Source organism: uncultured Schumannella sp. (assembly GCF_905479755.1).
Classification (GTDB): Bacteria; Actinomycetota; Actinomycetes; order Actinomycetales; family Microbacteriaceae; genus DCRR01.
In genome coordinates, this window is sequence record NZ_CAJQNT010000011.1 from 1 (window position 1) to 48,614 (window position 48,614).

At 70.5% G+C, this 48,614-nt stretch carries 51 protein-coding genes; 11 read left to right on the forward strand and 40 right to left on the reverse strand.

Annotated features, from left to right (window positions below; genetic code table 11):
• Positions 1-211: 211 nt before the first annotated feature.
• The 4 genes from QZ258_RS03780 to QZ258_RS03795 are packed head-to-tail and all read right to left on the reverse strand — an operon-like array spanning position 212 to position 4,396.
• Positions 212-1,180, reverse strand: a complete 969-nt coding sequence (locus QZ258_RS03780) for a phosphodiesterase (protein ID WP_294179167.1) — start codon at positions 1,178-1,180, stop codon at positions 212-214.
• 56 nt (positions 1,181-1,236) lie between these two features.
• Complete coding sequence (gene dprA / locus QZ258_RS03785) at positions 1,237-2,499, reverse strand: DNA-processing protein DprA (RefSeq protein ID WP_294179169.1); 1,263 nt, start codon at positions 2,497-2,499, stop codon at positions 1,237-1,239.
• On the reverse strand, positions 2,496-4,031 hold the full coding sequence (locus QZ258_RS03790) for a YifB family Mg chelatase-like AAA ATPase (RefSeq protein WP_294179171.1): 1,536 nt from the start codon (positions 4,029-4,031) through the stop codon (positions 2,496-2,498). Before QZ258_RS03790 ends, dprA begins: the two co-directional genes overlap by 4 nt.
• Positions 4,031-4,396, reverse strand: coding sequence for a YraN family protein (locus tag QZ258_RS03795; RefSeq protein ID WP_294179172.1), 366 nt, complete (start codon positions 4,394-4,396; stop codon positions 4,031-4,033). Before QZ258_RS03795 ends, QZ258_RS03790 begins: the two co-directional genes overlap by 1 nt.
• Before the next feature lie 107 nt (positions 4,397-4,503).
• Between QZ258_RS03795 and QZ258_RS03800 the strand changes: the two genes are divergently transcribed.
• Positions 4,504-4,899 (forward strand): DUF1801 domain-containing protein, encoded by a 396-nt coding sequence (locus QZ258_RS03800; RefSeq protein WP_294179173.1) that lies wholly within the window; start codon positions 4,504-4,506, stop codon positions 4,897-4,899.
• Here the strand turns inward: QZ258_RS03800 and QZ258_RS03805 are convergent.
• The 5 genes from QZ258_RS03805 to rplS form a co-directional block, all read right to left on the reverse strand.
• Positions 4,883-5,026, reverse strand: a complete 144-nt coding sequence (locus QZ258_RS03805; protein WP_294179175.1) for a hypothetical protein — start codon at positions 5,024-5,026, stop codon at positions 4,883-4,885. The two genes, QZ258_RS03800 and QZ258_RS03805, sit on opposite strands and share 17 nt — an antisense overlap.
• A gap of 7 nt (positions 5,027-5,033) precedes the next feature.
• Positions 5,034-5,357, reverse strand: coding sequence for a DUF2469 family protein (locus tag QZ258_RS03810; RefSeq protein ID WP_294179177.1), 324 nt, complete (start codon positions 5,355-5,357; stop codon positions 5,034-5,036).
• An 18-nt stretch (positions 5,358-5,375) separates the two neighbouring features.
• Positions 5,376-6,068, reverse strand: coding sequence for a ribonuclease HII (locus QZ258_RS03815; protein WP_294179179.1), 693 nt, complete (start codon positions 6,066-6,068; stop codon positions 5,376-5,378).
• A gap of 9 nt (positions 6,069-6,077) precedes the next feature.
• Positions 6,078-6,824, reverse strand: a complete 747-nt coding sequence (gene lepB, locus QZ258_RS03820; RefSeq protein ID WP_294179181.1) for a signal peptidase I — start codon at positions 6,822-6,824, stop codon at positions 6,078-6,080.
• 253 nt (positions 6,825-7,077) lie between these two features.
• Positions 7,078-7,425: a 50S ribosomal protein L19 gene (rplS, locus tag QZ258_RS03825; protein ID WP_294179182.1), complete on the reverse strand. Its 348-nt coding sequence runs from the start codon at positions 7,423-7,425 to the stop codon at positions 7,078-7,080.
• Between the two features lie 207 nt (positions 7,426-7,632).
• Here rplS and map point away from each other — a divergent pair, with 207 nt between their 5' ends.
• Entirely contained in the window at positions 7,633-8,403 is a 771-nt protein-coding gene (gene map / locus QZ258_RS03830; RefSeq protein WP_294179183.1) for a type I methionyl aminopeptidase, read from the forward strand.
• Here map and trmD read toward each other — a convergent pair.
• Positions 8,400-9,107, reverse strand: a complete 708-nt coding sequence (trmD, locus tag QZ258_RS03835) for a tRNA (guanosine(37)-N1)-methyltransferase TrmD (RefSeq protein ID WP_294179185.1) — start codon at positions 9,105-9,107, stop codon at positions 8,400-8,402. The two genes, map and trmD, sit on opposite strands and share 4 nt — an antisense overlap.
• Before the next feature lie 330 nt (positions 9,108-9,437).
• Here trmD and QZ258_RS03840 point away from each other — a divergent pair, with 330 nt between their 5' ends.
• A complete protein-coding gene (locus tag QZ258_RS03840) occupies positions 9,438-10,322 on the forward strand; it encodes a type IV toxin-antitoxin system AbiEi family antitoxin domain-containing protein (RefSeq protein WP_294179186.1) in 885 nt (294 codons plus the stop codon).
• Positions 10,323-10,546: 224 nt separating this feature from the next.
• Here QZ258_RS03840 and rimM read toward each other — a convergent pair whose 3' ends face one another.
• From rimM to hemE, 13 genes are all read right to left on the reverse strand, one after another.
• Complete coding sequence (gene rimM / locus QZ258_RS03845; protein ID WP_294179188.1) at positions 10,547-11,086, reverse strand: ribosome maturation factor RimM; 540 nt, start codon at positions 11,084-11,086, stop codon at positions 10,547-10,549.
• A gap of 62 nt (positions 11,087-11,148) precedes the next feature.
• Entirely contained in the window at positions 11,149-11,388 is a 240-nt protein-coding gene (locus QZ258_RS03850) for an RNA-binding protein (RefSeq protein WP_294179190.1), read from the reverse strand.
• 5 nt (positions 11,389-11,393) lie between these two features.
• Positions 11,394-11,849, reverse strand: coding sequence for a 30S ribosomal protein S16 (gene rpsP / locus QZ258_RS03855; protein WP_294179192.1), 456 nt, complete (start codon positions 11,847-11,849; stop codon positions 11,394-11,396).
• Positions 11,850-12,063: 214 nt separating this feature from the next.
• Positions 12,064-13,017 (reverse strand): DMT family transporter, encoded by a 954-nt coding sequence (locus tag QZ258_RS03860; protein ID WP_294179193.1) that lies wholly within the window; start codon positions 13,015-13,017, stop codon positions 12,064-12,066.
• Between the two features lie 46 nt (positions 13,018-13,063).
• Positions 13,064-13,879: an LLM class F420-dependent oxidoreductase gene (locus QZ258_RS03865; RefSeq protein ID WP_294179256.1), complete on the reverse strand. Its 816-nt coding sequence runs from the start codon at positions 13,877-13,879 to the stop codon at positions 13,064-13,066.
• Between the two features lie 81 nt (positions 13,880-13,960).
• Positions 13,961-15,304, reverse strand: a complete 1,344-nt coding sequence (locus tag QZ258_RS03870) for a glutamate-1-semialdehyde 2,1-aminomutase (protein ID WP_294179195.1) — start codon at positions 15,302-15,304, stop codon at positions 13,961-13,963.
• Positions 15,301-16,275: a porphobilinogen synthase gene (gene hemB, locus QZ258_RS03875; RefSeq protein ID WP_294179197.1), complete on the reverse strand. Its 975-nt coding sequence runs from the start codon at positions 16,273-16,275 to the stop codon at positions 15,301-15,303. Before hemB ends, QZ258_RS03870 begins: the two co-directional genes overlap by 4 nt.
• Positions 16,272-17,081, reverse strand: a complete 810-nt coding sequence (locus tag QZ258_RS03880; RefSeq protein WP_294179199.1) for a uroporphyrinogen-III synthase — start codon at positions 17,079-17,081, stop codon at positions 16,272-16,274. The genes hemB and QZ258_RS03880 overlap by 4 nt, the downstream gene beginning before the upstream one ends.
• Complete coding sequence (gene hemC, locus QZ258_RS03885; protein ID WP_294179201.1) at positions 17,078-18,025, reverse strand: hydroxymethylbilane synthase; 948 nt, start codon at positions 18,023-18,025, stop codon at positions 17,078-17,080. Before hemC ends, QZ258_RS03880 begins: the two co-directional genes overlap by 4 nt.
• Entirely contained in the window at positions 18,022-19,188 is a 1,167-nt protein-coding gene (locus tag QZ258_RS03890; RefSeq protein ID WP_294179257.1) for a ferrochelatase, read from the reverse strand. Before QZ258_RS03890 ends, hemC begins: the two co-directional genes overlap by 4 nt.
• A gap of 38 nt (positions 19,189-19,226) precedes the next feature.
• On the reverse strand, positions 19,227-19,913 hold the full coding sequence (gene hemQ / locus QZ258_RS03895; RefSeq protein WP_294179203.1) for a hydrogen peroxide-dependent heme synthase: 687 nt from the start codon (positions 19,911-19,913) through the stop codon (positions 19,227-19,229).
• 59 nt (positions 19,914-19,972) lie between these two features.
• A complete protein-coding gene (locus tag QZ258_RS03900) occupies positions 19,973-21,196 on the reverse strand; it encodes an NAD(P)/FAD-dependent oxidoreductase (RefSeq protein ID WP_294179205.1) in 1,224 nt (407 codons plus the stop codon).
• 1 nt (position 21,197) lies between these two features.
• Positions 21,198-22,280, reverse strand: coding sequence for a uroporphyrinogen decarboxylase (hemE, locus tag QZ258_RS03905; protein ID WP_294179209.1), 1,083 nt, complete (start codon positions 22,278-22,280; stop codon positions 21,198-21,200).
• Positions 22,281-22,317: 37 nt separating this feature from the next.
• Here hemE and QZ258_RS03910 point away from each other — a divergent pair, with 37 nt between their 5' ends.
• Positions 22,318-23,607, forward strand: coding sequence for a glutamyl-tRNA reductase (locus QZ258_RS03910; protein ID WP_294179213.1), 1,290 nt, complete (start codon positions 22,318-22,320; stop codon positions 23,605-23,607).
• Positions 23,608-23,613: 6 nt separating this feature from the next.
• On the opposite strand, the gene QZ258_RS03915 is transcribed toward QZ258_RS03910, so the two are convergent.
• The 3 genes from QZ258_RS03915 to QZ258_RS03925 are packed head-to-tail and all read right to left on the reverse strand — an operon-like array spanning position 23,614 to position 26,352.
• Positions 23,614-24,408, reverse strand: a complete 795-nt coding sequence (locus tag QZ258_RS03915) for an LLM class F420-dependent oxidoreductase (protein ID WP_294179215.1) — start codon at positions 24,406-24,408, stop codon at positions 23,614-23,616.
• Positions 24,409-24,452: 44 nt separating this feature from the next.
• The gene (gene ffh / locus QZ258_RS03920; protein WP_294179217.1) at positions 24,453-26,012 is read right to left on the reverse strand and encodes a signal recognition particle protein; all 1,560 of its coding nucleotides are present in this window, start codon (positions 26,010-26,012) and stop codon (positions 24,453-24,455) included.
• 19 nt (positions 26,013-26,031) lie between these two features.
• A complete protein-coding gene (locus QZ258_RS03925; RefSeq protein ID WP_294179219.1) occupies positions 26,032-26,352 on the reverse strand; it encodes a hypothetical protein in 321 nt (106 codons plus the stop codon).
• Between the two features lie 94 nt (positions 26,353-26,446).
• Between QZ258_RS03925 and QZ258_RS03930 the strand changes: the two genes are divergently transcribed.
• Positions 26,447-26,983 (forward strand): gamma carbonic anhydrase family protein, encoded by a 537-nt coding sequence (locus tag QZ258_RS03930; RefSeq protein WP_294179221.1) that lies wholly within the window; start codon positions 26,447-26,449, stop codon positions 26,981-26,983.
• Positions 26,984-26,989: 6 nt separating this feature from the next.
• Positions 26,990-27,625, forward strand: coding sequence for a hypothetical protein (locus QZ258_RS03935; protein ID WP_294179222.1), 636 nt, complete (start codon positions 26,990-26,992; stop codon positions 27,623-27,625).
• A 12-nt stretch (positions 27,626-27,637) separates the two neighbouring features.
• Here the strand turns inward: QZ258_RS03935 and ftsY are convergent, their stop codons facing one another.
• Entirely contained in the window at positions 27,638-28,507 is an 870-nt protein-coding gene (gene ftsY, locus QZ258_RS03940) for a signal recognition particle-docking protein FtsY (protein ID WP_294179223.1), read from the reverse strand.
• Between the two features lie 36 nt (positions 28,508-28,543).
• Between ftsY and QZ258_RS03945 the strand changes: the two genes are divergently transcribed.
• Complete coding sequence (locus tag QZ258_RS03945) at positions 28,544-29,113, forward strand: histidine phosphatase family protein (RefSeq protein ID WP_294179225.1); 570 nt, start codon at positions 28,544-28,546, stop codon at positions 29,111-29,113.
• Here QZ258_RS03945 and smc read toward each other — a convergent pair.
• Positions 29,110-32,772: a chromosome segregation protein SMC gene (smc, locus tag QZ258_RS03950; protein ID WP_294179227.1), complete on the reverse strand. Its 3,663-nt coding sequence runs from the start codon at positions 32,770-32,772 to the stop codon at positions 29,110-29,112. The two genes, QZ258_RS03945 and smc, sit on opposite strands and share 4 nt — an antisense overlap.
• A 116-nt stretch (positions 32,773-32,888) precedes the next feature.
• Between smc and QZ258_RS03955 the strand changes: the two genes are divergently transcribed.
• Together QZ258_RS03955 and QZ258_RS03960 are read left to right on the forward strand one after the other, a co-directional pair.
• On the forward strand, positions 32,889-33,965 hold the full coding sequence (locus QZ258_RS03955; RefSeq protein ID WP_294179228.1) for a GNAT family N-acetyltransferase: 1,077 nt from the start codon (positions 32,889-32,891) through the stop codon (positions 33,963-33,965).
• Positions 33,962-34,795 carry a bifunctional 2-polyprenyl-6-hydroxyphenol methylase/3-demethylubiquinol 3-O-methyltransferase UbiG gene (locus tag QZ258_RS03960; protein WP_294179230.1) on the forward strand — a complete coding sequence of 278 codons (834 nt, stop codon included), beginning with the start codon at positions 33,962-33,964 and terminating at the stop codon, positions 34,793-34,795. The genes QZ258_RS03955 and QZ258_RS03960 overlap by 4 nt, the downstream gene beginning before the upstream one ends.
• On the opposite strand, the gene mutM is transcribed toward QZ258_RS03960, so the two are convergent.
• The 12 genes from mutM to QZ258_RS04020 all read right to left on the reverse strand — a co-directional run bounded on the left by mutM (position 34,792) and on the right by QZ258_RS04020 (position 45,885).
• Positions 34,792-35,691: a bifunctional DNA-formamidopyrimidine glycosylase/DNA-(apurinic or apyrimidinic site) lyase gene (gene mutM / locus QZ258_RS03965; RefSeq protein WP_294179232.1), complete on the reverse strand. Its 900-nt coding sequence runs from the start codon at positions 35,689-35,691 to the stop codon at positions 34,792-34,794. The two genes, QZ258_RS03960 and mutM, sit on opposite strands and share 4 nt — an antisense overlap.
• A gap of 6 nt (positions 35,692-35,697) precedes the next feature.
• Positions 35,698-36,453: a ribonuclease III gene (gene rnc / locus QZ258_RS03970; protein WP_294179233.1), complete on the reverse strand. Its 756-nt coding sequence runs from the start codon at positions 36,451-36,453 to the stop codon at positions 35,698-35,700.
• Positions 36,454-36,495: 42 nt separating this feature from the next.
• Positions 36,496-36,699, reverse strand: coding sequence for a 50S ribosomal protein L32 (gene rpmF, locus QZ258_RS03975; protein WP_294179235.1), 204 nt, complete (start codon positions 36,697-36,699; stop codon positions 36,496-36,498).
• Positions 36,700-36,763: 64 nt separating this feature from the next.
• Positions 36,764-37,282, reverse strand: coding sequence for a DUF177 domain-containing protein (locus QZ258_RS03980; RefSeq protein ID WP_294179236.1), 519 nt, complete (start codon positions 37,280-37,282; stop codon positions 36,764-36,766).
• A gap of 59 nt (positions 37,283-37,341) precedes the next feature.
• Positions 37,342-38,676 carry an aspartate aminotransferase family protein gene (locus QZ258_RS03985; protein ID WP_294179238.1) on the reverse strand — a complete coding sequence of 445 codons (1,335 nt, stop codon included), beginning with the start codon at positions 38,674-38,676 and terminating at the stop codon, positions 37,342-37,344.
• 167 nt (positions 38,677-38,843) lie between these two features.
• Complete coding sequence (locus QZ258_RS03990) at positions 38,844-40,007, reverse strand: ABC transporter substrate-binding protein (protein WP_294179240.1); 1,164 nt, start codon at positions 40,005-40,007, stop codon at positions 38,844-38,846.
• Positions 40,008-40,058: 51 nt separating this feature from the next.
• Positions 40,059-40,829 (reverse strand): ABC transporter permease, encoded by a 771-nt coding sequence (locus tag QZ258_RS03995; RefSeq protein ID WP_294179242.1) that lies wholly within the window; start codon positions 40,827-40,829, stop codon positions 40,059-40,061.
• The gene (locus QZ258_RS04000; RefSeq protein ID WP_294179246.1) at positions 40,826-41,644 is read right to left on the reverse strand and encodes an ABC transporter ATP-binding protein; all 819 of its coding nucleotides are present in this window, start codon (positions 41,642-41,644) and stop codon (positions 40,826-40,828) included. Before QZ258_RS04000 ends, QZ258_RS03995 begins: the two co-directional genes overlap by 4 nt.
• Positions 41,641-42,552, reverse strand: coding sequence for an ABC transporter permease (locus QZ258_RS04005; RefSeq protein ID WP_294179248.1), 912 nt, complete (start codon positions 42,550-42,552; stop codon positions 41,641-41,643). Before QZ258_RS04005 ends, QZ258_RS04000 begins: the two co-directional genes overlap by 4 nt.
• Positions 42,549-43,577 carry a TIGR03842 family LLM class F420-dependent oxidoreductase gene (locus QZ258_RS04010; protein ID WP_294179250.1) on the reverse strand — a complete coding sequence of 343 codons (1,029 nt, stop codon included), beginning with the start codon at positions 43,575-43,577 and terminating at the stop codon, positions 42,549-42,551. The genes QZ258_RS04005 and QZ258_RS04010 overlap by 4 nt, the downstream gene beginning before the upstream one ends.
• A gap of 3 nt (positions 43,578-43,580) precedes the next feature.
• On the reverse strand, positions 43,581-45,017 hold the full coding sequence (gene hydA, locus QZ258_RS04015; protein ID WP_294179258.1) for a dihydropyrimidinase: 1,437 nt from the start codon (positions 45,015-45,017) through the stop codon (positions 43,581-43,583).
• A gap of 19 nt (positions 45,018-45,036) precedes the next feature.
• Complete coding sequence (locus QZ258_RS04020; protein WP_294179252.1) at positions 45,037-45,885, reverse strand: nitrilase-related carbon-nitrogen hydrolase; 849 nt, start codon at positions 45,883-45,885, stop codon at positions 45,037-45,039.
• 133 nt (positions 45,886-46,018) lie between these two features.
• On the opposite strand from QZ258_RS04020, the gene QZ258_RS04025 reads away from it, so the two are divergent.
• Together QZ258_RS04025 and QZ258_RS04030 are read left to right on the forward strand one after the other, a co-directional pair.
• A complete protein-coding gene (locus QZ258_RS04025) occupies positions 46,019-47,341 on the forward strand; it encodes a PLP-dependent aminotransferase family protein (protein ID WP_294179254.1) in 1,323 nt (440 codons plus the stop codon).
• 139 nt (positions 47,342-47,480) lie between these two features.
• Positions 47,481-48,515: a putative F420-0 ABC transporter substrate-binding protein gene (locus QZ258_RS04030; RefSeq protein WP_294179255.1), complete on the forward strand. Its 1,035-nt coding sequence runs from the start codon at positions 47,481-47,483 to the stop codon at positions 48,513-48,515.
• Positions 48,516-48,614 lie beyond the last annotated feature (99 nt).

Sequence of the window (48,614 nt, forward strand, 5' to 3'; positions counted from 1 at the left end):
GCGTCGGTAGCGGGCACGCGTCGGTAGCGGGCACGCGTCGGTAGCGGGCACGCGTCGGTAGCGGGCACGCGTCGGTAGCGGGCACGCGTCGGTAGCGGGCACGCGTCGGTGGCGGGCACGCGTCGGTGGCGGGCACGCGTCGGTGGCGTCGGATTCGGGCGGGCCCGCCGAGCGGGCGGGCACGGCGGCCGGCGCGCACCGCGACTGCGGCCTAGGACGCGCCCGGGCCGCCCGAGGCCTCCGCGTCGGCGACGTTGAACGACGACGACTTGTCGGAGAATGCGGCCCGCCGCTCGTCCGGGCTCATCGCCGCGAGGCGATCGAGCACCGCGTCGGAGAAGCCGGCGACCTGGGCCGCATCGTTGATGGGCACGATCGAGTGCACGACGCCGGAGTCGTAGACGTTGACGACGTTGACCGACTGCGCGGCGTCGATCCCGCGGAGGGTTCCCCGCGGCGCGCTCACGTCGATCGTGTAGCAGGTGGCGGCGGCGACCGAGACGGGGATGCCCGCGAACGTCCCGTGCGTCGAGTAGTGCAGGTGACCGGCGAGGATCGCACGCACATCGCTGCCGCGCAGCACATCCGCAAGGCGCGGCTGGTTGTCGAGTTCGAGGATCGCCATCAGCTCGACCGGGCTCGGAAGCGGCGGGTGATGCAGTGCAAGGACCGTGCCGTCGGGCGCCGGGGTCGCGAGCACGCCGCGCAGCCAGTCGAGTTGCTCCTCGGTGACATCGCCGTGATGGAACCCCGGCACGGTGGAGTCGAGCGCGACGACACGGAGCCCGTCGAGCTCGTAGACGCGGTCGAGCGGCTCGCCGGCGTTGGCTTCGTCGAGCAGCTCCGCCGCGAAGGGGGCGCGTTCGTCGTGGTTGCCCATCACCCAGATGATTTCGGCGCCGAGGCGTTTCGCCGCGGGTTCGACCAGGTCGCGCAGACGCCGGTAGGCATCCGGTTCGCCGAGGTCGGCGAGGTCACCGGTGATCACGATGCCCGAGGGGCGGACCCCGGAGCGTTCCAACTGCTCGAAGGCGTGCCCGAGCGCGAGATCGGTGTCGACGGCGCCGTAGAGCGGCGCGTGCCCGGCGAGGAAATGCGTGTCGCTCACGTGGACGAGCGTGTGTCGCGGCGGCGGGTGGTGGCCGATCTGAACGAAGCCCGGGACCTGCGATGCGGCCATGCTGCCTCCCACCGTTGCGTGCACTCGGGGGAACTCTAGTCGGCGCGGGCGACCTCCTAGCGCGGCGCCGCGACCTTGACCCACCCGCTGGGACGCTGGCGCACCCGGCCATCGACGTCGAGCAGCCCGAGGGTCGCGCGCACCTGATCCGCGCTGAGCCCCGCAGCCGAGGCCACGTTGTCGACGGAACGAGGGCTTCGTTCACTCAGCGCGTCGAGCACGCGCGACTCGACCCCGTTCGCGTCGGACCGCCCCGCGGCGTCGGCGTACGCCGCGGTGTCGGTGCCCGAGTCCTCGCCCCCGCTCACGACCAGTCCGGCCGCCTCCGCGGGGCTCGTGACGCAGACGACGGGCGCCTCGCGCAGCAAGCGGTGGCAGCCCGCCGACGCCGAACTCGTGACCGGCCCCGGCACGACCCCGACCGGGCGTCCGAGCGCGAGCGCGTGGTGCGCGGTGTTGAGCGAGCCGGAGCGCCAGCCCGCCTCGACGACGACGGTGGCGCAGCTCGCGGCGGCGATGAGCCTGTTCCGTTGCAGAAACCTCCACCGCGTGGGCGCCGTGCCGCACGGAACTTCGGCGATCGCGGCACCGCGTTCGGTGACCCGGGTCAAGAGCGCCTCGTGTCCGCTCGGGTAGAACCGATCGAGTCCGCCCGCCAACACGGCGATCGTGTCGCCCGAACTCGCGAGCGCCGAGCGGTGCGCGATGCCGTCGATGCCGTAGGCCGCGCCCGAGACGATCGCGAAGCCGCGGTCGACGAGACCGCTCGCCAATTCGACCGCGACATGCTCGCCGTACCCGGTCGCCGCCCTCGCCCCGACGATCGCCATCGAGTGCTCGAGGGTGAGCAGCGCCTCGCGCCGCCCGCGCACCCACAACGCGTGGGGGGCGTGGCTTCCGAGATCGCCGAGCAGTGTCGGCCACTCGGGATCGCTCGGCACGACGAGCTGCACACCGAAGCGCCGCGCCTGGCTGAGCGCTCGCATCACCTGGGTGGCGGCTCGACGCGGCTTCCAGCGCAGCACCGCGTCGCGCAGGAGTTCGAGGCTCGGCGAATCCCCCAGCACCTCCGTCATCTCGGCGAAGAGCTCGCGCGCCGCGCGCACCTCGTCGTCACCGAGCTTCACCACGCGGTCGAGGGCGCCCGGTGCTCCGAAGGTCTGCACCAGGAGGCCGCCGACCGCATCCCCGGGTTCGGTGAGATGGCTCCACGCGGCGCGCGCGAACCGCTCGGCGATCGCTTCGTCGTCGAGGCCTGTGGGGCTCACCGCCCGCACGAGCGGTCCCGCCACGTCGTCGTCTACACCTGAAATGCTCATGCCGCCGCCTTTCGAAGCAGAAGTGCCCGACCCACCTGGTCGGAGCCGGGTCTCTCGACGCCGTCGAGGTCGGCGAGCGTCCACGCGACGCGCACGATGCGGTCAAAACCCCGCATCGTGATCGCTCCGCGCTCGAGCGCGCGATCGAGTACGCCCGTGGCGCCCGTCGACGGCCTGCCCGCCTCGGTGCGGAGCCAGGAGCCGGGCACGTGCGCGTTCAGGCGCCACGGCGTGTCACGCAGTCGCCGTCGAGCCCGCTCGCGCGCCTCGGCGACGCGCTCGCGCGCCCGCGCCGAGTCGGTCGCCTCCGAGCCGTGCAGTCGCAGTTGCGCCGCGGTCATCCGCGGAACGCGCAACTGAATGTCGACACGATCCAACAGCGGGCCGCTGAGTCGCCCGAGGTAGCGGCGTCGCGCCATCGCCGTGCAGGTGCACACCAGGTCACGGGCGCCCGCGTTGCCGCAGGGACACGGATTCGCCGCGAGCAGGAGCTGAAACCGCGCCGGGAACTGGGCCGTCGCGTTCGCGCGGGCGATGCGGATGACCCCCGACTCAAGCGGTTGCCGCAGCGCATCGAGCGCGCCGGGCGCGAACTCGGGGGCCTCGTCGAGGAAGAGCACGCCGTGAGCTGCCCGCGCCGCGGCGCCCGGCCGGATGAGGGTGCTGCCGCCCCCGACGATCGCGGCCGCGCTCGCGGTGTGGTGCGGCGCCTCGAGCGGCGGGCGCCGCGGCAGTTCTCCCGCGACCGGGAGCCCCGCGAGCGAGCGGATGCACGAGACCTCGAGCGCGGCGGTCGGCTCCAGGTCGGGCAGAATCCCGGGTAGCCGCGCCGCGAGCATCGTCTTGCCCGCGCCCGGCGGCCCGAGCAGGAACATGTGGTGCCCACCCGCGGCCGCGACCTGCAGCGCCTCGACGGCGTCACGATTGCCCAGGATCTCGGAGAGGTCGCCCGCGTGCTCCGCGGTGCCGTCGCGCGCGACCGGGGCCAGCGCGAGCGGTTCGACCTCGACGGGCTCGAGCTCGGCACCGTGCCAGATCGCCGCGTCGCGCAGGCTCGTGATCGACACGACACGGATCTCGGGCACGAGCGCCGCTTCGGCCGCGTTGCCCGCGGGAACCAGCACCGTCCCGAAGCCGGCCCGCCGCGCCGCCAGCACCGCCGGCAGCACGCCCGGTAGCGGCCGGAGCCGCCCGTCGAGCCCCAGCTCGCCCAGGTGCACGACCCGCGCCACCGACTCGGCCGAGACCGCTCCCTCGGCGGCAAACGCCGCCATCGCGATCGCCAGATCGAACCCGGAACCGTGCTTGGGCAGCGCCGCGGGCGACAGATTGATGGTGAGTTTGCGCGAGGGAAGCGGGACCCCGGAGTTCTGCGCGGCCGCCCGCACCCGATCGCGTGCCTCGCCGAGCGCGGCATCGGGAAGTCCGATCAACACGAACGCCGGCAGCTGCTGAGAGATGTCGGCCTCGATCTCGACCACGGCGCCGTCGATGCCGAGCAACGCGATCGCGTGGGCGCGCCCGACGGGCATCAGAACACGCCCTCGAGGTGGTCGATGCGGGCGGGCGCGTCGACCGGCGCGATCACCCCGACGGCGTCGATCCGGATCCTGCCGACCGGAAGTCCAGCCGCCCGGCGATGCTCGCACCACTCCCCCGCGAGTCGACGAAGACGCGCCAGCTTGACCATCGTGATCGCCTCGAGCGGATGCCCGTAGCCGAGCCCCGTCCGGGTCTTCACCTCGACGAACACGGTCTCATCACCGTCACGCAGCACGAGATCGATCTCGCCGCTCTGGCATCGCCAGTTGCGGTCGAGCACGACGAGCCCGCGTTCGATGAGGTGCTGTTCGGCGATGCGCTCACCGCGCCGGCCGAGTTCGTCTTTTGCCGCCATGACTCGAGGATGCGCGGCCGGGGCGGGCAGCACCCCAGGCACCGCGAGATCGGTGCACTCCGGGCCCGGCTCGACCCTGCGGAGGAGTCGAGTCGTACCCTCGACGTATGGGCACCGCCGAGACCGAGACCTATTTGGCGACCGTTCCCGAGCCGACTCGCGCGACCCTCGCCGCCCTGTGTGCGGTGATTCGCGCCGCTGATCCGCGCTTGCGCGACGAGATCAAGTGGAACGCCCCCAGCTTCGCGCTCACCGATCACCTCGCGACGACGGGCGTCAATCGCGACGGCAGCGTGCGCCTCGTGTTGCACACCGGAGCGGAGAAGCGCGCGAACCCGCACCCGATCGTGGTCGACGACGGGCGCGGCATCTTCGAGCGAAAGGGACCGGATCGGCTTGTGGCCACGCTCGCGAGCGAAGCCGAGATCGCCGAACTCGCCGACGAACTTGAGCGCGTCCTGCGCGCCTGGATCGCGCAAGCCGAGATCATTCAGGAGGGTTGAGGTCTCCGGAGTCTTCGAGCTCGCGCCGGCGGCGCTGCGCCGCCCGGGTCAGCGCCCAGGTGATGCCGATCATCAGACCGACGAGCACGACAACCACCGTCAGCACAACGGCGAGGTAGGTTTCCATGTGACCGCTACTCGTCGAGCGCGAGCTCCTTGGGGAGCTCCAGATCCTTGTCGCCGCGCACCTCGACGTTGACGTCTTTGAAGGTGAGCACCCGCACGCTCTTCACAAAGCGGTCGGCGCGGTAGACATCCCACACCCAGACGTCGTTCATCGTCAGTTCGAAGTAGAAGTCGTGCTCGGTGTCCTTGCGGTCGAGCGACACCTCGTTCGCCAGATAGAAGCGGCGCTCCGTCTCGACCACGTACTTGAACTGCCCCACCACGTCGCGGTACTCGCGATAGAGGGCCAATTCGACCTCACGGTCATAGTCCTCAAACTCGTCGTCATCCACGGCTGAGAGTCTAGTTCGTCACGCGCCGGGCGACTCGACGGCGACATCCAGGGTGGGCTCTCGCAACCACGACCGACGGTGCAGGGGATGCGGACCCCGCACCTCCACCGCCGCGTAGTGCGCCGCGCTGGCGTACCCCTTATTGCTCGCCCAGCCGAATTCGGGAGCCTCCTCGTGCGCCGCGATCATCAGGCGGTCGCGGTGTACCTTCGCCAAGACCGACGCGGCCGCCACCACGGCGCAGTCACGGTCGGCCTTGACCTGGGTGATCACGCGCGGCAGCACGCTGCGCCGCGGCAGGGCGGCCGTGAGCCAGTCGTGCGAACCATCCAGCAGCACGACGGCGCCCCGGAAGTCGACCCCGGATGCGTGCAGCTCGCCGAGCGCGCGGCTGGCTGCGAGCCCGAGGGCCGCAATGATCCCGCGCGCCTCCACCTCGGCGGGGGTGGCAAGGCCCACCGCCGATCGCGGCAGCCAGGCGCGGGCAAGCGGCTCGAGCGCATCCCGACGCTTCTCGCTCAGAAGCTTCGAGTCGCGAAGACCGACCGGGACGCGCTCGGCCTCAATCTCGTCGAGCGAAGCCGCCGACACCCCCACGGCGACGGGGCCGGCGATCGCACCCCGGCCGACCTCATCGCATCCGATGACGAGGGCGGCCCCGTCGGCGAAGAGCGCACGCTCCCGCTCCAGGGTCGGTTCAGCGACGGCCATCGCGCCCGATCACTCGCCGCCGGTCGTCGCCTGCGGGCTCGGCGTTCCGCTCTCGTCGGTCTCGTCGTCGCCCGCGGGCGTGGCGACCGAGTCGTCGACGCCGGAGAACACGAACTCGTGGTTGTCGAGCCAGGTCCAGCGATCCACCGGCCACGAGATCAGGATGGCGCGCCCCACGACGTTGTCGAAGGGCACGAATCCGTTGCCGGGCTTGTCGCGGTTGTACCGCGAGTCGGCGGACTCGTAGCGGTTGTCGCCCATCACCCAGAGCGAGCCCTCCGGCACGGTGACGCTGAAGTCGTCACGCGAAACCTTGGTCACGCCCTCCGGGAGCTTGACGTACGGCTCGTCGATCGGAATCCCATTGATCGACAGCCGGCCGTACTCGTCGCAGCAGGTGACCACGTCACCCGGCAGACCGATGACCCGCTTGATCAGGTGGTCGTTGCTGTCCGGTGCGGTGAGGCCCACGAAGGACAGCACCCATTCGACGGCCGCCACGATCGGCTCCTGCTCGACCGTCGGCTGCGGCACGAGCCACCCGCCGGGGTCTTGGAACACGACGATGTCGCCACGCGAGATCGGCATCACCGCGGGGACGAGCTCGTTGACGATGATGCGATCGTTGACCAACAGCGTCGACTCCATCGACTCCGAGGGGATGTAGAACGACCGGATCAGGAAGGTCTTGATGAGGAAGGAGATGACCACGGCGGCGGCGAGGATGATGAGCACGTCGCGCAGGAAACGCAGCACGGAGGACCCGCGGCGCGGGCGCTCAGGCTCGGACGCCCGGGAGTGAGGCGCCAGCGGAAGGGATCGCTCGGATCTCGTGGGTTCGGAATACATTGCACCTCGGTTGGCTCGAAGCAAGCATAGGTCGCATCCGCTCGGACACGGCGGTAGAGCCCCTCACGTGTGTCGAGCCGTTGATGCCGAGGCGCCCGGAAACGACGAATCCCGGCGCCGGAAAAACCGGGCCGGGATTCGAACGGGACGTCGCGGAGACTCAGCTCTCGCGCTTCTCCTTGATCTTCGCCTTCTTGCCGCGCAGGTTGCGGAGGTAGTAGAGCTTGGCGCGGCGCACGTCACCGCGGGTGACGATCTCGATGTGATCGATCACCGGGGAGTGCACCGGGAAGGTGCGCTCGACGCCCACCTGGAAGCTGATCTTGCGGACCGTGAAGGTCTCGCGGATGCCCTCGTTCGAGCGGCCGATGACGACGCCCTGGAAGACCTGGATACGCGAGCGCGAACCTTCGATGATGTTGACGTGCACCTTCACGGTGTCGCCCGGACGGAAGTCGGGGATGTCGCTGCGCAGGTTGGCTGCGTCGACGGTGTCGAGAATGTGCATGTCAGTTCGCTCTCTGCGTTCGCCACAGGTCGGGACGCGGGGTATCGGTGATGAAGAAGAAAAGTTGTGCTGTTCGGCAGAACCGCGGCTCCCCTATGGCAGAGACGCGCCGGGCACAAACGCTTATTCTGCCACATTCGGGCCGGTGCGAGAAACCCGCCGCCGCCTGAACGGGTGTGCGGCACCCGGAGTAGCTAGGCTCGTGCGGTGATTGAATTGCGCACCCCGGCCGAAATCGAAGAAATGCGCGCGGCGGGCGCGTTCGTGGCGAGCGTTCTCGAGGCCACCCGCGACGCCGCCGCCGTCGGCGTCAACCTGCTCGAACTCGACGCTCTCGCCCACGACATGATCCGCACGGCGGGCGCCGAGTCCTGCTACATCGACTATCACCCCTCCTTCGGCGGATCACCGTTCGGCAAGGTGATCTGCACCTCCGTGAACGACGGCGTGCTGCACGGCCTGCCGCACGACTACGCGCTCCAGGACGGCGACCTGCTCACGCTCGACTTCGCCGCGATCGTGAACGGGTGGGCCTCCGACTCCGCGCTGACGGTCGCCGTCGGCACGCCGCGCGAGGAGGACCTGCGCCTCATCGAGATCACCGAGAAGGCGCTCGAAGCCGGGATCGCCGCTGCCGTCGTCGGCAACAAGGTCGGCGACATCTCGGGAGCCATCGGCGAGGTCGCCAAGGCCAACCGCCTGAAGGTCAATCTCGACTTCGGCGGCCACGGCGTCGGCCGCATCATGCACGGCGATCCGCACATTCCAAACGATGGGCGCCGCGGGCGCGGCCTGCCACTGCGCGCCGGACTCGTGTTCGCGATCGAGCCGTGGTTCCTGCACACCACCAACAAGATCTACACGGATGCCGACGGCTGGACCCTGCGATCGCGCGACGGCTCCCGCGGGGCGCACGCCGAGCACACGGTCGCCATCACCGACGACGGGCCGATCATCCTGACGCAGCGCTCGAGCTAGACCTCGTCGCTCGGCGGGAGCAGCTCCGGGCGGACGCGGCGTGTGCGCTCCACCTGCTGCTCGCGACGCCAGGCGGCGATCGCGGCGTGGTTGCCGCTGAGCAGCACCGCGGGGGTTTCGAGACCGCGCCACACGGCGGGCTTCGTGTAGCTCGGGTATTCGAGCAGGCCGTCCTCGTGGCTCTCCTCGACGAGGCTCTCCGGATTGCCGACGACGCCCGGCACGAGACGGCCGATCGCTTCGACCATCGCCATCACGGCGACCTCGCCGCCGTTCAGCACGTAGTCGCCGAGGCTGACCTCACGCACCTCGGCAACCTCGGGACGCGTCCGCGCGTGCTCGATCACGCGCTGGTCGATGCCCTCGTAGCGCCCGCAACAGAACACCAGGTGGCCGAGGTGGCTCAGCTCGCGTGCAGCGGGCTGGGTGAAGAGCGAGCCGGCGGGGCTCGGGAAGATGAGGACGGCATCCGTCGCGCCGTCGAGGACGGCGTCGAGTGCTTCGCCCCACGGCTCCGGCTTCATGACCATGCCGGCGCCACCGCCCGCGGGGGTGTCATCGACCGTGCGGTGCCGGTCGTGGGTGAACTCGCGCAGGTCGTGCACGCGGACGTCGATCAGACCCGTCGCCCGCGCCTTGCCGAGCAAGGAGACGTCGAGCACGGAGAAGAACTCAGGGAAGATCGTGACGATGTCGATGCGCACCCGTTGAGCCTAGTCACCGCGGCGCGGACGTACTCCGCGTCGGCCCTCGCCGCTCGTCTCTGCTCCTCGTCGGCCCGCGCCGCTCCGAGTCTGCCCGCGCCGCTCTTCTCTGCTCATCCCCGATCCGCGTCGGCCCTCGCCGCTCGTCTCTGCGCATCCCCGACCCCCGCTGGGCCGAAACTCGGAAACGGGGCCGGCGTGTCCACGGCTCGTGGACGAGAGCGCCGCGCATCCGAGTTTCGCGCCCTTCACCCCGGGGTCGACGCGGGTTTCTCCCCCGGCGACGCCGACACGGGGCTCTCTCCGCGGCCCGCACGCCACACTCAGCCGATGCGAATCCTGCAGGTGATGGAACAGAGCTCCGGCGTCGCGTCGACCCGCACGCTGCGTGAGGCCAGGATCTCCCGGGCCGAGATCAACCGGGCGCTCTCGGACGGGAGCATCCGCCGCATCGCCCGCGGCTGGTACGCAACCCGTGTCGCGCCGGCCGACGTGGTGAGAGCGGCGCAGTGCGGCGGGCGACTCACCTGCGCGAGCGCGCTGGCGCTCCGCGGGGCGTGGGTGCTTCGCCCGGCGAGCGCGCACGTCGCGGTGTGGCCGGGAGCGCGCGGGCGCCGTGTGGCGGGCACCTGCCTTCACTGGCACGGGACTCCGCTCCAGGGAGGAGTCCCGCTCGCCTCCCCGCTCGAGGCGCTCGCGCAGCTGAGCCGGTGCGGCACCCTCGCGGAGATCGTCGTCGCCGCCGACTCCGTGGTGAATCTCGGCCTTGCCACCCAGAGCGAGGTGCTCCGCACGCTGTCCACGACGGAGATCGGACGCCAAGCCGCGCGGCACGCCGACGGATCGAGCCAGTCCGGACTCGAATCGCTGGCGCGCCTGGCGCTTCGGCGTCGGCGAGTCGGCGTGCGCACGCAGGTCCGGATCGATGGAGTCGGCATCGTCGACCTGCTCATCGGCGACCGACTCGTGCTCGAACTCGACGGTGAGCAGTGGCACAGCGGAGAGCGTTTCGAACAGGACCGCGCGCGCGATCTCGCCCTCACCGCACGCGGCTACGTCGTGATCCGGCTCAGCTACCGCCAGGTGATCGAACGATGGGCCGAATGCGAAGCGCTCATCCTCAGCATGGTGCGACGGCGCGAGCACCTGTGGCGCGCGGGCGACACGGATCGCGGCCACACACCGCGGACCTATCGGCGAGCGCAAGCTCGGTGATCTCCCGCCGACGTCCACGACTCGTGGACGACATGCTCGGATCTCCGACTTTGGGGAGGAACGGCGGCACACGTTCGGGCGCACAACCGCGCACAACATCGGCAACCAGCCGGGGTCGTCCACGTCTCGTGGACGAGGTGGCCGAATCTCCGACTTTGCGGCGGGGTGGCGGAAAGGCGGGGTGGCGGAGAGTAACGGGGTGGCGGAGAGTAACGGCGGAGCGGCTACTCGTCGGCAGCGGGCTCGGGCTCGTCGGGCAGGTCTTCGAAGAGACCGGCGGGCGGTGTCAGCGTCACGCGCCCGGCGGCGACATCGACCTCGGGGACGATCGCCGCGACGAACGGGACGAGCACCTCGCGCTCCTCGGTGCGGACGACGAGCAGGTCCTGCGCCGGGAAGTGGTCGACGCGCACGATGCGGCCGATTTCGACACCATCGCGGAAGGCCTTGAGCCCGATCAGCTGGTGGTCGTACCAGGCGTCTTTCTCTTCCGGAATCTCCGCGGTCTCCTGGTCGACCCAGAGGATCGCCTTGACGAGCGTCTCAGCCGCGGTGCGGTCGTTCACCCCGACGAAGAAGCCCACGGGTTGCGCGTTGTACCAGCGCAACTCGATGAGCTCGAGCGTCTTGCCGTGCCACGGCGACGAAGTCGGAACCTGGAGCGAGAAGCTCGACCCGGGCGCGAAACGCCGATCCGGATCGTCGGTGTACAGCTCGATCTTGAGGGCGCCCTTGAGGCCGTGGGCCTTGGTCAGCCGCCCCACGCGGAGCTGGGTGACACCGGTACGCGGACCGGACCCTCCGCCGGGTCGGGGAGTTGTGGGGCTCACGCCTCGTCGGTGTCGACGACGTCGACGCGAACGCGTCGACCGTCGGCGAGGGCGTTCACGAGCGTGCGCAGTGCTTTGGCGGTGCGACCGGCTCGGCCGATCACGCGGCCGAGGTCCTCGGGGTGCACCCGCACCTCGAGGACCTCCCCACGAGCAGAGCTCGAGGAATCCACCTGAACATCATCGGGGTGCTCGACGATCCCCGTGACGAGATGCTTCAAAGCGGATGCCAGCATGGTGACTACGCCTGGTCGGCGTCGGCCGGAGCCTCGGCGGGCGTCTCGTCGGCCGGAGCCTCGGCGGGAGCCTCGTCGGCGGCAGCCTCAGCCTTGGCCTCGGCCTTCTTCTCAGCCTTGGGCTTGAGAACCGGCTTCTTCTTCTCGTCGATCGTGAACGCGACGGGCGCTTCCTTGGTCTTGATGGTGCTCTTGGCACCCTTCTCGCCCTTGAAGATGCCCCAGTCGCCCGAGAGCTTGAGGAGCGCCGCGACCTGCTCGGTCGGCTGCGCGCCGACCTTCAGCCAGTACTGGGCACGCTCGGAGTCGATCTCGATGAACGAGGGCTCCTCGGTCGGGTGGTACTTCCCGATCTCTTCGATGACGCGACCGTCGCGCTTGGTGCGCGAGTCGGCAACGACGATTCGGTAGTACGGCGCACGGATCTTTCCGAGGCGCTTGAGGCGGATCTTGACAGCCACGATTCTCCTGAAACGTTGAATGAAGGTCGAACTGCTCCCGTGCGCGTGGGGCACACTCGGCAGGAAAGTTCTAAAGGGGGATCGTCCGCGACCGGATAGAGGGTCGGGTAGCGGGGACCCAAAGAACTATTCTGGCAGATTTCGCCGCCGACTGTGAACAGCCCAGCGCATGCGCAGATTTGCGCGGGATGCGGGCGGCACCGCGCGCCGCGACTCAGGTGGAGGCGGGCGGCGCCGACGCGGGCGCGGCGGGAGTCGCGGCGGGACCGCCCGATCTCCGCCGGCTGAGGGCGACTCCGGTCAGGCAGATCGCTCCCCCGAGCACCGCGAGCACGGCGGGCACCTCGCCGAGGACGATCCAGGCCAGCACGATCACGAGCGGAGGAACGATGTAGGTCGAGACGCCAAGCCGCCCGGCGGGCATGCGGGCCAGGGCGAAGCCCCAGGTCGTGAAGGCGAGCGCCGTGGGCACGACCCCGAGGTAGATGACTCCGAGAAGCGCGGACGCACTCGCCGCCTGCGCCTGGATCACCAGCTGCCCGAGGAATGGGAGGGTCGCGACGGCGCCGACGACGCATCCGACGAAGGTCGTCTGGATGGCCGGGATCCGGCGCGAGACGGGCTTTTGCGCGAGCACCCCCGCGGCGTAGGTGACGGCGGCGACCAGCGCCCAGAGCATCCCGGCGATGTCGACCTCGCGGCCGGGCACGGCGAGGCTGGAGGCGAACCCGATGACGACCACACCGGAGAACGCGACGAGCGCTCCGATCACGAGCCAGCGCGGGATTCCTTCCCCCAGAAACGCGCCCGCCCCGAGCGCGATCAGGATCGGCCCGATGTTGACGATCATCGCGGTCGTGCCGGCGTCGAGCGTGTCCTCGGCGATGTTGAGGGCGACGTTGTAAGCGCCGAACCACGCGAGCCCATAGAGCACCAGCAGCAGCCACTCGCGCCGCGTCGGCCGCACCCAGGTGCGGCGCACCGCCACGAGCACCCCGAGGGCGAGCGCTCCGACGAGGAGTCGGCCGAGCGCGAGCGCACCGCCCCCGATTTCGGGAGCGACATCGCGGATGACGACGAACGCGCTCGCCCAGGCCAGCAGCGTGACCACGATCGCGCCGAGCACGGCGAGGTTGCGGATCGGCGGCGCCGCGGCGGTCTCAGTCACGAGTTCAGGCTAGGCCGTCGCGGTCTCAGCGACCGCGCGGGATCGGTCAGCTCTCGAGCGTTTCGCGCCAGGCGAGCAGCCGGCGCACGGGGGTCTCATCGAAGTCGGGCCCGTCGAGCGCCGGGACGAACAGCCGCACCCCGAGCGCGTGGTAGGCCCGCAGTGACGCCGCATCGAGCGTTCCGGCGCCGGCGAGGCTCGTTCCGGTGGCGAGGCAGATCTCGTTCGGGTCCCGACCGAACTCCGCGCACCAGTGGCGGACGACGCCCAGTCGACGCACGAAGGTGTCGGGGTCGCTGAAGGAGTGCCAGATGTCGGCGTGCTCGGCGACGGTGCGCAAGGTCGTGTTCTCGCCGTGTCCGCCGATGAGCAGCGGGATGCGGCGGGTCGGCGGCGGGGTCAGCTTCGCCCAGCGTTGGCGCACCCGTTCGACATCGCGCGCGAGTCGTTCGGCGCGGGCGGCGGGGCCGTCGTAGGGGTAGCCGTAGGCGCGGAAGTCGCGCTCCTGGCCGCCCGAGCCGGTTCCGAAGATAAAACGCCCGACGCCGGTCGCGTGCGCGCTGATGTGGTCGATCGTTCGCGCCATATCGGCCTGCAGGTCGGGGTTGCGGTAGGCCGTGGCGGAGACGAGCGGCCCAAATTCGACCCGGTGGGTGCGTTCCGCGATCGAGGCGAGCGTCATCCAGGCCTCGAACTGGGCACCCTCGGAGGACGGCCCGACGGGGAAGAAATGGTCGGAGACGAAGACCGAGTCGACGCCGAGTTCTTCAAAGCGCAGCACGGCGTCGCGCACCTGCGCGAAGCTGGCGTGCTGCAACCCCATCTGCACCCCGACGCAGACGCGATCGGGCTTCTCCGTCATCACGCCGCTAGCGTACGCGGTTTGTGAGCCTTGCTCGGTAATGCGTCACCTCGGCGCGGTTGAGACCGCGTCGAGACACGATCAGACGGATGCCGCCGCGCGCGCTGCGACCGGGGCCGAATCGAGAATAGAGCCAATCGCCGCATCGTCGTGCGCGGCCGAGACAAACCAGGCCTCGAACACGCTCGGCGGGGGCATGACGCCCTGATCCAGAAACGCGTGAAACAGGGCGGGGTAGCGCTCGGCGCGCTGCGCTTTCACCGAGAGGTAGTCGCGCGGAAGCTCGCCCGCGAACGCGAACGAGAACAGCGTCCCCGCGCGCGCCACGACGTGTTCGACGCCCTCCGCGGCAAGCGCCGCCGACACTCCGGTGGCGACGGCATCCGCGGCGCGCGCGAGCCGTGCGTAGGCCGCGTCGTCGGCGAGCCGGAGTGTCGTCAGGCCCGCGGCCACCGCGACCGGGTTGCCGCTCAGCGTGCCGGCTTGATAGACGGGGCCGAGCGGAGCGAGCAGGTCCAGCAGCTCGGCGCGGCCGCCGAGCGCCGCGACCGGCAGCCCGCCGCCGATGACCTTGCCGAAGCACACCAGATCAGGGAGGTAGCCCTCGCCCGCGTCGACCTCGATGCCCCAGTAGCCGGCCGGACCCGAACGAAACCCGGTCAGCACCTCGTCGACGATCAGCAGGCTGCCGTGTTCGTGACACAGCTCCCGCAGCGCACGCGTGAATCCCGGCACCGGCGCGACGACACCCATGTTGGCGCCCGCCGACTCCACGATGACACCCGCGATCGCGCCCGGATGCTGCGCGAAGGCGGCGCGCACGGCCTCGAGATCGTTGTACGGCAGCACGATCGTCTGGCTCGCCGTGGCGGCGGTGACACCCGCCGAGCCGGGCAGCGCCTGCGTCGCGAGCCCCGAGCCCGCTTCGGCGAGCAGCCCGTCGGAGTGCCCGTGGTAGTGACCGGCGAACTTGATGATGAGGTCGCGACCGGTCGCACCGCGCACGAGCCGGATCGCCGTCATCGTGGCCTCGGTTCCCGTCGACACGAGTCGCAGCCGTTCGATCGGGGCCCGTCGTACCCCGTCCGGGCCGGTGCGCACAAACCTTGCCGCGATCAGCTCGGCGAGCTCGACCTCGCCCTCGGTGGGCGCGCCGAAGGAGAGCGCGCGCGACGCGGCCCGCTGTACGGCGTCGACGACCTCCGGATGCGCGTGCCCGAGCAGCGCCGGCCCCCAGGACCCGACGAGGTCCACGAGTTCGGTGCCGTCGGCATCCACGACGTAGGCGCCACGCGCCGAGGCGAGAAAGCGCGGGGTGCCGCCGACCGAGCCGAAGGCGCGCACGGGCGAGTCGACCCCGCCGGGCAGGATGCGGCGCGCGCGGTCGAACAGCGCATCGGAGCGCGGCGTGGCGGCGGCCGTCATCGCGACCACTCCGCCAACTCGAGCGCCCAGTAGGTCAGGATCGCATCCGCCCCCGCCCGGCGGATCGAGATCACCGACTCGTCGATCGCGCGCCGGCGATCGATCCATCCGTTTGCGGCGGCGGCCTCGATCATCGCGTACTCCCCCGAGACCTGGTAGGCCCACACCGGAACCGGGCTCTCGGCCGCGACCTCGGCGAGCACATCGAGGTAGAAGCTCGCCGGTTTCACCATGACGATGTCGGCGCCCTCGGCGACGTCGAGCGCCGCCTCGCGGAGCCCCTCGCGCCCGTTCGCAGGGTCGAGCTGGTAGCTGCGGCGATCGCCGCGCAACGGCGAGTCGACGGCCTCGCGGAACGGGCCGTAGAGCGCGGAGGCGTACTTCGCCGAATAGGCCAGCAACCCCACCTCGGTGTGACCGGCCGCATCGAGCGCGTGACGGGCGACGGCGGTCTGGCCATCCATCATTCCGGAGAGCCCCAGAAGGTGAGCGCCCGCCTCGGCCTGCGCGACGGCCGCCCGCGCGTAGAGCTCGAGGGTGGCGTCGTTGTCGACCTCGCCGCGCACGTCGAGCACGCCGCAGTGACCGTGGTTGGTGAACTCGTCGAGGCAGAGATCGGCCTGAATCACGGTCGCGTCGCCGACCTCCGCGACGGCGGCCCGGATCGCCCGGTTGAGGATGCCCTCGGGATCGAGGATCCCGGACCCGGTCGCGTCGCGCGTCTCTGGAACACCGAAGAACATGACACCGCCGAGCCCCGCCTCCGCCACGCGAGCGGTCAGTCGACCGACCTCGGCAAGCGGATGCTGAACCACGCCCGGCATCGACAGGATCGGCTGGGCCTCGGTGATGCCCTCGCGCACAAACACGGGCAGCACGAGCTGCGAGGGCGCGAGATGGGTCTCGCGTGCGAGCGCGCGCACGGCACCGCTGCGGCGCAGTCGGCGCGGACGGATCGTGGGGCCGCTCATGCGGAGTCGTCCTCTCGGTCGTGGGCTGGTCGCCGCTCACTGGCCGCCGGCGGGGCCCACCGGCCCTCGAGCACCTGTTCGACCGCGTCGGCGAGTGCCGCGGGCGTGCGATCGAGTGCGAAGCCGTCGACACGCAGACCCACGTCGCGCGTGGCTTCGGCGGTCGCCGGGCCCATCGCCACGATCCTGGTCGTGTCGGGCAGCGGCGTGCACTGTCGCTGCACCTCGTGCCCGACACTGCCGGAACTGATCACGAGGGCGTCGAATTCGCCCGCGGCGACGCGTTCCACGAGCCGCGGTGGGGCCGGCACCGGCTCGATCCGGTACGCGACGAGCGCGGTCACGTCGTGGCCGTAGTCGGTCAGCCCGTCGGCGAGCAGCGGGGCGGCGAGTTCGGACTGCGGCACCAGGATGCGCTGCCCGGTGGTGGTCGCGAAGCTCGGGTCGGCCAACAGCCCGCGCGCCGAATGCTCGGCCGGCACGAGCGACACCGTCACCCCGTTCGTGGTCAGCGCCCGCGCCGTGGCGGGGCCGACGGCGGCGACGCGCGTGCTCTCGGGAATGTCGAGGTCGAGGGCGGCGAGCGCGCGCACGGTCGCCTGACTCGTCACGATCAGCCAGTCGAAGCCGCCCGAGGTCAGCTGGGTCACGGCATCCCGCCAGGGCTGCGCCGCCGCGGGCACCGCACGGATGAACGGGGCAAGCTCCGGATGCGCGCCGCGGTGCTCCAGCTCGGCGGCGAGTTCCTGGCCGAATTGGGGCGAACCGGCGATGAGCACGCGGCGTCCGGCGAGTTGCTCGGTCATGAGGCCACCAGCGCGACGAGCGCCGCGTCGGCGCGCATGCGGTCACGGAGTTCGGCTCCCACGCGGTGGCCGAGCGCGGTCGCCGCGTCGCGCTGCTCGGCGCGGGCGGCGTCCGGCCACGCGATCTCTCCCGCGGCCTCGGCGAGCGCCGCGCCGTCGGGGCTGATGACACGAGAACGCAGCACGAGCGCTCCGCCGGTCACCTCCGCCCAGGCCGAGATCGGCGCCGAGCAGCCGGCCTCGAGTTCGGCGAGCACGGCGCGTTCGGCACGCGCCGCGGCGTGCGTCTCGGGGTGATCGAGTTCGCCCAGCGCCGCCTCGAGTTCGGGAGAGACCTCCTCGCGCGCTTCGAGCGCGAGCGCGCCCTGCGCGGGCGCGGGCATGACGTCGTCGACATCGAAGAACTGGCCGACCGCGTCGAGGCGGCCGAGACGGGCAAGGCCCGCGGCCGCGAGCACGACGGCATCCAGGTCGTCGTCCAGGCGCCGCAACCGGGTGTCGACGTTGCCGCGGATCGGTTCGATGACAAGGTCGGGCCGCAGCCGTAGCAGTGCCGCGGCTCGACGCGGTGAGCCGGTTCCGACGCGCGCGTTCGGCGGAAGCTCGGCGAGCGCGCGGCCGTCCGCGGTGCACAGCGCGTCGCGGGCATCCGCTCGTTCGGGCACGGCGACGATACGCAGCCCCGGATGCGCGGCCACCGGGAGGTCTTTGAAGGAGTGCACGAGCAGTTCGCAGGCGCCCGCGAGCAGAGCCTCGCGCAGCCGGGTGGCGAAGACCCCGGTCGTGCCGAGGCCGGTCAACGGCTCGGACAGGTCATCGCCTTCGCTGCGCAGCGGGACGAGCGGCACCTCCGAGCCGAGCACGCCCCCCAGCGCGGCGGCCACCCGGCCGCTCTGCGCGAGCGCCAGGGCGCTGCCGCGCGTCCCGATGCGCACGCTCGTCACGGCGCCACCCCGGAGACCGCCGGCTTGAAGCCCGCGCGGACGTTTTCGCAGCAGCCGGGGCGGCAGACATCGAACCACGGCCCGAGCTCGGTCATCGCGGGACGGTCGGCGGGCGGGGTGCCGTCGCGACGCTCGAGCACAAGATCGACGAGCCCGCGGACGAACGCGGCGTGCGAGCCGGGCGTCGCAACCCGGACCGAGGCAAGCCCCGCCTCGTCGGCCGACTCGGTGGCCTCGTTGTCGAGGTCCCAGAGCACCTCCATGTGGTCGGAGAGGAAGCCGACCGGAACGATCGCGACGGCGCGCACACCCTCCGCGGGGAGTTCGGCGATGCGGTCGTTGATGTCGGGCTCCAGCCACGGCTGGGTGGGCGGGCCCGACCGGGACTGGTAGACGAGCTCCCACTCCAGTCGCTCGAGCCCGAGGGCGCGCGCGGTCTCGGCGGCCACGACCTCGCTGACGGCGAGGTGCTGCGCCGCGTAGGCGCCGCCCTCGCCGAAGTCGCGATCGCGCGGACCGCTGCGCTCGGCATCGGTGGTCGGGATCGAGTGGGTGGCGAACAGCACGCGGATGTCGCGGGCGGCATCCGCCTCCCCCAGTTGTTCCAGAAGCTCGCGCACGCCGCTCGTGAGGGCCTCGACGAACGGCGTCACGAATCCGGGGTGATCGAAGTACTGGCGCACCTTGTCGATCGTCACCTCGCCGTGCAGCCGGGTGGACTCGAGCGCGAGCGCGAAGTCTTCGCGGTACTGGCGGCAGCTGGAGAACGAGCTGTAGGCGCTCGTCGCGATGCCGAGCAGCGTGCGGTGGCCGTCGTCGTAGGCCGCCTGGAGCGCGTCGGCGAGGTACGGGTCCCAGTTGCGGTTGCCCCAGTAGACCGGCAGATCGATCGCCCGACGCGCGAGTTCGGCCTCGAGCGCCGCCTTCAGCTCACGGTTCTGGTCGTTGATTGGGCTCACCCCGCCGAAGTGGCGGTAGTGGTGGGCGACCTCCTCGAGGCGCTCCTCGGGGATGCCGCGCCCGCGCGTCACGTTCTTGAGGAACGGGATGACGTCATCCTGCCCCTCCGGCCCGCCGAACCCGGCCAGCAGAATCGCGTCGTAGGCGACGGGGACAACCACGTGTTCGGGGCCGGCCGCCGCCGCGTCGCTCGCGCCGAGCACGCGCGGCGGGACTCCCGTGGACCCGAGGTTCTCGGCGCTCACGCGAGCACCTCCGCCACCTCGGCCGTGGTGATCCGCCGACCGGTGTAGAACGGCACTTCCTCGCGCACGTGGCGACGCGCGTCGGTGGCCCGAAGGTCGCGCATCATGTCGACCAGGTCGGTCAGCGAGTCGGATTCCATCGGCAGGATCCACTCGAAGTCGCCGAGCGCGAACGACGCCACCGTGTTCGCGACGACGCTCGTGAAGGCGGCACCCGCGCGGCCGTGTTCGGCCAGCATCGCGCGACGCTCGGCCTCGGGCAGGAGGTACCACTCGTAGCTGCGCACGAACGGGTAGACGGTGAGCCATTCGCGGGCGTGCTCGCCCCGCAGAAAGCCCGGCACGTGGGCGCGGTTGAACTCCGCGTCGCGGTGCACCCCCATCGCGTTCCAGACCGGAAGCAGTTCGCCGAAGACCGTGTCTCGACGCAGGTCGCGCAGCCCGCGCTGAAGCCCCTCGGCACTCGGGCCGTGCAGCCACACCATCAGGTCGGCGTCGGCGCGCAGCCCCGAGACGTCGTAGATTCCGCGGCACACCACCTCGTTCGAGGCCGCCTCGGCGACCGCGGCATCGAGTCGCGCCGCCACCTCCGCCGAATCAGCGACGTTCGGCGCGACGAGAGGCGGCCGTTGGAACACCGCCCAGAGTGCGAACCCGGACAACGACGATGACGGTGACGGCATGGGGGGATTCTTTCATGTGAGTCTGGTGAGAAACGGGGAGACGAGCAGAGGCCGGTGCGCTACCCGACCCGCTCGGCGACGGCGGCGCGGGCGTGCGCGATGACGCGCGCGAGCCCCGATCCGGCCACCGCCGACCCGACGCGGATCGCACCGGGAGGATCGGCAACCGCGATGCGTTCGGACTGGGTCCAGTGCGCGACATGCGAGGCGACGAGCTCGCGCCCGCCGAGCGGGACAGCGAGAAGACGCGCGACGTCGTCGAGAGCCCGCGCGCGGAGCGCCGCATCGTCGTCGAGGTGTCCGTCGTAGCTCACCCGCAGCGCGTGCCGCTGCGGCGCGAGCCGGGCCGCGAGCCACGGCCACTTGGCGCTGGAATGGGTCACCGCGCGCGGAGCATCGCCCTCGGAACGCGTCACGAGCACGCCCGTCCCGCGCGGCGCGGCGTCGAGTTCGGGCGCGTCCACGACGAGCGAGACGACCGTGGTGCGACTCGCGACCGGCCCGGGGCGCGCGTCGACCACGAGGTCGTCGCCGGACTCCCCCGCCTCGCGCGGTTCGCCGAGTTCGATGCGCGCCCCGAGCGCGCGCAGCCGCTCTTCCAGGCTTTCCACCACGACGTGGATGCCCCCCTCCAGACCGGCGACGGCGGCGCCCGCGGGGCGGTTCTCGCGAATCCGACGCACCGCCGCCCGGAGCGATCGCGACGGCTCCTGCGTCAGCAGTTCCGGGAGCACGTCGCGCACACGAAGCTGCGCGGCGGAGCGCGAGTACACGCCCTCCGCGATCGGAGCCACCAGTCGGTCGGCCACCCGGGCACCCACCCGGCGGCGCACGAGCGCATCCAGGCTCTCCTCGCCGCTCACCGCGCCGAGCGGCACGACGGCGTCGCCGAGCGCGCGCACGATGCCGCGCATGCCGATGACGCGCCGCAGCTCGGGCGCGAGCAGACTCTGCGGAATCCCGAGCACCCCGGTCGCCGGCAGCGGGTGATCGCCCGCGGGGCCGCTCAGCCAGGCGGTTCGCGACGACGGCGCGACGATGCGCGCGGCGAGCCCCAGCTCGCCGAGCAGGTCGGCCACGATGCCCTGCCGGGTCGCGAAGCTCTCGGCACCGACGTCGAGCGCGACTTCTGAGCCCCGCCCGTCGGGAATGGCGAGGGCGCGGATCGTGCCGCCGAGTCGCTCGCTCTTCTCGTGGAGGGTGACGTCCCAGCCGCGTTCGGCGAGCTCGCGGGCGGCGACAAGGCCGCCGATGCCACCGCCGAGAACTCTCGCGTGCGGCATGTCAGAGCGCGTGCACGAGGTCGACGACCCGCGTCAGCACGCCCGCGTCGGTGTCGGCGGGCACGCCGTGACCGAGGTTGACGACATGTGCGGGGGCGGCCTGGCCGCGGCGCACGACGTCGCGCACGTGCGCCTCCAGCACCTCCCAGGGCGCCGTCAGCAGCGCGGGATCGATGTTGCCCTGCACGGCGACGCCCTCACCGAGCCGCGACACCGCGACATCGAGCGGGATGCGGTGGTCGATGCCGACGACGTCGACCCCGGCATCGCGCATCGCGGGCAGTAGCTCGAAGCTGCCGGTCGCGAAGTGCACGAGCGGGGCGCGGTCATCGCCCGCCCCGAGGACCGGACGCACCACGTCGAGCGCACGGCGCGAGGCTGGCGCCGCGAAGCGCTCGTAGTCGGCGAGCGAGAGCCCGCCCGCCCAGGAGTCGAACAGCTGCAGCGCGCTGGCGCCCGCCACGAGCTGGGTCGCGAGGAACCGCCCGGTGAGTTCGGCGAGCCAGCCGACCAGGGCATCCCAGGTCTCGGGCTCGGCGTGCATCAGCCGCCGCGCCTGCAGCTGATCGCGGTCGGGCCCGCCGGCGACCAGATAGGCGGCGAGCGTGAAGGGGGCACCGGCGAAACCGATGAGCGGCGTCGCCCCGAGTTCCGCCACCGTGAGCGCCACCGCGGCGGCGATCGGCGACATGTCGACGGTCGCCGGATCCGGCAGCGCGTCCACCTGGGCACGGCGGGTCACCGGGGTAGCGAAGACGGGACCGCGACCGGCCACGATCTCGACATCGAGACCGGCGAGCTTGAGCGGAACGACGATGTCGCTGAAGAAGATTCCCGCGTCCACGCCGTGACGGCGCACCGGCTGCAGCGTGATCTCGGCCGCGAGGTCGGGGGTGAGACAGGCATCCAGCATGGCGTGGCCGACCCGCAGCTCGCGGTACTCCGGCAGCGAGCGCCCGGCCTGCCGCATGAACCAGACGGGCAGCGTCTCGGGGCGCGCGCCACGCATCGCGGCGAGCAAACGGGAGTCGGCGACGACCCCCGAACGCAAGGGGTGGGTCGGGGGCAGGGCGTCAGATGGCATCAGCAAAGTCTCGCATCTCGTGGCTTAGACTTTGCCGGTGCTCGCCTGCGTCACCGCTCACCATCGGGTGACGCCCCTCCCCATTCTTGAGAAGCTCGCCGCCGACCATGAGGGGATCGCGGCGCAGCTGGTCGCCGAATTCGACTGTGTCACCGGCGCCGTCGTCGTCGCCACCTGCAACCGGTTCGAGGCCTACCTCGACCTGGAGGAGCCGCTCAGCGCGGCGAGCGAGATCGGCTTCGAGATCGTGCTGGAGCAGCTGAGCGAACGCACCGGCGTTCCGCTCGCCGAGCTGGAGCCGTCGCTGCAGATCCACACCGGGATGCGCGCCGTCGAGCACCTCTTCGCCGTCGCGGCGGGCCTCGAGTCGGTGGTCGTCGGCGAGACCGAGATCGCGGGTCAGGTGCGCACGGCGCTGGAAGACGCCCGCCGAGCCGGAACCACCTCGCGCGACCTGGAGCGCGCCTTCCAGCAGGCCTCGCAGACCTCGCGCGGCGTTCGCGCCGCCACCGGGCTCGAGAGCGTCGGCCGCAATCTCGCCGAGTTCGCCCTCGAGCTCGCTTCCAGTCGGGTCGACTCCTGGGAGTCCGCGCGCGTCGTGCTCATCGGCACCGGACGCTACGCACGTGTCGCGGTGGCGGCGCTGCGCCGCCGGGGCGCACGCGACATCTCGGTGCACTCGCGATCCGGTCGCGCCGCCGCGTTCGGTATCCCCCGCGGGCTGACCCCGCTCGAACACCACGAGGCCCCGGCCGCCCTCGCCACCGCCGATGTGATCATCACCTGTTCGACCGGCGACATCGTGCTGGACGGCGCCTCGCACGCGAGCACGCGCGACCTCGTCGCGGCGCGCCAGCCGCAGCTGATCGTGGACCTCGGCCTGCCGCGCAACGTCGATCCGGCGATCCAGACCCTGCCGGAGATCACGCTCCTCGACCTCGAGACGGTGCGCCTGCATGCCGGCCTTGACGAGTTCGCGGTCTCCGACGATGCGCGCGCCCTGGTGTCGCACGCCACCAGCGCGTTCGCGGCCGAATCACGCGAACTGGATGCGGTTCCCGCGATCTCGGCGCTGCATCGTCACATGGCCGGCATCCTCGACGCCGAACTGGCCCGCTCGGCCGCGCGCGGCGAAGGACCGGAGGTGGCGGCCGCCCTGCGCCACCTCGCGGGAGTGCTGCTGCACGAGCCGACCGTCCGGGCGCGCGAGCACGCTCGCGCGGGCGAGGCCGAACGCGTGGATGCGGCGCTCGCGACGCTCTTCGACGTCACCGTCGACCGCTCGGAACGCCGCCGTGCCGCGACGCTGGAGGCCGACGCGAGCTGAACTGCGCTACGCGTTCGCGGCGTCGCGCCAGGCGAGCCAGCGGCGCACCGTCGCCAGGTCATACTCGGGCCCGCTGAGGCCGATCGTGAACAGGCTCACGCCCAGCTCCCGCAGCGCATCCGCGTCGTGTTCGTCGCGGTTTCGCAACTCGTTGGAGATCTCAATCTGACTGACGTCGCGCCCGACGGCGGCACCGTGCTCGGCGAGGATGCCGAGCTTGCGCTCCAGGTCGGCCGGCGCGGCGAAGCTGTGCCAGATGTCGGCGTGCTGGGCCACGATTCGCAGCGTCTTCTTCTCGCCTCCGCCGCCGATCAGCACCGGGATCTTACGGGTGGGCGCGGGGTTGAGCTTCGTCCAGCGCTCCTCGATGCGCGGCAGCGCCGCCGCGAGGTCGTTGAGGCGCGACCCGGCGGTGCCGAACTCGTAGCCGTATTCGACGTAGTCGCGCTCGAACCAGCCGGAACCGGTGCCGAAGATGAAGCGCCCGGTACCGCCATCGTGGGCGCTGATGTGATCGATCGTGCGGGCCATATCGGCCTGCAGGTCGGGGTTCCGGTAGCTGTTGCAGTTCACCAGCGCCCCGAACTCGACACGGCTCGTGAGCTCCGCCCAGGAGGCGAGTTCCGTCCAGGACTCGAAGTGCAGCCCCTCCCGGTCCCCGCTCAGCGGGAAGAAGTGATCCCAGTTGAACAGCACGTCAACGCCGAGCTGTTCGAGCTCGCGAACGGTGTCGCGGATGTGCGGGTAGCCGGTGTGCTGCGGCGCGAGTTGCACGCCGAGTCGGACGGGTCGAGAAGTCATTGCTCGACGCTATCGCGAGGCGCCCGCCGCGCGCTGGCGCGGCCTCAGCGCCCGAGGAATTTCTGCAGCGACTCGAGCTCTTCGGGGCTCGGACCACCCGGTGCGCCCTTAGCGCCCAGCCCGAACCCGGTGCCCGCGGAGGTCGCGGGAGCACCGCCGCTCGCCCGCGCCGCCTCCTCCGCCGCCCGCTTGGCGGGGTTTCCACTGCGCGAGCCCTTCTTCTTGGGCTGCTGCGCACGCTTGCCACCGCCGTAGCTGCCGCCGGGAATCGGCCCCATGCCCGGAACCTGCGGCACGCCGCCCTTGGCGACGGTCTTCATCATCTTGGCGGCCTGCTCGAAACGCATCACGAGCTGGTTGACGTCGGTCACGGTGACGCCCGAGCCCTTCGCGATGCGCAGCCGCCGGGAGCCGTTGAGCAGCTTCGGTGTGCGGCGCTCGGCGGGCGTCATCGACTGGATAATCGCCTCGGTGCGCACGATCTCGCGCTCGTCGAAGTTGTCGAGCTGATCGCGCATCCCGCGCGCGCCCGGCAGCATGCCGAGCATGCCCTTGAGCGAACCCATGTTCTTGAGCTGCTGCATCTGCTGCAGGAAGTCTTCGAGAGTGAAGCTGTCGGTCGCGAACTTCTCGACCGTCTTCTGCGCCTCCTCCTCGTCGAACGCCGACTGCGCCTGCTCGATGAGGGTGAGGATGTCGCCGAGGTCGAGGATGCGGCTGGCCATCCGGTCGGGGTGGAACGGCTCGAAGTCATCGAGCCCCTCCCCCGTGGAGGCGAACATGATCGGGCGACCCGTGATGCTCGCGACGCTGAGCGCCGCACCACCGCGCGCGTCGCCGTCGAGCTTGGAGAGCACGACACCGGTGAAGTCGACGCCCTCCTGGAAGGCCCGCGCCGTCGTGACGGCGTCTTGACCGATCATCGCGTCGATCACGAACAGCACCTCGTCGGGGCTGACCGCCTTGCGGATGTCGGAGGCCTGCTTCATCAGTTCGGCGTCGATGCCGAGACGGCCCGCCGTGTCGACGATGACGGTGTCGTACTGCTTGCGCTCCGCCTCCTTGACGCCGTTCTTGGCGACCTTGACCGGGTCGCCGACTCCGTTGCCGGGCTCGGGGGCGAAGACGGGAACCCCGGCTTGCTCACCGACCACCTGGAGCTGCGTGACCGCGTTGGGGCGCTGGAGGTCGGAGGCGACCAGGAGCGGCGTGTGCCCCTCCTTCTTGAGGTGTTTGGCGAGCTTGCCGGCGAGCGTCGTCTTACCCGCACCCTGCAGACCCGCGAGCATGATCACGGTGGGGGGCTTCTTCGCGAACTCGAGTCGGCGCTGCTGCCCGCCGAGGATCTGCACCAGTTCGTCGTTGACGATCTGCACGACCTGCTGGGCCGGATTGAGAGCCTTGTTGACCTCGTCGCCGAGGGCGCGCTCGCGCACGCGGCCGGTGAAGGCTTTGACGACCTCGAGGGCGACGTCGGCGTCGAGCAGGGCGCGACGGATTTCGCGCACCGTGCCGTCGACATCCGCCGGCGTGAGCTTGCCCTTGGTGCGGAGATTGCGGAAGGTCGCGGTGAGGCGATCCGAGAGAGTACCGAAAGTGGCCATGACCGACCCAGCTTAACGCTCAGACGGATGCGTTGGCGGCGATCGCGGTGAGCGTCACGAGCGCGACCGGCACGAGCGCGAAGCCGAGGGCGATGATCGAGAGCCCGCGTCGGCGCCCGCGCACGATGCCGACCGTCGCGATCACGAGCGCGACCAGGTCGATTCCGGCGCCGACGAAGAACAGGATCGAGAAGCCGAGCGTGCCGCCACCGCCGAGCGCCAGATCGATGATCTCGACGAAGGTCCAGAGCATGGTCGAGGTGCCGATGACGGCGAGCAGAATCGCCAGGAGCGGGGGCAGCAGCGGTGCCTCCTGACGCGCGGTCGACGTGTCGGACATTGCTCCCCTCCCCTCGTCGTTGCCCGCAGTCTAGGGGGACCCGGCATCGACGCCCCGCCCGTTGTGCACCGAGTCGCGGGACTACCCTGAAGGCATGGCCCTCATTCCCTTCCAAGGCTCCACGCCGAGCGTGGATCGAAGCGCCTGGCTCGCCGAGAACGCGACCCTCATCGGCAAGGTCCGCGTCGAGGCCTCGGCCAGTGTCTGGTTCGGCGCGGTGCTGCGCGGAGACATCGACGAGATCGTGCTCGGCGCCGGAAGCAACCTGCAAGACAACGTCGTCGTGCACACCGAACTCGGCTCGCCGAGCATCATCGGCGCGGGCGTCAGCGTCGGCCACGGGGCCGTCGTGCACGGCTGCCGGATCGAAGACGGATGCCTGATCGGCATGAACGCGACCGTCCTGAACGGAGCCGTCATCGGCGCCGACTCCCTCGTCGCGGCCGGAGCCGTGGTGCTGGAGGGCACGATCGTGCCGCCGCGTTCGCTCGTCGCCGGGGTTCCGGCCAAGGTGCGGCGCGAGCTGAGCGACGAGGAGGTCGCCGGCCTCCACGGAAACTCGGAGCGCTACGTGGAACGCGCCGCGGTCTACGCCTCCGAAAGCGCGACGGCCCCGCGCGACGAAGGATAGCCAGCCATGACCGAGCTGCGCCCGAGGTGGAGCACCCTCCGCACCGCGGTCAACCAGGACTCTCGCTGGTTGGGGCTCGCGCTCGGGCTCGGCGCGGTGCTGGTGTTCGGAATCATCGGCGCCATCGGCACGGGCGAACTCGTGATCGCCGTGCCTGCGCTGCTCGTCGTCGCCGGGCTCGCGGTGCTGGCGTGTTTCCACGTGCTCGTGCCGCGCATCCGGATCGAGGCGACGACGCTCGAGTTCCGCACCTCGTGGGGAACGACGACGACCTGGCCGCTCGAGGAGCTGATCGAGGTCGTCGACGTCGATCGGGTGGAGCCGCCGTGGTGGGATCCCGAGCATCCGCCTCTGCGCCGGCGCCTCGTCAGCGTCATCGACCGCGACGGCCGGCTCGCCCTCGCGCTCCGCGGCGACCGGTGGACCCAGGAGCAGCTCGGCGCGGTGATCGCCGCACTCCCCCACGCGACGGTCGCGCGCTACGAGCGCGCCACCGTCGACGAGATCACGGCGCGGCACCCCGGAGCGCTGCCGATCGCGATGGAGCACCCGATCCGCACCATCGTGATCACCGCGCTCGCGATCACGATCGCCCTCGCGGCGACGATCGGGTACCTGGTGTCGGTGGCCGCGGCGGCGTAGCCGACCGAGGGGCTAGCCGACGAGCTGAGCCACGAAGGCCGTCGGGTTGAAGCCGGTGAGGTCGGAGATCCCCTCGCCCTGCCCGACGAGCTTGATCGGGATGCCGGTCTTCTCCTGCACCGCCAGCACGAACCCGCCCTTCGCGCTGCCGTCGAGCTTGGTGAGCACGAGCCCGGTCACCCCGGCGTGCTCGATGAAGGCCTCCGCCTGCGCGAGGCCGTTCTGACCGGTCGTCGCATCCAGCACCAGCAGCACCTCGGCGATCGGCGACAGCTTCTCGACCACGCGGCGCACCTTCGACAGCTCGTCCATCAGACCACTCTTGGTCTGCAGGCGCCCCGCGGTGTCGATCAGCACGATCTCGACGCCGTCGCGCTGCGCCGACTCCACCGCCTGGAAGGCCACCGAGGCGGGATCCTGCCCAGGCTGTTGCGGCCGCACGATCGTGGCGCTGGCGCGCTCGGCCCAGGTCGCGAGCTGCTCGACGGCGGCCGCGCGGAACGTGTCGGCCGCGCCGACGAGCACGCTGCGGCCGTGGTTGGTCAAAAACTTGGCGAACTTGCCGATCGTCGTCGTCTTGCCGACGCCGTTCACCCCGACGACCAGCACCACCGCGGGGCGGGCGCTGAGGGTCAAGGTCGGGTCGAGGCGGGCGAAACGCTCCTCGAGCGCCTCGCGCAGCATCCGCTGCAGGTCGGCGGGGTCGGTCGTGCGGAACCGGGCCACCTGCCCGCGCAGCTCCTCGACGAGCTGATCGGCGAGATCCGGCCCGAAGTCGGCGCCGATCAGCGCGTCCTCCAACTGCTCCCAGGTGGTCTCGTCGATTGTCGCGCGTTGAAACATGCCGCGGAGCGCGCCGCCGAGAGACCAGGATGCTGCCATGCGGCCAGCCTACCGAGCGCGCCGTAGGTTGGAGGGGTGAGCTACGCCTTCATCCGACACGGCCAGACCGACTGGAACCTCAACGGTCGACTGCAGGGGTCGAGCGACATCCCCCTCAACGACACCGGTCGCGCGCAGGCGCACGAGGCGGCCGCGCGACTTTCGGAGCAGCGGTGGGACGTGATCGTCAGCTCCCCGCTGCAGCGCGCCCGCGAGACCGCTGAGATCATCGCGCACGACCTGGGGCTCGAACTCGGCCCCGCCTACCCGGGCCTCGTCGAGCGCGACTACGGCGAAGTCGAGGGGCTGAGCGACGCCGAGTGCCGCCGCCGGTATCCGGGCCGGAACTACCCCGGCTCGGAGAGCTTCGCCGCCGTCACCGCGCGCGGCCGCGCCGCCCTCGACCAGATCGCGGCCGAGTACGGCGATCGCGAGGTGATCATCGTGAGCCACGGCTCGATCATCCGCTACACCCTCGAGTCGATCGTGGGCCGTCAGCTCGAAAGCATCAGCAACGGGGCGATGTCACGCGTCGAGCGCGGGCTCGACGGCGGAGCGTGGCGCGTGTTGAGCGTCAACGGGGCGGCGCTCGTGCTCGACAACTAGCTCGCGCGCTCGTCCTCCGAGACGACCCGCTGCCCGACGACGGCGCTCACGCCGTCCTGGCGCATCGAGACGCCGTAGAGCGCATCCGCGATCTCCATCGTGCGCTTCTGGTGCGTGATGACGATGAGCTGCGAGTTCTGGCGCAGATCCTTCATGATCGTGAGCAGGCGCCCCAGGTTGGCGTCGTCGAGCGCCGCCTCCACCTCGTCCATGATGTAGAACGGGCTCGGTCGCGCCTTGAAGATGGCGATCAGCAACGCGACCGCCGCGAGCGACCGCTCCCCGCCGGAGAGCAACGACAGACGTTCGATCTTCTTGCCCGCGGGCTTGACCGTCACCTCGATGCCGGTCGTCAGCAGGTTCTCCGGATCGGTCAGGTGCAGGCTGCCGGTGCCGCCGGGGAACAGGATCGGGAAGACCTGGTTGAACGCGGCCTTGGTGTCTTCGAAGGCGTTGCCGAAGATGTCCTGCATCTTGCTGTCGAGCTCGTCGATGATCGTCAGCAGATCCTTGCGGGTGGCGGCGAGATCGGTGAGCTGCTCGGTTAAGAATTTGTGGCGCTGCTCGAGCGCGGCGAACTCCTCCAGCGCGAGCGGGTTGACCCGTCCCAGCTGCGCGTACTTGCGTTCGGCGCGCGCGAGTCGCGTCTCTTGGCGCTTGCGATCGAAAGGCTCGGTCGGTCGGGTATCCGCCTCGCCGTCCTCGCCCGCTCCCGCGCCCGCGACGTCCCCGTCCGATTCACGAAATGCAGGATCAACGCCCTCCGACGACGAGCCGGGCCCCGTGTTCGCCGCATCCGGCCGCGAAATCTCCTGCATTTCGTCACGCGCGGGGGCGGCGGGGGTGGCCTCATCGACCGGGACGGGCACCTCGGGGCCGTACTCGGCGACGAGCACGTCTTCGTCGAGCCCGAGCTCGTCGGCGGCGCGCTCGAGCAGCGTCGAGAGGTGCAGCTTCTTCTCGTAGGACTGCATCTCGAGCCCGTGCACGTTCTCGTTGAGCGTCGCGAGCCGCTCGCGCAGGCTCGCCTCCGTGCGACGCAGCTCGGAGAGCTCCTCGTTGTGCTTCACGCGTTCGGCCTCCGCCGCTGACAGCTGCACGCGGGCCTCCGACAGCGAGCGGTCGGCGGTGTCGAGCACCGCGGGAAGCGCCTCGATCACGCGCGTCGCCGCCGCAACCTGGTGCTCACGGATGACCGCGCGCCGGGCGGCCTCCTCGGCCGCCGCCCGCTCCGCCTCCAGCTGACGTTGCAAGGTGTCGGCCTGGGCGAGCTGCGCCCGCACGCGCTCACGCGCCGTCTCGAGCCCGATGCGCGCCTGCACCTCGGCCTGGCGGGCGGACTCCAACTCGGCGAAGAGTTCATCGCGCGCCGACACATCCAGGATGGGGCGCGGCGTCGCCGCGTGCCCGTCGCGCTCGCTCGTCGCCCGCTCGAACGCCGCCTCCGCCGTCGCGACGGCCTGGTCGAGCTCGCGAACCGCCGCGGCCAGACGCTCCCCCTCGGCCGAGGCCGCCTCCAGTTGCACGCGCGAGCGCCCGAGAGCCTCACTACGCTCCGCGAGCCGAGCATCGAATTCCTTCAGCGCGGTCTGCGCCTGCGCCAGGTCGATCTGCGCCACGTCGAGAGCCTCGCGCTTCTCGGCGAGCGCGAAACGCCCGCGTTCGATCGCGGTGGTGACCTCGACGAGCCGCTCCTGCGCCGCATCCCTCTCGGCGACCAGTTCGAGCATGCTGCGCGCTCCCCCGGCGCCACCGCGCAGCACGTACTCGGTGAGCACGTCGCCATCGCGCGTGATCATCGTGACCGCGTCGAACTCGCGCAGCTTCGGCCAGGCGGCGCGCGCCGCGGCGAGGTCGTCGACGACAACCACCCGGGCGAGCAGGCCGCGCACGCCCGCGGGCCCGGTCACCAGTTCGGTCGCGGCCGTGACACCGGCGGGCAGTGACGCGAGCGTCTCGGGCTCGCGCGCCTCAGCCACCACGATCTCCACCCGACCGACGTCCGCGTCGCGCGCGACGACCAGCGCATCGCTCGCGGCGTCGCGTGTCGAGGCGAGCACGGCATCCGCGAGCGTGCCGAGCGCCGCGGCGATCGCGGCCTCGAAGCCCGGCGTCACCTTGATCTGTTCGGCGACCCGGCCCAGGATGCCCTCGGCCGTCGCGATCGACGCCGACCCGTCGCGCTGGTCGACCGCCATCGTCAGAGCACTCGTGCGGGCGGCGAGCGCGTCGCGTTCGCGCTCGGCGGTATGCAGCTCTTCGCGCAGCGCCTCGACCTCCGCCTGGCGCTCGCGCACCGCCGTCTCGGCGGCGACCACGGTCGACTGCAGCCCCGCATTGTCGTCGTCGACCTCGGAGTCGCCCTCCACCTCGAGGAGTTCGGTGCGCGCCGCCTCGCGGCGCTGCTCGGCCGCGGCGAGCGCCGTGCGCTGCCGCTCCAGCTCGGTACGGGTGGCGGTGAGGCGCGACTCGGCCGCGGCCACCACGCCCTGCAGGCGCCCCTTCTCCAGGTCGTGCTGCGAGACGAGGGCGCTCTGCGCGCTGATCTCCTCGTCGAGCGCGTCGAGGCTCGCCCGCGCGGTCGCCGTCGCGGCACTCACCCGGCCGAGCTCCGCCTCGGCCTCGGCGACGCCGGCCTGCAGTCGCACCGCCTCCTCGCGGGCCTCCTCGACCATGCGCGGCGAGATCGTCGTCGACATGCCCGGCAGTTCCGCCTGCTGACTCAGCAGCGTGAGCCGCTGGTTGGCGAGCGTAAACAGCGATCGCAGGTGGTCTTGCACCTGCTCGAGGGCGAACGCGACGCGGCGCGCCTCATCCACTCCTTCGGAGTTCTGGGACTGCTCGAGCCGCGCCTGGCGCAGCTTCGACTGGTCAAGCTGCTCCTGCAGCACCAGTCGCTCGGTCTTGCGCTCGCTCTCGCTGCGGCCCACATCCGCGATCGCGGCGCGCAGCTGAACCACCTCGTCGGCGAGCAGTCGGGACTTCGCGTCGCGCACGATCGCCGCGATCGACTGCGCCTCGCGCGCGATCTCCGCCTGGTGACCGAGCGGCTTCAGCTGACGCCGCAGCTCGCCCGCGAGGTCGTTCAACCGGGTCAGATTCGTCTGCATCGCCTCGAGCTTGCGGACGGTCTTCTCTTTGCGACGGCGGTGCTTCAGGATGCCGGCGGCCTCCTCGATGAACCCGCGGCGCTCCTCGGGGCTGGCCCGCAGCACCTGGTCGAGTTGCCCCTGCCCGACGATGACGTGCATCTCGCGCCCGAGGCCCGAATCCGACAGCAGTTCTTGCACATCGAGCAGTCGGCACTGTTCGCCGTTGATGGCGTACTCGCTGCCGCCGTTGCGGAACAGCGTGCGGGTGATCGTCACCTCGGTGTACTCGATCGGAAGCGCGCCGTCGGCGTTGTCGATCGTCAGGCTGACCTCGGCGCGGCCGAGCGGCCCGCGCGTCGAGGTGCCGGCGAAGATGACGTCGTCCATCTTGCCGCCGCGCAGCGTCTTGGCGCCCTGCTCGCCCATCACCCAGGCGAGCGCATCCACGACGTTGGATTTGCCGGAGCCGTTGGGGCCGACGACACACGTGACGCCCGGTTCGAAGGCGAAGGTGGTGGGTTGTGCGAAGGACTTGAAGCCCTTGAGGGTCAGGCTTTTGAGATACACCCGCTCCCCTTTCCGGCTCCGCTCGGCGTGCTGGGTCTACGGTACCCGAGGGTTGCGCTCATTCCGGGGAGCAGTAGGCTGATCCGCTGCCCTCTCGGCGGCGGAAGGCGGCGATCATGTTCACGGTCGAGGAACTGGCGATTCCCCGCGAGTTGGATGACTCTCCCGCGGCGCGCGACTTCATCGCAAGCGCCGAGGTGCGCAACATCATCGACACCCTGAGCTTCGGAAGCGCCGACTTCGCGTATCCGCCCGAGGAGGAGCTTCCCGGATGGCTCGATCAGACCTACACTCACCGGCGTTCGTTCGCGGTGCGCGTGGGCGGGCACATCGTCGCGCACGCCTTCCACCAGACCCAGCCCGGCGGCGAGGGCGCCGACACGGCCTGGCAGAACGTGCGCGTGCTCCCCGAGTTCCGTCGTCGCGGCATCGGCACCGCCTTGGCCGACCACATCGAGGCCCTCGCCCGGGCCGAGGGCAAGCGCCGCATTCTCGCCTGGGCGGCCTCGCCGCCGGCGGGCGGGGCGCGGCTGGACGCCCCCACCGGCCACGGCTCGGTGCCCGCCGAGAATCCGGAGGTGCAGTTTCTGCGCGCTCGCGCGTTCCGACTGGAGCAGGTCGAACGCGGCAGTCGGCTGGCGCTGCCGGTCGACGACACGACGCTCGCCGAGCTTCGCCGCGCCGCCGAACGGCACTCGGGCCCCGCCTACCGCGTGCACCACTGGATCGACCGCACCCCCGAACGCTGGCGAGCCGACCGCGCGATGCTGATGACCCGCATGAGCACCGACGCGCCGAGTGCCGGCATGGAGGAACCCGCCGACGTATGGACGGTGCAACGGCTCCTCGACGCCGAGGAGCGCTGGGCGAAGGATCCGCGGCGCCAGCTCATGGCCGTCGTCGAGCATGTGCCCGAGAAGACGCTCGTCGGCTACTCGCTGCTGATCATTCCGCCGTCACCGTCCCGCCCGGTCGATCAGGACGACACCCTGGTGCTCCGCGAACACCGCGGGCACCGGCTCGGGATGCTGCTGAAGACGGCGAACATCCAGGAGCTTCAGCGCCTCGCCCCCGGACATCCCTCGATCATCACCTTCAATGCGGAGGAGAACCGCCCCATGCTGGATGTCAACGAGGCGGTCGGCTTCGCCCCGGTCGTGCACGAGGGCGCGTGGCGAAAGGACCTGACGTGACCCCCGGCGAGAACTACCTGGACGTGAACCGCGCCAACTGGGATGCGCGTGCCCCGCTGCACGCGGCCTCGCCCGGCTACCAGCGCGAGCGTTTCGTGCGCGACCCGCAGCACGTCTCCGATGTGGTGCGCTTCGACCTGCCGCGACTCGGCGACATCGCCGGGATGCGCGCCGTCCACCTGCAGTGCCACATCGGCACCGACACGCTCTCGCTGCATCGGCTCGGCGCGAAGGTCACCGGACTCGATTTCTCGCCCGCCTCGCTCGCCGAGGCGCGGCGACTCGCCGCCGACACGGGCGCCGCGATCGACTACGTCGAGGCGGATGTCGCCCGCGCCGCCGAGGCGCTCGAGCCCGGCACCTTCGACCTGGTCTACACCGGCATCGGCGCGATCGGCTGGTTGCCGAAGATCCGTCCCTGGGCGGCGGCGGTGTCGGCCCTGCTGAAGCCGGGCGGCCGGTTCTTCATGCGGGAGGGGCATCCGCTCATGTGGACACTCGACGAGAGCGACGCGGACCGCCTGACCCCGCGCTTCGGCTACTTCGAGCACGAGGATCCGCTCGTCTTCGACAGCGCCGAGACCTACGTCGCCACGAGCGGCGTGATCTCGGCCACGCGCACGATGGAGTGGAATCACGGCCTCGCCGAGACCGTGCAGGCCCTGCTGGATGAGGGACTGCGGCTGGAGGCGATCACCGAGCACGACAGCGTGCCGTGGCTCGCGCTGCCGGGGCACATGGCCGGACCCGGCCCCGATGGCGAGTACCGGATGCGTCCCGAGCGTCCGCGGCTGCCGCTCACCTGGACGGTGCAGGCGACCAAGCTCTAGTTCGCGCTGACGCGCCCCGCGCGCACGCGCTGACACCGCGGACAGAAGTGCGAGCCCCGGTTCATGAACACCTCGCGCACGATCAGGCGCCCGCAGCGCGGGCACGGCTCGCCCTGCCGCCCGTAGGCGTTGAGCGAGTGCGAGAAGTAGCCGCTGGCACCGTTGACGTTGACGTACTGCGCGTCGAAGCTCGTGCCGCCTTCGGCGAGAGCTTTCGCCAACACGCTGCGCACCTCGGCAAGCAGGGCCCGCGCGCGCGGACGGGAGAGGGACTCCGTCGGCTGGTCGTAGTGGATGCGCGCCGCCCACAGCGCCTCGTCGGCGTAGATGTTGCCGATGCCGCTCACGAGCGTCTGGTCGAGCAACGCCCGCTTGATCGTGGTGCGTTTGCGCGCGAGCGCGGCGAAGAACCGGCGCTCCGAGAAGTCCGGGTCCAGCGGGTCGCGCGCGATGTGCGCCACCTGACTCGGGATGCGCTGCGCCGGCCGGTCGAGCGTTCGCACCAGGTCATCCAGCGCCATCGAGCCGAAGATGCGCTGATCGACGAAGTCGACGCGCACCGCGCCGTGCTCGGGGTGATCGAGCTCAAGAACGATGCGGGTCAGGCGGTCACGGGGCGCGTCCGGCGTGCGCAGCAACACCTGCCCGCTCATGCCGAGGTGCACGACGATCGCCTCACGCGGCGCGGCGTGCTCGATCGGCACCCAGAGGAACTTGCCGCGGCGCTCGGGCGCCCGAAGTCGCGCGCCCGTGAGGCGGTCGATGAAGTCTTCGCTCGGCCCCGCGTGCCGCCGCAGCGAACGCTCGTCGAGCACCGTGACAGCGCGCACGAGCGAGCCGGTGACCGCCGGGGCGAGCCCCCGACGAACTACCTCGACCTCGGGCAGTTCCGGCATCTCGGATCAGCGCTTGCGCGGCTGCAGCCGCGACCAGGCCTCCAGCGCGGCAGCCATCTCGGCCTGCTTTTTGCTGGTGCCCTCACCGGTGGCGACGTCCTGGCCTGCCACGACGACCGTCGCGTGGAAGCGCTTGGAGTGATCCGGTCCGCTGTCGACCACAACGTAGCTCGGCAGGCCCTTGCCGAGACGGGTGGACAGTTCTTGGAGGCTCGTCTTGGGGTCCATGGCGGCCCCGAAGCGATCCGGGTCGTCCAGGAGGGGGGCGATCAGCCGCAGCACGAGCGTGTTGGCTTCGTCTTGACCCGCCGAGAGGTACGCCGCACCGATGACGGCTTCGACGGCATCGGCGAGGATCGACCCCTTCTCGCGGCCGCCGGTGAGCTCTTCGCCGCGGCCGAGCCGCACGTGGGCGCCCAGGCCGATGTTCTGGGCGACCTCCGCCAACGCGACGGCGCTCACCAGCGAGGCGCGGCGCTTGGCGAGCTCGCCCTCGTCGAGGTGCGGGAAGTCGCGGTAGAGCATCACCGTGACCGACTGGCCGAGGATTGAATCGCCCAGAAACTCGAGTCGCTCGTTGTGGGCGATCCCGCCGTTCTCGTACGCGTACGAGCGGTGCGTGAGCGCGAGCTCGATGAGTTCGGGCGCGATGGCGAGACCGAGCTCATCGATCAACTGCGCGCGCAGCGCCGCCGCGGAATCGTCCACCTCGGCTGACGCGTCCGGGCCCGAGGCCAGGTTCGCGTCCGCAGAGCTATTCATGCCCACGATTTATTCGCGTCGCCCGTCGGGCGCGCCAATAGCTCAGACGTCGGCGACCTTGCGGCCCTTGTACTCGAGGAACAGCGGGGTGCCCGCGGAGTCCTCGACGACCTTGGCGCGGTGCGGCAGGCTGTAGACGGTCTTGCCGTTCTCGACGGTCTTGACGAGCGTGGGGACCTCGGCCTTCCACTGCGAACGACGGCTGCGCGTGTTGGAACGCGATTGCTTGCGCTTGGGAACCGGCATGGGTTTCTTCTTTCTTCGCGGCGCGCGGTCGCACCGCACACGTCTTCACGGGCTCTGTCGAGCCTCACTCTTCGGTCTGGAAGCCTTCAAGGGCGGCCCACCTGGGGTCAACTCCCTCGCGCGCTGGTCCCTCGGCCGAGGAGGTCCGCTTCTCCCCCGTTTCCGGGTCGAGTCCTGGACAGTCCTCACGACAGACCGGCTGGAAGGGCAGTGCCAAGACCACCGCATCCCGCACGACCGGTTCAAGATTCACGTGATCTTCTTGAACCTGGAAGTCGAAAGCTTCGTCCTCAGAGTACGCGAAAAGCTCCTGGAATTCGACTTCGAGGTCGAGGCTGAGCGGGTCGAGGCACCGAACGCACTCCCCCGACACCGTGGTGCGGATGTCCGCGCTCACGAGGATGCCGTCGTGCAGGCCCTCCAGTCGCACGTCGAGCTCGACGGAATCGCCTTCGCGCACGTACGCGGCCCCGGCGCCGAGCTGCTCGGGCGCGGGCAGATCCAGGTCCAGCTCACGCATCGCCCCGGGGCGATGCATCAGCTCATGCACGGGAATCAGAAACGGGGAGACAGGGGTGGCCACGGTCGCCGATTCTACGCGCCCGGCGCCCGTCCCGCCCGCGCGCGGCGGGCGGACGCGGTTCACGCGGGGACCGCGGTGAACGCCTCGTCGTAGATCGCCAGTGCGCGGGCGACCTCGTCATCCGTGACCACACACGGCGGAACGACGTGGATGCGATTGTCGGCCGCGAAGGGCAGCAGCCCGCGCGCGAGCAGCTCAGCCTTCAACGCACCGATCACCGACGCCGGAACGGGCGCGCGCGTGGCCGGATCGGTGACCAGATCGAGGGCCCAGAACACGCCGAGGCCGCGCACCTCGCCGATCATCGGGTGTTTGGCGGCGAGCGCCGCAAGGCCCGGCCCGAGCAGGTCTCGGCCGACGCGCGCGGCGTTGTCGAGCACGCCTTCCTCCTCCATCGCGTCGATCGTGGCGACGATCGAGGCCATGGCGAGCGGATGCCCGGAATAGGTGAGACCGCCGGGGAACACCTTCTCGTCGAAGCTGTGCGCGATCGCGGGCGAGATGATGACGCCACCGGCGGGAACGTAGCCCGAGTTGACGCCCTTGGCGAAGGTGATCAGGTCCGGCACGACGCCGTCCGGGTTCACCGTCTGGTTCTGCCAGGCGAACCAGTCGCCCGTGCGGCCGAAGCCCGACATCACCTCGTCGAGGATCAGCAGGATGCCGTGCTCATCGGCGAGTTCACGAACGCCGGTGAGGTACCCGGGCGGCGGCACCAGCACGCCGGCCGTGCCGGGGATGCCCTCGAGCAGGATCGCCGCGATCGAGCCGGGGCCCTCCGCCTGGATGACGCGCGTCAGGTGGTGGAGCGCGCGCTCGGTCTCCTGCTCGGGAGACTCGGACCAGAACTCGCTGCGGTAGGCGAAGGGGCCGAAGAAGTGCACGTGCCCGCGGGCGAACTCGTTCGGGATGCGTCGCCAGTCGCCCGTCGCGACGACCGCCGCGCCGGTGTTGCCGTGATAGCTGCGGTAGTGGCTGAGGATCTTGTCGCGGCCGGTGAACTGCCGGGCCATCCGGATCGCGTTCTCGTTGGCGTCGGCGCCACCGTTGGTGAAGAAGACCTTCTCGAAGCCGGGGCCGGCCTTGTCGAGAATGCGCTTCGCGGCCTCGCCCCGGGCGAGGTTGGCGTGCGGCGGCGCGATCGTCGGAAGAATCGCGGCCTGCTCCTGGATGGCGGCGACGACCTTCGGATGCGTGTGCCCAATGTTGACGTTGACCAGCTGGCTCGAGAAGTCGAGGTAGCGCGTGCCCTCGAAGTCCCACACCTCGCTGCCGGAGGCACCCGCGATGACCATCGGATTGAGGGCACCCTGCGCGGACCAGGAGTGGAAGACGTGAGCCCGGTCGAGGTCGTGAGCCCGAGTGCCGTCGGCGGGGTCGAGGTGCGTGGTCATGGTGCGTCCTTGCGAATGAACTGCGGTGGATAGTTGGTGAGGGTGAAGCCGGTCGAGTAGCCGCGTCAGCGGCGTATCGAGGTCAGAATACGGCCTCGATACGCCCTGCGGGCTACTCGACCGGCTCAGGTGGTGCAGCCGGGCTACTCGACCGGCTCAGGTGGTGGTTACTGACCGCCCTCGGTGAGGAGGACGTCGAGCGGCGTGTAGTCGCCGCCGACGACGACACCCTCCTCCGCGAGCGCGTCAAGCGCCTGCTGGATGTACACGTTGGAGTACGCGGATGCCGCGGGCTCCGTGGTGATGAGGTTCAACCCGTCCTGGTTGACCGCCGCGAGCGCCCCGGTGACCGTCTTGTCCCAGGCCGCCGCGTCGACGAGACCGAAGTCGCCGCCGGCCCAGATCAGCTTGTTGACCTCGTTCATCTGCCAGAGCTGGTGGGTCGGTCCGACCGGGAAGGCCGCCTCGGCGTTAATCGCCGCGTCGTAGGTGATCGCGGCGGCCTCCTCCGGGTTGTCGCGCGCGAAGATCCAGCCCTTGGTGACGGCCTTCAGGAAGCGCACGGCGGCGTCGGCGTAGGCCGGGTCCTCCAGGCGCTCGGTGTCGGCCCAGATCGCGTCCTGGAGCATCGCTCCGGCCGTGTCCTCGTACGAGACGACGTTGAAGTCCTCCGGCTGGTACAGCTCACCGGTGTCGGGGTTGACGACCTCGAGGATCTGCGCCCACTCGTTGTAGGTCATCGCCTGGGCGGCGTCGACATCCCGGTCCAGCAGCGCGTTCATGCTGAAGTCCTGGGTCGTGATCGACACGCTCGTCGAGTCGAGCCCCTCGTCGGCCATGGCCGCGAAGATCTCCCACTCGTTGCCGAAGCCCCACGAGCCGATGCGCTTGTCCTCGAAGTCGGCGACCGAGGCGATCCCGCTGTCGGCCCACGAGACCTGCAGCGTGCCGGACTTCTGGAAGACCTGCGCGATGTTGGTCAGTTCGACCCCGGTGGCCTCGAGGGTGCCGAGCACCTTCGGGACCCACGCGATGGCGAAGTCGACGTCACCCGCGACGAGGGCATCCTGCGGAACGATGTCACCGCCGGAGGGGACGATCGACACGGAGTCGAAGCCCTCCTCCTCGAAGTAGCCCTGGTCGAGCGCCACGTAGTAGCCGGCGAACTGCGCCTGCGGGAGCCACTGCAGCTGCAGGCTAACCTCGGTGATCGGCTCGAACTCGCCCGAGTCGGTCGTGTCGGTCTCGGCGGTGGTACACGCGGCGAGGGTGAGCGCCGTGGCGGCAGCAGCGGCGATAGCCGCGAGGCCGCGGCGAGTGCTGTGTCTCATGGTGTTCCTTTCATCTGGGTGGTGCCGGGTGGTGCAGGGGGTTTCCGCCGGTCAGACCGGCGGACGCCTCGTCGCCAGCTTCTCCAGAAGCGAGGTGACGAGGAAGAAGATGAGGCCGATCAGGATGCCTCCGGCGACGAACGCCCAGGCCAGAGCGGCGCGCCCCGACTTGGCGTAGGTCGCGATCGCGGTGCCGATGCCGTCGGCGGGTCCGCCGAAGTATTCGGCGACGAGGGCGGCGATCACGGCGAGCGAACTCGCGATGCGGAGGCCGGTCATCAGGTAGGGCAGGGCGGTGGGCAAGGTCAGCACGCGGAAGGTCTGTGCGGCACTCGCGGCGGAGGCCCGCAGCAGGTCGCGGTGCACCGGCGTGGTCTGGCGCAGGCCCCGCAGCACGTTGACGAAGACCGGCACGAACGCCGCGAGCGCCGCGACCGCTTGCCGTCCGAACTGGCTGGACGCCCCGAACATCGTGTTGAGGATGGGGGTGAGGGCGACGATCGGAACGACCGCGATCGCGGCGACGATCGGGGCGAGCATCCCGTCGATCGGCTTGACGGCCGCCGCGAGCGCCGCAAACACGATCGCGACGAGCGCCCCGATGACGAGACCGATCAGCGCGTTGGTCGCGGTGATGAGCATGGCGTTGCTGATGATGCCCCAGCGCTCGACGAGTTCGACCCCGATCGTGGTGGGGCTGGGGAGCATGCGCGGGGCGGCCCCGAGCACGTCGACGTAGAGAACCCAGGCGGCCACCCCGAGAACGCCGACGCCGATCGGCGCGGCGATGCGCAGCCAGGAGGCCAGCACGCGAGTCGTCATCTCTCGTTCGCCCTTTCGACGGGCGCGCCGTGGAGCGCCTCGCGCACGGCGGTGACGCGGTCGAAGTAGGCGGGCGACTCCCGCAGCGCCTCGTTGCGGGCGACGTCGCCGAATCCGGTGGTGAGCACGTCGGTGATGCGTCCCGGCCGCGGGCTCATCACCACGACGCGGTCGGAGAGGAACACCGCCTCGGGGATCGAGTGGGTGACGAAGACGACGGCGGCGCCGGTCTCGGCGGCGATGCGGGTGAGCTCGGATTGCAGGTACTCGCGCGTCATCTCATCCAGCGCGCCGAAGGGCTCATCCATGAGCAGCAGTCGCGGGCGGGCGGCGAGGGCGCGGGCGATCGCCACGCGCTGCTGCATGCCGCCCGAGAGCTGGTCGGGGTAGCTCTCCACAAACTCGGTGAGGCCGACGAGTTCGGCGAGTTCGGCGACCCGCGCCCGGCGCTCGGCCTTGTCGACCTTGTGGAGTTCGAGGGGCAGGGCGATGTTGTCGCCGACGGTGCGCCAGGGCAGCAGTCCCGCCTGCTGGAACACGATTCCGTAGTCCTGATCGATCCGGGCGCGCGCGGCGGGCTTGCCGAAGATCTCGAGCTCGCCCGTGGAGGCCTGATCGAGGTCGGCGATCAGGCGCAGCAGGGTCGACTTTCCGCATCCGGACGGTCCGATGAGCGAGACGAACTCCCCGGCGGCCACCTCGAGCTCGACACCGCCGAGGGCGATCACGTCGCCCGAGGCGGTGGAGAAGACACGACCGACGCCGGATGCGCGCACCGCGGGTGCGGCGGGGCGGGGAGTTTCTGTGGTGGTCATGCGGCGGCTTCTCCCCTGCGGTAGTTCTTGAGTCCGAGTCCGACGAGCGCAACCGAGCCGGCGGCGATGAGGCCGAGCGCGATCGAGCCGAACGTCGGGCCCCACGGTGCGGCCGGGTCGCTGGAGGCCTGACCGGCGAGTTGGATGAGCATCCGCCCGATGCCGCCGCGCATCCCGATGGAGACTTCGGCGACGACGGCGCCGAGCACGGCGTTCGCCGCCGCGAGGCGCAGGGCGGGCAGCAGGTGCGGCACGGCCGCGGGCAGACGCAGACGCAGCAGCGTCGGCCAGTACCCGGCGGCGTAGCTGCGCATCAGATCGACGTGGATGCGGTCGGGCGCTTCGAGCCCCCGCAGCATCCCCACCGCGACCGGGAAGAAGGCCAGATAGGAGGCGATGACGGCGACCGAGAGCCATTGCGGCCACGGCATGACATCGCGGTCGATCTGCAGCCCGATGCTGTTCATCACCGGGGCGAATGCGATGAGCGGCACGGTCTGGCTGACGACGATCCAGGGCAGCAGACCCCACTCGACGAGGCGCCAGCGCTGCATGAGCGCGCCGAGCAAAGCACCGACGGCGACCCCGATCAGCCAGCCGACGGCGGCGATCCCGAGCGTCGTGAGCGCGGCGGTGATGACCGGCACGATGAGGGGCGGTGTGTCGCCGCCACTCGTGGACTGGAACAGCCGCGTCACCATGTCGATCAGGTGCGGCATCGCGCGATCGTGCGTGCGCGGCAGAATCATGACGCCGGAGCCGGTTTCGCCCTCGACCGCGCCAATCGTCACGCCCTCGGCGGGGCCGAGGAACTTGTAGCCCTCCCAGAGCACGACGACCGCGAGGATACCGACGGCGCCCCAGAGCGCTGCGGCCCCCCGACGCGCGGAGCTCCGGGCGGCCGTCATACCTTGGCCGTGAGGTGATCCTGGAGCGCCGGGATCACGGTCTCGCCGTAGACCCGGAGCGTCTCTTCCTTGTTGTCGTGCTGCAGGTAACCCGCGAACTGATGCACGCCGATCGCCTTGAGTTCTTCGAGCTTCGCGATGTGCTCTTCGGCGGTGCCGAGCAGGCAGAAGCGGTCGACGATCTCGTCGGGCACGAAGTCGACGTGATCGTTTCCGGCCTTGCCGTGCGTGTTGTAGTCGTAGCCTTCGCGGCCCTTGATGTAGTCGGTGAGCGCCTGCGGCACGGCACCCGAGTCGCCGTACTTGGCGACGATGTCGGCCACGTGGTTGCCGACCATGCCGCCGAACCAGCGCGACTGCTCGCGAGCGTGCGCGAGGCCCTCCTCGGTGCCGTCGGTGATGTAGAAGGGCGCCGCGACGCAGAACGTGATCGCGTCGGGATCGCGGCCCGCCTTCTCCGCGGCATCGCGCACGACCGCGATCATCCACTTGGCGATGTCGACATCCGCCAGCTGCAGAATGAAGCCGTCGCCGACCTCGCCGGTGAGCTTGAGGGCGAGCGGACCGTAGGCGGCCACCCACACCTCCAGCTCACTCCCGACGCTCCACGGGAAGCGCAGCTGCGAGCCGTTGTACTCGACCTCGCGGCTGTTGCCGAGCTCACGGATGACGTGAATCGACTCGCGCAGCTCCTTGAGCGTCGTCGGCTTGCCGTTGGTGACGCGCACCGCCGAGTCGCCGCGACCGATGCCGACGACGGTGCGGTTGCCGTACATCTCGTTCAGCGTCGCGAACACCGAGGCGGTGACCGTCCAGTCGCGCGTCGCCGGGTTGGTGACGAACGGGCCCACCTTCACGCGACGCGTCTCGGCGAGGATCTGGCTGTAGATCACGTAGGGCTCTTGCCACAGCAGGTGCGAGTCGAAGGTCCAGACGTGGCTGAACCCGTACTGCTCGGCGAGCTTGGCGAGGTGGACCGTCCGGCTGGCCGGCGGGTTGGTCTGAAGTACCGCTCCGAAATCCATCGTCTACACCAGGTACTGCGACAGGCCGCGCTTGAGGTAGCGTCCGTCGCCCTTCGTTCCGAGGTAGGTGTCGTTGTCGACGATCACCTTGCCGTGACTGAGGACCGTGTCGACGCGTCCGTCGATCTCAAAGCCCTCCCAGGCCGAGTGGTCCATGTTCATGTGGTGCTTCGTGTCGTAGCCGATGCTCGTGTGCCCGTTCGGGTCGTAGATCACGATGTCGGCATCGGCACCGGGCTGGATGACGCCCTTCTTGCCGTAGAGGCCGAACATCCGGGCGGGGGTCGTGCTGGTCAGCTCCACCCAGCGCTCGAGCGTGATCTCGCCGGTGACGACGCCCTGGTACATGAGGTCCATGCGGTGCTCGACGGAGCCGATGCCGTTGGGGATCTTGCGGAAGTCGCCGAGGCCGAGCTCCTTCTGATCCTTCATGCAGAACGGGCAGTGGTCGGTGGAGACCATCTGGAGATCGTTGGTGCGAAGCGCCTGCCACATCGAGTCCTGGTGGCCCTCGGCGCGGGAGCGCAGCGGTGTGGAACACACCCACTTGGCGCCCTCGAAGGCGCCGAACTCGTCGCTCGAGGCGGCCAACTGCTCTTCCAACGATAGGTAGAGGTACTGCGGGCAGGTCTCGCCGAACACGTTCTGACCCTTGTCGCGCGCCCAGGCGAGCTGCTCGACGGCCTGCTTGGCGCTGACGTGCACGACGTAGAGCGGCGCGCCGGTGAGGTTGGCGAGCATGATCGCGCGGTGCGTGGCCTCTTCCTCCATCTGCCAGGCGCGCGCGATGCCGTGGTAGTAGGGATCGGTCTTGCCCTGGGCGACCAACTGCTCGGCGAGCACGTCGATCGCGGGACCGTTCTCGGCGTGCATCATGGTGAGCATGCCGGTGTCGCGCGCGACCTGCATGGCCTTCAGCACCTGCGCGTCGTCGGAGTAGAAGACCCCCGGGTAGGCCATGAAGAGCTTGAAGCTCGAGATGCCTTCGTCGACGAGCTTCGGCATCGCGGCGAGCGAATCCTCGTCGACCCCGCCGATGATCTGGTGGAAGGCGTAGTCGATCGCGCAGTTGCCGGCGGCCTTGTTGTGCCAGGCCTCGAGACCGTCGAAGACGCGCTGGCCGTAGGTCTGCACAGCGAAGTCGATGATCGTGGTCGTGCCGCCGTGGGCGGCGGCGCGGGTGCCGGTCTCGAAGGTGTCCGAGGCGGCGGTGCCGCCGAAGGGCAACTCCATGTGGGTGTGCGCATCCACTCCCCCGGGGATGACGTACTTGCCTTTCGCGTCGATCACCGTGTCGACACTCGACTTCAGGTCGACGCCGAGGGCGGTCGAGCCGGGCTGGAGCACGGCGACGATGGTCTCGCCGTCGATCAGAACGTCGGCCGGGGCACGCCCCGTCGCGGAGACGACCGTGCCATTGATGATGAGGGTTGTCATGATGTCCTCCCGGGGATCCGGATTACGGCTTCGGGATCGAGGTGTAGGACTCCGGGCGACGGTCCCGATAGAACTGCCAATCGTCGCGCATCTGCCGCACCATGTCGAGGTCGAGGTCGCGGATCACGATCTCTTCGTGCTCGCCCGAGCCGCGCTCGCCGACGAAGTTGCCGCGCGGGTCGATCACCTGGCTGGTGCCGTAGAAGTCGACGGCGAGGTCGCCGTACTCGTTGTCTTCGCGTCCGACGCGGTTCGGCTGGAGCACGAAGTAGCCGTTCGCGACGGCTGCCGCAGGCCCCTCGACCTCCCACAGCCGGTTGGAGAGGCCGGGCTTCGTCGCGTTCGGGTTGAAGACCATGTGGGCGCCGTTGAGGCCCAGCTCACGCCAGCCCTCCGGGAAGTGCCGGTCGTAGCAGATGTAGACGCCGATCTTGCCGACCGCGGTGTCGAAGACCGGGTAGCCGCCGTTGCCGGGACGGAAGTAGAACTTCTCCCAGAAGCGATCGAGGTGCGGGATGTGGTGCTTGCGGTACTTGCCGAGGATCGTGCCGTCGGCATCCACCACCACCGCCGTGTTGTAGTACACGCCGGTCATGTCTTCCTCGTAGATCGGGAGGATCATGACGACGCCGAGCTCCTTCGCAAGCGCCGCGAAGCGCTGCACGATCGGGCCGTCGGCGGGCTCCGCGAAGGCGTAGTACTTCTTGTCTTCGGTGATGCCGAAGTACGGCCCGTAGAACAGCTCCTGGAAGCAGACGACCTGAGCGCCCTGCGCGGCGGCCTCGCGTGCGAAGCCTTCGTGCTTGGCGAGCATGGACTCCTTATCACCGGTCCAGGTGGTCTGGGTGATCGCGGCTCGAATGATCGACATGCTGGCTCCCTCGGTCGTGCTTTTGTTATTGTTCGCCGGAAACATTTCTCTGACGTTTCTGCACATGACGTCGGCGTAAAACTCAGGAACTCGAATCCGGCCTTCTCCGCAATCTACGACGGGACGCATCAACTTGGTAGCCCTCGAGCTCGACGAGCGCACCCCGCGCGGCATCGCGGCGGCCCTCGCCCGGCTCATCACGAGCGGCGACCTCGCCCCCGGCGATCGGCTCCCCACGGTGCGAGACCTGGCCGCCGAACTGGGCGTCAGCCCGGCCACCGTGAGTCACGCCTGGCAAACGCTCGCGGCCGCCGGGCTCATCACCAGCCGCGGGCGCAGCGGGAGCTTCGTGCGCTCCGCCCCGCGCGACTGGCTCCCGACGCGGTACCGCGGGCTCGAAGGCGGCGACGCTGCGCGGCTCGACCTGTCGCGCGGCACCCCCGACCCGGAACTGCTGCCCGCGCTCGGCCCCGCGCTCGCGCGCGTCTCGGACCGCGCCTCCCCCGTCAGCTACCAGGCGAAGCCCGACATCCCCGAACTTCACGACCTGCTGCGGGCCAGTTGGCCCGCCCCCGTCGAATCCCTCACCGTGACCAACGGCGCCCTCGACGCGATCGATCGGGCACTCGGCACGCTCGTGCGCCTGGGCGACCGGATCGTGCTCGAAGACCCCACCTTTCCGCCCTTCCTCGACCTCGTCGAGTTCTACGGGCTGGAGGCGATTCCCGTCCCGGTCGACGCCGAGGGGATGCGCCCCGAGGAGTTCGCTCGCGCACTGGCGCGCGGTCCGGCGCTCGTATTGCTGCAACCGCGTGCGCACAACCCGACCGGCGCCTCGATGAGCGCCGAGCGCGCCGACCTGCTGGCCGCACTTGTGCGGCGCAGTCGCATGGCCGAGCGCACCATCGTGATCGAGGACGACCACTCGTCGATGATCTCGAGTTCGCCCGAAGTCTCGCTTGCGAACTGGCTTCCCGAGCGCGTGCTGCACGTGCGGAGCTTCTCCAAGTCGCACGGACCCGACCTCCGCATCGGCGCCCTCGGCGGCCCCCGCACGCTCATCGACCGCGTCGTCGCGAGACGGCTCCTCGGCCCCGGCTGGACCTCGCGCATGGTGCAGGCGCTGCTGTTCGACCTGCTCACCGAGCCCGAGTCCGTCGCCGAACTCGACACCGCACGCGAAAGCTACGCGGCACGCCAGGCCGCACTCGCGGCGGGGCTCGCCGAGCACGGCGTCGAGGCGCGCGTCGGCGACGGCATCAACATCTGGCTCCCCGTGGAAAACGAACGATCGGCGATGGTGCACCTGGCGGCCGCCGGCATCCAGGTGGCTCCGGGCTCGCCATTCCAGGCCGGTGAACCGCTCCCCCGCGTGCGAGTCACGGCCGGGATGGTCCCGGTCGACACGGCGCACGATGTCGCCGCGGCACTCGCGACGGCGGCCGCGCGGGGCTGAGGCCTCGGCCCCGCTACGATAGGCGCACGGACCCCCGGGGCTCTCTTGCCCCGGTGCGTCGCCCGGGGTATTCGGGCGGCACGGCCCGCGCGGCTACTTCCTGCGCCCCCTGCCGACCACCTCGACCCCTGGGAATCCGATGTCTTCCACCCTCACCTCTCCGCCGACCGGCGGCTCCGCCACGCACACGTCCCGGATGCGCTCCACGCGACTCCTGCTCCTGCCCACCGTGGTCGCGCTCGGCGCGCTCGCACTCGCCGGCTGCGCCCCCGAACCCGGGCAGAACGTCGACCCCGAGACCGCCGCGGCGGCAATCGAACTGTCCAACTGCGGCGTCGCGGTGACGATCGAGACGCCCCCGGAGCGGGTGGTCACGATCAAGTCCACCTCGACCGAAATGCTGCTCGCCCTGGGGCTTTCCGACCGAATCGTCGGCACCGCGTTCCCGGACGGTCCCGTGCCCGAGGAATGGGCGGATGCGGCCGCCGACCTGCCGCTGATCTCCGACCGCGTGCCGAGCGAGGAGGCCGTCCTCGAGCTCGAGCCCGACTTCATCTACGCCGGGTGGGAGTCGAACTTCTCGGCCGATGGCGTGGGTGAGCGCGCGGAACTCGCCGCGCTCGGGATCGACAGCTACGTGTCCCCCGCCGCGTGCCGCAGCGCCGACGTTCCGGCCGAACTCGACTTCGAGGAGGTGTTCCGCGAGATCGCCGAGGTCGCCGCGATCTTCGACGTGGATGCGACCGAACTGATCGAGGCCCAGCGCGCCGAACTGGCCGGCATCGTGCCCGACTCCCGCGGGCTCACCGCGCTCTGGTATTCGTCCGGCTCGGACACGCCCTATGTGGGCGCCGGCACCGGCGCCCCGCAAATGGTGTTGGACGCCGTGGGCCTGGTCAATATCGCCGGCGACATCGACGGCGGCTGGACCTCGCTCAGCTGGGAGGCCGTCATCGACGCCGACCCGAGCGTGATCGTGCTCGTCGACTCCGACTGGGGCAGCGCCGAGAAGAAGATCGCGCAGCTCGAAGGGAACCCCGCGACGGCGCAGCTGACCGCCGTGCTCAACGAGCGCTACCTGATCGTGCCCTTCGCGGCGAGCGAAGCGGGCGTGCGAAGTGTCTCCGCGGCCCGCGACCTCTCGACGCAGCTTGCGGGGCTCACCGCGCCGTGACATCGAGTTCTGAGCGCACCGTCGTGGGGCGAGCCGGTCGCGGCTCGGCCCCCGACGACGCTCGCGGCGGCGCGCGGCGGGGCGCGGGGCGCGGCGCAG

Coding starts and splice junctions, on each gene's coding strand:
- QZ258_RS03840 (WP_294179186.1), top strand. CDS start 9,438: ATGCGAATCCTGCAGGTGATGGAACAGAGCTCCGGCGTCGCGTCGACC.
- QZ258_RS03790 (WP_294179171.1), bottom strand. CDS start 4,031: ATGCCCGTCGGGCGCGCCCACGCGATCGCGTTGCTCGGCATCGACGGC.
- QZ258_RS03915 (WP_294179215.1), bottom strand. CDS start 24,408: ATGACTTCTCGACCCGTCCGACTCGGCGTGCAACTCGCGCCGCAGCAC.
- mutM (WP_294179232.1), bottom strand. CDS start 35,691: ATGCCGGAACTGCCCGAGGTCGAGGTAGTTCGTCGGGGGCTCGCCCCG.
- QZ258_RS03800 (WP_294179173.1), top strand. CDS start 4,504: ATGGGCACCGCCGAGACCGAGACCTATTTGGCGACCGTTCCCGAGCCG.
- hemB (WP_294179197.1), bottom strand. CDS start 16,275: ATGAGCGGCCCCACGATCCGTCCGCGCCGACTGCGCCGCAGCGGTGCC.
- QZ258_RS03865 (WP_294179256.1), bottom strand. CDS start 13,879: ATGACGGAGAAGCCCGATCGCGTCTGCGTCGGGGTGCAGATGGGGTTG.
- rplS (WP_294179182.1), bottom strand. CDS start 7,425: ATGCACATTCTCGACACCGTCGACGCAGCCAACCTGCGCAGCGACATC.
- QZ258_RS03930 (WP_294179221.1), top strand. CDS start 26,447: ATGGCCCTCATTCCCTTCCAAGGCTCCACGCCGAGCGTGGATCGAAGC.
- QZ258_RS03780 (WP_294179167.1), bottom strand. CDS start 1,180: ATGGCCGCATCGCAGGTCCCGGGCTTCGTTCAGATCGGCCACCACCCG.
- QZ258_RS03795 (WP_294179172.1), bottom strand. CDS start 4,396: ATGGCGGCAAAAGACGAACTCGGCCGGCGCGGTGAGCGCATCGCCGAA.
- QZ258_RS03925 (WP_294179219.1), bottom strand. CDS start 26,352: ATGTCCGACACGTCGACCGCGCGTCAGGAGGCACCGCTGCTGCCCCCG.
- QZ258_RS04005 (WP_294179248.1), bottom strand. CDS start 42,552: ATGACGGCCGCCCGGAGCTCCGCGCGTCGGGGGGCCGCAGCGCTCTGG.
- QZ258_RS03880 (WP_294179199.1), bottom strand. CDS start 17,081: ATGACCGAGCAACTCGCCGGACGCCGCGTGCTCATCGCCGGTTCGCCC.
- hemQ (WP_294179203.1), bottom strand. CDS start 19,913: ATGCCGTCACCGTCATCGTCGTTGTCCGGGTTCGCACTCTGGGCGGTG.
- rpmF (WP_294179235.1), bottom strand. CDS start 36,699: ATGCCGGTTCCCAAGCGCAAGCAATCGCGTTCCAACACGCGCAGCCGT.
- QZ258_RS04010 (WP_294179250.1), bottom strand. CDS start 43,577: ATGGATTTCGGAGCGGTACTTCAGACCAACCCGCCGGCCAGCCGGACG.
- QZ258_RS03805 (WP_294179175.1), bottom strand. CDS start 5,026: ATGGAAACCTACCTCGCCGTTGTGCTGACGGTGGTTGTCGTGCTCGTC.
- QZ258_RS03870 (WP_294179195.1), bottom strand. CDS start 15,304: ATGACGGCCGCCGCCACGCCGCGCTCCGATGCGCTGTTCGACCGCGCG.
- QZ258_RS03990 (WP_294179240.1), bottom strand. CDS start 40,007: ATGAGACACAGCACTCGCCGCGGCCTCGCGGCTATCGCCGCTGCTGCC.
- QZ258_RS03985 (WP_294179238.1), bottom strand. CDS start 38,676: ATGACCACGCACCTCGACCCCGCCGACGGCACTCGGGCTCACGACCTC.
- QZ258_RS03935 (WP_294179222.1), top strand. CDS start 26,990: ATGACCGAGCTGCGCCCGAGGTGGAGCACCCTCCGCACCGCGGTCAAC.
- dprA (WP_294179169.1), bottom strand. CDS start 2,499: ATGAGCATTTCAGGTGTAGACGACGACGTGGCGGGACCGCTCGTGCGG.
- QZ258_RS04020 (WP_294179252.1), bottom strand. CDS start 45,885: ATGTCGATCATTCGAGCCGCGATCACCCAGACCACCTGGACCGGTGAT.
- ffh (WP_294179217.1), bottom strand. CDS start 26,012: ATGGCCACTTTCGGTACTCTCTCGGATCGCCTCACCGCGACCTTCCGC.
- QZ258_RS04030 (WP_294179255.1), top strand. CDS start 47,481: ATGTCTTCCACCCTCACCTCTCCGCCGACCGGCGGCTCCGCCACGCAC.
- hemE (WP_294179209.1), bottom strand. CDS start 22,280: ATGCCATCTGACGCCCTGCCCCCGACCCACCCCTTGCGTTCGGGGGTC.
- QZ258_RS04000 (WP_294179246.1), bottom strand. CDS start 41,644: ATGACCACCACAGAAACTCCCCGCCCCGCCGCACCCGCGGTGCGCGCA.
- QZ258_RS03900 (WP_294179205.1), bottom strand. CDS start 21,196: ATGCCGCACGCGAGAGTTCTCGGCGGTGGCATCGGCGGCCTTGTCGCC.
- rnc (WP_294179233.1), bottom strand. CDS start 36,453: ATGAATAGCTCTGCGGACGCGAACCTGGCCTCGGGCCCGGACGCGTCA.
- QZ258_RS03955 (WP_294179228.1), top strand. CDS start 32,889: ATGTTCACGGTCGAGGAACTGGCGATTCCCCGCGAGTTGGATGACTCT.
- ftsY (WP_294179223.1), bottom strand. CDS start 28,507: ATGGCAGCATCCTGGTCTCTCGGCGGCGCGCTCCGCGGCATGTTTCAA.
- QZ258_RS03815 (WP_294179179.1), bottom strand. CDS start 6,068: ATGGCCGTCGCTGAACCGACCCTGGAGCGGGAGCGTGCGCTCTTCGCC.
- QZ258_RS03995 (WP_294179242.1), bottom strand. CDS start 40,829: ATGACGACTCGCGTGCTGGCCTCCTGGCTGCGCATCGCCGCGCCGATC.
- QZ258_RS03850 (WP_294179190.1), bottom strand. CDS start 11,388: ATGCTGGCATCCGCTTTGAAGCATCTCGTCACGGGGATCGTCGAGCAC.